The organism is Domibacillus sp. DTU_2020_1001157_1_SI_ALB_TIR_016, assembly GCF_032341995.1.
Classification (GTDB): Bacteria; Bacillota; Bacilli; order Bacillales; family Domibacillaceae; genus Domibacillus; species Domibacillus indicus_A.
In genome coordinates this window covers 115,343-173,013 of the sequence record NZ_CP135439.1, presented here as the reverse complement: position 1 = coordinate 173,013, position 57,671 = coordinate 115,343, and the positions used below count along the sequence as shown (strand labels likewise).

General features: G+C 45.1%; 54 protein-coding genes (2 of these 54 running past the window's edge). 23 read left to right on the top strand and 31 right to left on the bottom strand.

Annotated features, from left to right (window positions below):
* Positions 1-217, bottom strand: partial view of a COG4315 family predicted lipoprotein gene (locus RRU94_RS08865; RefSeq protein WP_315693764.1) — the 5' end (the start) only. Its footprint begins 254 nt before the window's first position; 217 of the gene's 471 nt are visible here — the first part of the coding sequence; it begins with the start codon at positions 215-217; the stop codon falls past the left edge of the window.
* Positions 218-366: 149 nt separating this feature from the next.
* Here RRU94_RS08865 and RRU94_RS08860 point away from each other — a divergent pair, with 149 nt between their 5' ends.
* Both RRU94_RS08860 and RRU94_RS08855 read left to right on the top strand, forming a co-directional pair.
* Positions 367-912, top strand: a complete 546-nt coding sequence (locus RRU94_RS08860; protein WP_315693763.1) for a hypothetical protein — start codon at positions 367-369, stop codon at positions 910-912.
* Between the two features lie 83 nt (positions 913-995).
* Positions 996-1,991 (top strand): TolB-like translocation protein, encoded by a 996-nt coding sequence (locus RRU94_RS08855; protein ID WP_315693761.1) that lies wholly within the window; start codon positions 996-998, stop codon positions 1,989-1,991.
* 11 nt (positions 1,992-2,002) lie between these two features.
* On the opposite strand, the gene mobB is transcribed toward RRU94_RS08855, so the two are convergent.
* Positions 2,003-2,497, bottom strand: coding sequence for a molybdopterin-guanine dinucleotide biosynthesis protein B (gene mobB, locus RRU94_RS08850; protein WP_315693760.1), 495 nt, complete (start codon positions 2,495-2,497; stop codon positions 2,003-2,005).
* Between the two features lie 42 nt (positions 2,498-2,539).
* On the opposite strand from mobB, the gene RRU94_RS08845 reads away from it, so the two are divergent.
* On the top strand, positions 2,540-3,115 hold the full coding sequence (locus tag RRU94_RS08845; RefSeq protein ID WP_315693759.1) for a molybdenum cofactor guanylyltransferase: 576 nt from the start codon (positions 2,540-2,542) through the stop codon (positions 3,113-3,115).
* A 461-nt stretch (positions 3,116-3,576) separates the two neighbouring features.
* On the opposite strand, the gene nasC is transcribed toward RRU94_RS08845, so the two are convergent.
* Genes nasC through RRU94_RS08830 form a run of 3 tightly spaced genes read right to left on the bottom strand, consistent with a single transcriptional unit; the run spans position 3,577 to position 8,105 of the window.
* Positions 3,577-5,676 (bottom strand): assimilatory nitrate reductase catalytic subunit NasC, encoded by a 2,100-nt coding sequence (gene nasC / locus RRU94_RS08840; protein ID WP_315693758.1) that lies wholly within the window; start codon positions 5,674-5,676, stop codon positions 3,577-3,579.
* A gap of 13 nt (positions 5,677-5,689) precedes the next feature.
* Positions 5,690-7,954: a nitrite reductase large subunit NirB gene (gene nirB / locus RRU94_RS08835; protein WP_315693756.1), complete on the bottom strand. Its 2,265-nt coding sequence runs from the start codon at positions 7,952-7,954 to the stop codon at positions 5,690-5,692.
* A 22-nt stretch (positions 7,955-7,976) separates the two neighbouring features.
* The gene (locus tag RRU94_RS08830) at positions 7,977-8,105 is read right to left on the bottom strand and encodes a hypothetical protein (RefSeq protein ID WP_315693754.1); all 129 of its coding nucleotides are present in this window, start codon (positions 8,103-8,105) and stop codon (positions 7,977-7,979) included.
* 194 nt (positions 8,106-8,299) lie between these two features.
* Between RRU94_RS08830 and RRU94_RS08825 the strand changes: the two genes are divergently transcribed.
* The 3 genes from RRU94_RS08825 to RRU94_RS08815 all read left to right on the top strand — a co-directional run bounded on the left by RRU94_RS08825 (position 8,300) and on the right by RRU94_RS08815 (position 10,796).
* Positions 8,300-9,499: an MFS transporter gene (locus tag RRU94_RS08825; protein ID WP_315693752.1), complete on the top strand. Its 1,200-nt coding sequence runs from the start codon at positions 8,300-8,302 to the stop codon at positions 9,497-9,499.
* A gap of 59 nt (positions 9,500-9,558) precedes the next feature.
* The gene (locus tag RRU94_RS08820; protein ID WP_315693751.1) at positions 9,559-10,488 is read left to right on the top strand and encodes an aldo/keto reductase; all 930 of its coding nucleotides are present in this window, start codon (positions 9,559-9,561) and stop codon (positions 10,486-10,488) included.
* Positions 10,489-10,574: 86 nt separating this feature from the next.
* Complete coding sequence (locus tag RRU94_RS08815; RefSeq protein ID WP_309090457.1) at positions 10,575-10,796, top strand: hypothetical protein; 222 nt, start codon at positions 10,575-10,577, stop codon at positions 10,794-10,796.
* A gap of 114 nt (positions 10,797-10,910) precedes the next feature.
* Here RRU94_RS08815 and RRU94_RS08810 read toward each other — a convergent pair whose 3' ends face one another.
* The 5 genes from RRU94_RS08810 to RRU94_RS08790 form a co-directional block, all read right to left on the bottom strand.
* Positions 10,911-11,582 (bottom strand): GNAT family N-acetyltransferase, encoded by a 672-nt coding sequence (locus RRU94_RS08810; protein WP_315693748.1) that lies wholly within the window; start codon positions 11,580-11,582, stop codon positions 10,911-10,913.
* Between the two features lie 305 nt (positions 11,583-11,887).
* Entirely contained in the window at positions 11,888-12,946 is a 1,059-nt protein-coding gene (gene rlmN / locus RRU94_RS08805; protein WP_315693746.1) for a dual-specificity RNA methyltransferase RlmN, read from the bottom strand.
* Positions 12,947-13,060: 114 nt separating this feature from the next.
* A complete protein-coding gene (locus RRU94_RS08800) occupies positions 13,061-13,291 on the bottom strand; it encodes a hypothetical protein (RefSeq protein WP_315693745.1) in 231 nt (76 codons plus the stop codon).
* Positions 13,292-13,305: 14 nt separating this feature from the next.
* Positions 13,306-13,926: a class I SAM-dependent methyltransferase gene (locus RRU94_RS08795; RefSeq protein ID WP_315695885.1), complete on the bottom strand. Its 621-nt coding sequence runs from the start codon at positions 13,924-13,926 to the stop codon at positions 13,306-13,308.
* On the bottom strand, positions 13,926-15,365 hold the full coding sequence (locus RRU94_RS08790; RefSeq protein ID WP_315693744.1) for an anion permease: 1,440 nt from the start codon (positions 15,363-15,365) through the stop codon (positions 13,926-13,928). Before RRU94_RS08790 ends, RRU94_RS08795 begins: the two co-directional genes overlap by 1 nt.
* Before the next feature lie 302 nt (positions 15,366-15,667).
* Between RRU94_RS08790 and RRU94_RS08785 the strand changes: the two genes are divergently transcribed.
* The 5 genes from RRU94_RS08785 to RRU94_RS08765 all read left to right on the top strand — a co-directional run bounded on the left by RRU94_RS08785 (position 15,668) and on the right by RRU94_RS08765 (position 21,454).
* A complete protein-coding gene (locus RRU94_RS08785; RefSeq protein WP_315695883.1) occupies positions 15,668-16,744 on the top strand; it encodes a DNA alkylation repair protein in 1,077 nt (358 codons plus the stop codon).
* A gap of 216 nt (positions 16,745-16,960) precedes the next feature.
* On the top strand, positions 16,961-17,650 hold the full coding sequence (locus RRU94_RS08780) for a response regulator (RefSeq protein ID WP_315693742.1): 690 nt from the start codon (positions 16,961-16,963) through the stop codon (positions 17,648-17,650).
* Positions 17,647-18,654 (top strand): sensor histidine kinase, encoded by a 1,008-nt coding sequence (locus RRU94_RS08775; RefSeq protein WP_315693741.1) that lies wholly within the window; start codon positions 17,647-17,649, stop codon positions 18,652-18,654. Before RRU94_RS08780 ends, RRU94_RS08775 begins: the two co-directional genes overlap by 4 nt.
* Positions 18,655-18,753: 99 nt before the next feature.
* Positions 18,754-19,515 carry an ABC transporter ATP-binding protein gene (locus tag RRU94_RS08770; RefSeq protein WP_315693740.1) on the top strand — a complete coding sequence of 254 codons (762 nt, stop codon included), beginning with the start codon at positions 18,754-18,756 and terminating at the stop codon, positions 19,513-19,515.
* A complete protein-coding gene (locus RRU94_RS08765) occupies positions 19,505-21,454 on the top strand; it encodes an FtsX-like permease family protein (RefSeq protein WP_315693739.1) in 1,950 nt (649 codons plus the stop codon). The genes RRU94_RS08770 and RRU94_RS08765 overlap by 11 nt, the downstream gene beginning before the upstream one ends.
* Before the next feature lie 52 nt (positions 21,455-21,506).
* Here the strand turns inward: RRU94_RS08765 and RRU94_RS08760 are convergent, their stop codons facing one another.
* Together RRU94_RS08760 and RRU94_RS08755 are read right to left on the bottom strand one after the other, a co-directional pair.
* Complete coding sequence (locus tag RRU94_RS08760; RefSeq protein ID WP_315693737.1) at positions 21,507-22,088, bottom strand: Fic/DOC family protein; 582 nt, start codon at positions 22,086-22,088, stop codon at positions 21,507-21,509.
* Complete coding sequence (locus RRU94_RS08755) at positions 22,072-22,245, bottom strand: Zn-dependent hydrolase (RefSeq protein WP_315693736.1); 174 nt, start codon at positions 22,243-22,245, stop codon at positions 22,072-22,074. Before RRU94_RS08755 ends, RRU94_RS08760 begins: the two co-directional genes overlap by 17 nt.
* A 245-nt stretch (positions 22,246-22,490) precedes the next feature.
* Between RRU94_RS08755 and RRU94_RS08750 the strand changes: the two genes are divergently transcribed.
* From RRU94_RS08750 to RRU94_RS08740, 3 genes are all read left to right on the top strand, one after another.
* Entirely contained in the window at positions 22,491-23,882 is a 1,392-nt protein-coding gene (locus RRU94_RS08750) for a branched-chain amino acid transporter BcaP (RefSeq protein ID WP_315693734.1), read from the top strand.
* A gap of 315 nt (positions 23,883-24,197) precedes the next feature.
* The gene (locus RRU94_RS08745; protein ID WP_315693733.1) at positions 24,198-25,265 is read left to right on the top strand and encodes a sulfite oxidase; all 1,068 of its coding nucleotides are present in this window, start codon (positions 24,198-24,200) and stop codon (positions 25,263-25,265) included.
* 132 nt (positions 25,266-25,397) lie between these two features.
* Complete coding sequence (locus tag RRU94_RS08740) at positions 25,398-26,624, top strand: NAD(P)/FAD-dependent oxidoreductase (protein WP_315693732.1); 1,227 nt, start codon at positions 25,398-25,400, stop codon at positions 26,622-26,624.
* A gap of 41 nt (positions 26,625-26,665) precedes the next feature.
* On the opposite strand, the gene RRU94_RS08735 is transcribed toward RRU94_RS08740, so the two are convergent.
* The 3 genes from RRU94_RS08735 to RRU94_RS08725 form a co-directional block, all read right to left on the bottom strand.
* A complete protein-coding gene (locus RRU94_RS08735; RefSeq protein ID WP_315693730.1) occupies positions 26,666-28,237 on the bottom strand; it encodes an L-lactate permease in 1,572 nt (523 codons plus the stop codon).
* A gap of 26 nt (positions 28,238-28,263) precedes the next feature.
* A complete protein-coding gene (locus RRU94_RS08730; RefSeq protein WP_315693728.1) occupies positions 28,264-29,208 on the bottom strand; it encodes an L-lactate dehydrogenase in 945 nt (314 codons plus the stop codon).
* 316 nt (positions 29,209-29,524) lie between these two features.
* Positions 29,525-29,956: a MarR family winged helix-turn-helix transcriptional regulator gene (locus RRU94_RS08725; protein ID WP_315693726.1), complete on the bottom strand. Its 432-nt coding sequence runs from the start codon at positions 29,954-29,956 to the stop codon at positions 29,525-29,527.
* Positions 29,957-30,155: 199 nt separating this feature from the next.
* Between RRU94_RS08725 and RRU94_RS08720 the strand changes: the two genes are divergently transcribed.
* Both RRU94_RS08720 and RRU94_RS08715 read left to right on the top strand, forming a co-directional pair.
* Positions 30,156-30,557 carry a CidA/LrgA family holin-like protein gene (locus tag RRU94_RS08720; RefSeq protein ID WP_315693725.1) on the top strand — a complete coding sequence of 134 codons (402 nt, stop codon included), beginning with the start codon at positions 30,156-30,158 and terminating at the stop codon, positions 30,555-30,557.
* Positions 30,530-31,222: an LrgB family protein gene (locus RRU94_RS08715; protein ID WP_315693724.1), complete on the top strand. Its 693-nt coding sequence runs from the start codon at positions 30,530-30,532 to the stop codon at positions 31,220-31,222. The genes RRU94_RS08720 and RRU94_RS08715 overlap by 28 nt, the downstream gene beginning before the upstream one ends.
* A gap of 155 nt (positions 31,223-31,377) precedes the next feature.
* Here RRU94_RS08715 and RRU94_RS08710 read toward each other — a convergent pair whose 3' ends face one another.
* The 7 genes from RRU94_RS08710 to RRU94_RS08680 all read right to left on the bottom strand — a co-directional run bounded on the left by RRU94_RS08710 (position 31,378) and on the right by RRU94_RS08680 (position 39,059).
* Positions 31,378-32,808, bottom strand: coding sequence for an NAD(P)-binding domain-containing protein (locus RRU94_RS08710; protein WP_315693723.1), 1,431 nt, complete (start codon positions 32,806-32,808; stop codon positions 31,378-31,380).
* 36 nt (positions 32,809-32,844) lie between these two features.
* On the bottom strand, positions 32,845-33,198 hold the full coding sequence (uraH, locus tag RRU94_RS08705; protein ID WP_315693722.1) for a hydroxyisourate hydrolase: 354 nt from the start codon (positions 33,196-33,198) through the stop codon (positions 32,845-32,847).
* 4 nt (positions 33,199-33,202) lie between these two features.
* Positions 33,203-33,709, bottom strand: coding sequence for a 2-oxo-4-hydroxy-4-carboxy-5-ureidoimidazoline decarboxylase (uraD, locus tag RRU94_RS08700; protein WP_315693721.1), 507 nt, complete (start codon positions 33,707-33,709; stop codon positions 33,203-33,205).
* A 24-nt stretch (positions 33,710-33,733) separates the two neighbouring features.
* On the bottom strand, positions 33,734-35,041 hold the full coding sequence (locus tag RRU94_RS08695) for a nucleobase:cation symporter-2 family protein (protein ID WP_315693720.1): 1,308 nt from the start codon (positions 35,039-35,041) through the stop codon (positions 33,734-33,736).
* 164 nt (positions 35,042-35,205) lie between these two features.
* Positions 35,206-35,556 (bottom strand): Na-translocating system protein MpsC family protein, encoded by a 351-nt coding sequence (locus tag RRU94_RS08690; protein WP_309090499.1) that lies wholly within the window; start codon positions 35,554-35,556, stop codon positions 35,206-35,208.
* 186 nt (positions 35,557-35,742) lie between these two features.
* Entirely contained in the window at positions 35,743-37,155 is a 1,413-nt protein-coding gene (locus RRU94_RS08685) for a dipeptidase (RefSeq protein ID WP_315693719.1), read from the bottom strand.
* Between the two features lie 356 nt (positions 37,156-37,511).
* Complete coding sequence (locus RRU94_RS08680) at positions 37,512-39,059, bottom strand: GNAT family N-acetyltransferase (RefSeq protein WP_315693718.1); 1,548 nt, start codon at positions 39,057-39,059, stop codon at positions 37,512-37,514.
* 317 nt (positions 39,060-39,376) lie between these two features.
* Between RRU94_RS08680 and RRU94_RS08675 the strand changes: the two genes are divergently transcribed.
* Entirely contained in the window at positions 39,377-40,054 is a 678-nt protein-coding gene (locus RRU94_RS08675) for an NAD(P)H-dependent oxidoreductase (RefSeq protein ID WP_315693717.1), read from the top strand.
* 220 nt (positions 40,055-40,274) lie between these two features.
* Here RRU94_RS08675 and RRU94_RS08670 read toward each other — a convergent pair whose 3' ends face one another.
* Positions 40,275-40,958 (bottom strand): winged helix-turn-helix transcriptional regulator, encoded by a 684-nt coding sequence (locus tag RRU94_RS08670; protein ID WP_315693716.1) that lies wholly within the window; start codon positions 40,956-40,958, stop codon positions 40,275-40,277.
* Positions 40,959-41,397: 439 nt separating this feature from the next.
* On the opposite strand from RRU94_RS08670, the gene RRU94_RS08665 reads away from it, so the two are divergent.
* The 5 genes from RRU94_RS08665 (at position 41,398) to RRU94_RS08645 (ending at position 47,332) form a co-directional block, all read left to right on the top strand.
* Complete coding sequence (locus tag RRU94_RS08665; protein ID WP_315693715.1) at positions 41,398-43,095, top strand: NAD-dependent malic enzyme; 1,698 nt, start codon at positions 41,398-41,400, stop codon at positions 43,093-43,095.
* Positions 43,096-43,212: 117 nt separating this feature from the next.
* A complete protein-coding gene (locus RRU94_RS08660) occupies positions 43,213-44,157 on the top strand; it encodes an AEC family transporter (RefSeq protein ID WP_315693714.1) in 945 nt (314 codons plus the stop codon).
* 102 nt (positions 44,158-44,259) lie between these two features.
* The gene (locus tag RRU94_RS08655) at positions 44,260-44,661 is read left to right on the top strand and encodes a DoxX family protein (RefSeq protein ID WP_315693713.1); all 402 of its coding nucleotides are present in this window, start codon (positions 44,260-44,262) and stop codon (positions 44,659-44,661) included.
* Between the two features lie 447 nt (positions 44,662-45,108).
* Positions 45,109-45,777 (top strand): hypothetical protein, encoded by a 669-nt coding sequence (locus RRU94_RS08650; RefSeq protein ID WP_315693712.1) that lies wholly within the window; start codon positions 45,109-45,111, stop codon positions 45,775-45,777.
* Between the two features lie 49 nt (positions 45,778-45,826).
* Positions 45,827-47,332 (top strand): glycine betaine uptake BCCT transporter, encoded by a 1,506-nt coding sequence (locus RRU94_RS08645; RefSeq protein WP_315693710.1) that lies wholly within the window; start codon positions 45,827-45,829, stop codon positions 47,330-47,332.
* A gap of 303 nt (positions 47,333-47,635) precedes the next feature.
* Here the strand turns inward: RRU94_RS08645 and rlmH are convergent, their stop codons facing one another.
* Positions 47,636-48,115: a 23S rRNA (pseudouridine(1915)-N(3))-methyltransferase RlmH gene (gene rlmH / locus RRU94_RS08640; RefSeq protein ID WP_315693709.1), complete on the bottom strand. Its 480-nt coding sequence runs from the start codon at positions 48,113-48,115 to the stop codon at positions 47,636-47,638.
* Between the two features lie 255 nt (positions 48,116-48,370).
* On the opposite strand from rlmH, the gene RRU94_RS08635 reads away from it, so the two are divergent.
* Entirely contained in the window at positions 48,371-50,653 is a 2,283-nt protein-coding gene (locus RRU94_RS08635) for a glycerophosphodiester phosphodiesterase family protein (protein WP_315693707.1), read from the top strand.
* Positions 50,654-50,746: 93 nt separating this feature from the next.
* Here the strand turns inward: RRU94_RS08635 and RRU94_RS08630 are convergent, their stop codons facing one another.
* From RRU94_RS08630 to yycF, 7 genes are all read right to left on the bottom strand, one after another.
* Entirely contained in the window at positions 50,747-50,905 is a 159-nt protein-coding gene (locus RRU94_RS08630) for a CxxH/CxxC protein (RefSeq protein ID WP_315693706.1), read from the bottom strand.
* On the bottom strand, positions 50,905-52,107 hold the full coding sequence (locus tag RRU94_RS08625; RefSeq protein WP_315693705.1) for a S1C family serine protease: 1,203 nt from the start codon (positions 52,105-52,107) through the stop codon (positions 50,905-50,907). The genes RRU94_RS08630 and RRU94_RS08625 overlap by 1 nt, the downstream gene beginning before the upstream one ends.
* 189 nt (positions 52,108-52,296) lie before the next feature.
* Entirely contained in the window at positions 52,297-53,091 is a 795-nt protein-coding gene (locus RRU94_RS08620; RefSeq protein ID WP_315693704.1) for an MBL fold metallo-hydrolase, read from the bottom strand.
* 22 nt (positions 53,092-53,113) lie between these two features.
* The gene (locus tag RRU94_RS08615; RefSeq protein WP_315693702.1) at positions 53,114-53,935 is read right to left on the bottom strand and encodes a two-component system regulatory protein YycI; all 822 of its coding nucleotides are present in this window, start codon (positions 53,933-53,935) and stop codon (positions 53,114-53,116) included.
* Positions 53,922-55,268, bottom strand: coding sequence for a YycH family regulatory protein (locus RRU94_RS08610; RefSeq protein ID WP_315693701.1), 1,347 nt, complete (start codon positions 55,266-55,268; stop codon positions 53,922-53,924). Before RRU94_RS08610 ends, RRU94_RS08615 begins: the two co-directional genes overlap by 14 nt.
* A complete protein-coding gene (walK, locus tag RRU94_RS08605) occupies positions 55,265-57,091 on the bottom strand; it encodes a cell wall metabolism sensor histidine kinase WalK (RefSeq protein ID WP_315693700.1) in 1,827 nt (608 codons plus the stop codon). The genes RRU94_RS08610 and walK overlap by 4 nt, the downstream gene beginning before the upstream one ends.
* A 5-nt stretch (positions 57,092-57,096) precedes the next feature.
* Positions 57,097-57,671, bottom strand: the 3' portion of a protein-coding gene (gene yycF, locus RRU94_RS08600) for a response regulator YycF (protein ID WP_242232813.1). It continues 136 nt past the right edge of the window; 575 of the gene's 711 nt are visible here — the last part of the coding sequence; the start codon falls outside the window, past its right edge; its stop codon occupies positions 57,097-57,099.

The window sequence follows — 57,671 nt, the reverse complement described above, 5'->3', positions numbered from 1 at the left end:
TAGAAACTCCTTCTTTATCCTCTATGGAAAAGTAAAGTGTCATACCGGCCGAATCTGCCAGGTACTGGCCCGTTTCTTCTTTCTTCATAACACGAAGCTGACCTGTTGGGTTTTGAGCAGCGTCCTGCGCTTCATTCATGGGTGCTGACATTTCTTCTGGTTCTTCATCTGCCATACAGCCTGCCAGCAGAGTAACCGCAATAATCCATTTCCACATTTCATCCATCTCCTTTTTAACAAGAGGATATCCCGAAAAGAAGTACTTTATTCTCTGCTTTAAATAGAACATTTGTAAGAATTTGCATAAGGAAACATGTGGATATATACTTATTTATGGAAATATAAGGATTGGTGAAAGGGGTACGTATGAATGCCTTCCCTGTGAAAACGACGGTTTTCTTTGGCTTGTCCTCTGCACTTTTAACAGCTGTTCTGTATACAGCTATTCTCCTATGGAATGGTGAAGCTCTTTTTTATTGGATGACACTTTCATTTTTAAGTGCTGCTTCCTTTCTGCTGACAAGTCCAAGGAGAAAACGGGTGAATGCTTTACTGATTATGCAGATCATTTTGTTTCTTTATGGGTGGTTTTCTTTGCTTTTTTTAGACCATTTCAGCAGGCTTGCCCTGTCAATCCTCGTTTGGATCTTTATTGGGTTTGGCGTTTTTCTTTTATATCGGTTGAATGTAGCTGGAAGAAAGGAAAAGGAATTAAAGCGAATCCATGCTTTTTATATTACAGCAGGGCTTTTGGTCGGCGCGGTCACACTTTTTGTTGCATTCAGCTTTTGGATCATGGCAGGTCCTTCCATTATCCTTGTCTTGTTTCTTATTCCTTTTCTGCTCTGGGCTGTGCTTTATAAAATACGGCTGTCTGCTTGGGAAAAAAAGAAAGGTTCACGGATTGGCTGATGGCTTTCCGTTGGCTGTATTTCATGTCCAGCTCAATGACCGCTTTTGTTTCCCGGCTATTCCCCCAGAAAGAAGGCGATGGATTGAAAAGAAAAACAGGATGGGTGTTAGGTGTTTTTTTCACAGCATGGGCTGCCTTAATTTCGGCTGGCGTGGCTTTTCAAAAAACAGATGACGAGAAACAGAACGGCTTGACGGATGTGTTTGATCTTTCACCTGCTGAAAATATATTTTATGTGAAACATATAAACGGTATTCCTTCCTTGCGAAGCTTTTCAGAAAACACCCAAAAAGACGAGGAAATCACAAGCTTGCCAGCCGACCGGCTGATCACGGATATAGACGTGTCACCCGACGGGTCAGCTGTTGCATTTATTTCCATTCGTGAAGGCGATGTGATTGAAACGGGGAACATTAGAACCGAGGTGTATATACTGAATCTTTCCAGCGGCAGAAGAGAACTTTTACTGGAAGGAAACCAGGCTGCTTCAAGTCTCCAGTTCTCCAAAGATGGAACCAGCCTTTACTATATTGGCTTAGCCAGTGAAAGAGCCAATTTGGACATTTTTCGGTACAACTTGGCTGACAGAACGAAAAAACGGCTGACTGCATTGAACTCATACAGCATGAGCAGCCTTCATGTCCGTTCAGACGGAACATCGGCTTTTATACTGATGCAGGATGAATCCGTAGACATGTTTCAAGGCAAAGCATCTGTTTACACAGTTTCACTTGATGGAAAATCCGTCCTGAAGCCATATACAAAGCCTGCAACACACCTTGAAGTGACCGGTTATGCTTTCCATGAACAAAACGGCGATATGGCTTATCAGGCTGTAGCAAACGAAGAAACCACCGGTATTTTTGAATATGAGCTGTTCCGCTACAACAATCAGATGAAACAAAGACAGGCGCTGACATCTTTTGGCACGTACGCGGGATCTCCTGTTTTTCATCCTTCCGGCAAAACCATTTACTTTATGACAGATCCTAACTTTGGAAATGGAGAAGCGGATTATCATTTATTTAAAATGGATCGTGACGGCTCAAACAAGCAGGAGATCGCGTTACCTGAGTAAAAGCCGGCTTTTTATAAAAGTCCGGCTTTTTGAAGAATAAATGCCGTATACTGTGGTTCCTCCTCAAGCTGGAACACAGGATAAGCAACATCCGTTTGGGGCAGATCAATCCAGCTGATCGCACATTGAATATTTTGAAGCTTTAAAAGCGGCAAGTCCTCCGGTGTGCGAATTAAAACTGCTTTTGGGTATGCTTCCTGTTTGTATCCTTCCACAAAGATGCAGTCCACTGAAAGAGAACGGTACAAAGCGAGGATATCCTCAAGCGCCCACTGATCCCGCGTAATGGATACCTGCAAAATCCCGTCTCCTTCTACACCAGCCAGAACGGCGCCGGCCTGCCGGTGTCTGTCGCTGTCTTTTTGCCCGTCCGGTGCGCCCCCGTGCCCGTGGTGCTTAATCGCTGCAACGCGCGCTCCCTGCTTTGCGGCCGCTTGTATTAGTTTTGCCATCAGTGTTGTTTTGCCGCTGTTTTGATAACCCACTACTTGAAATACATTTTCCATGACAACAACCTCCGCGTTATAATAGCTCCAGGAGTGATAAAGATGAAAACAGCCGGCATTGTACTTGCCGGCGGCCAGTCATCACGATACGGCCGCCCTAAAATGTTTGAACAGTATAAAGAAAAGCCGTTTTACCAGCATAGCGTAGACGTCCTTAGCGCCAACGGGCTGCATCCTATTATTCTTTCGACAAACCGCTTTCTTGCTGATAGGTTTGATTTATCCGGCGTTGAGTTGATCGTGGAGCCCACTCCTCATCAAGGACCACTTTTTGCCCTGCATCACGCCATCTCACAATTTGGGGAACCGGAGTGGTTTTTTGTGCTTTCTGCCGATATCCCATTTGTAAGAGAAGCTTTTATTGATCAGCTGCTCCTGCACTGCCACCCCGATTATAACGCGGTTGTGCCGGCAGAAGGAGAAAAACTGCAGCCGCTTCTCGCTCTTTACCATAGACGCTGCCTTCCTTATATGAACGAAGCGCTCGGTGAAGGAAGAAGAAGTTTAATGGCGCTGTTACACAAGATTCCATTCAAGACCGTTTCGTTTGAGAACGAACCATCCTTTATCAACATTAACACACAGCTTGACTTCCAAAAACATAACAAAAGCAACTAAAAAAGCACTCACGCAACGTGAGTGCTTTCAGTGTGTAGACAAAGTCTTTCGCTTTTAAAAAGAGCCGAAAAGTGAAGCCGGCCGGACTTCGCGCCCCTTAGGGCAGTGCGGGAGTCTTCGTCCGGCAGGCTTCACTAAGTGGTGTGGAAAATCAATAAGCAAAGACCGAATAGAAATTTCTCTTTTTTAAACAGAAAGGTACAACCTTATTAGCTCTGTACAATCTTGTCGCAAGCCACTTGGCGGCGGGAGGGCGGCGCAGACTCCTGTGGGACTAGCGGGGCAGCTGTGACCGGTGGAGCCGCCAGGCGAAGTCGGGCTCAGCGCCTGCCTCATGGAAAGCGGAGCTGCCTGGATGCCGCCGAGCTATCCCATTCATGTGCACGGTCATCCATATCATTTGTCTACAGTCTGAAAGCACTCGCGCGATGTAAGTGCTTTGATGTACAGACAAGCGTCCTTTAATACTGGGCGGACAAGGGCGTTACCATTGCGGCACAAACTTTGAAGCCGGGCATTTTACAGGCCGGGTCCAAGGCTTCACTGGTCAGTTTATTGACGTTTTGAATGCCGTCCCAGTGCATCGGCATGAAAATTGTATCCTCACGAATGGATGCGGTCAGCTTGCTGCGAACAACGACTTCCCCCCGGCGGGACCGCACCTTTACAAGCGAATCATCTTTTATCTTCAAACGCCTTGCTGTTTTCGGGTGAATCTCCACGAAGGATTCAAACTGTTGGGCTTCAAGCGTCGGGCTTTGATGTGTCTGCACACCCGTTAAATAGTGCCCCAGCACCCGGCCGGTCGTTAAATAAAGGGGATAGTCTCCTCCCGCCTGTTCTTTCGGAAACTCATTCGGCACCGGCACCATGGCGGCTCTCCCATCCGGACGAGGAAACGATGCTTCGAACAAACGAGCCTCACCTGGATGCTCCGGGGAAGGACAAGGCCAATAAACCCCTTCTTCTTTTCGAAGCCGGTCGTACGTAATTCCGTAATAATCCGCAATGCCGCCCTTGCTTGCCAGGCGAAGCTCTTCAAAAATCCCTTCGGCATCTGTATACGAAAAATGAGCGGCTTTTCCTAGAGAAGCAGCAATATCAGATAAAATCTCCCAATCCTGCTTTGCAAGACCCGGTGCCGGCCGAGCTGCTTCCCGAAGCAACACGCGGCCTTCCAGATTCGTTAACGTTCCGGTATTTTCCAAGTAAGCCGCCGTAGGCAAAATAACATCAGCCAGCTGGGCCGTCTCCGAAAAAAGCATATCGGCCACAACAAGAAAATCCAGCTTCCGCAGACCTTCTTCTACGAAGTTTGCATTGGGGTTGGAAACGATCGGGTTAGACCCCATTAAAAACAGCCCCCGGATTTCCTGCGCATGTACTTTTTCCATCATTTCGTATGCAGATACACCTTTACCTGGAAGACTCTCCGCGTCAACGCCCCATATTTTCGCGATGTACGCGCGATGCTCTTCATTTTCAATCGACCGGTATCCGGGCAGCTGGTCTGCTTTTTGGCCATGCTCGCGTCCGCCCTGTCCGTTCGCCTGGCCTGTAACTGCTCCGTAGCCGCTTCCTCTCTTGCCGATTTTACCTGTGGCAAGCAATAGATTGATAAAATTACGTACAGCCAGAGATCCGTCTGTTTGCTGCTCTACACCACGGGCAGTTAAAATCATTCCCGATGCCGCCTGCCCAAATTTCCGCCCTGCTCGTTCGATATCTTCTTGGGGCACACCTGTTAAGGCGGCGATCTCTTCGATTTTACATGAATCGATATGTGCTTTTACTTCCTCAAATCCTGTAGTGCGTGCCGCCAGAAATACTTTGTCGATATACCCGTTATCTATAATCACTTTCAGCAGTCCATTGGCAAGCGCTGCATCTGTACCCGGCTTGACTTTCAGATGCATATCGGCCATCTCTGCTGTAGCCGTGCTGCGCGGGTCGATTACAATGATAAAAGCGCCATTTTCTTTTGCATCTCTAAAGTACGGCATCAGTGTCGGCTGGCATTCGGCAATGTTGGTTCCTGCGAGAATTAAACAGTCTGATTCTCTTACTTCCGAAAGCGGATTTGTTAATCCCCGGTCAATGCCAAATGCTTGATTGCCGGCCGCTGCAGCCGCAGACATGCAAAACCGTCCATTGTAATCAATGTACTTTGTCTGCAGGGCCACACGCGCAAACTTACCGAGTGTATAGGACGTTTCATTTGTAAGCGAGCCGCCTCCATACACCCCGATCGTATCCCGGTTAAATTGATGCTGCAGAGCGGTAAACCGCTCGGCAATTTGCTTGTACGCTTCCTCCCATGAAACGGGTACAAATTCACCGTTTTTTTTCATTAAAGGTTCCGTGATTCTCTCGCCGGTCAGCGCATGCTGATAAGCGTTCATTCCTTTAATACAAAGACGGCCCTCTGAGGCTGCATTTTGCTTGGGCGCCACATGATAGGTTGTATGTCCCTGCTCTTCTGTTTCTGTAACCGTCATTTTACATTGAACACTGCAAAAAGGGCACTGTGTTTCCATCACTGTTTTTACGGCTGTTTCCATTTTTTCACCTGCTTTACAAGGCAGCGGCTGCCTGTTGATTTTGAATGGATATCCCTTGTCGTTTTCTTTTTAATACTTCTTCTCGAATCGACGTTAAGCCAAGCCGCCCGGCCCAGCTGTCCATCTCTTCTCCATAAAAAGCGGATATACGATAATAAGCAAGCAGCGCTTCCGTCATACAGACAGCATCGTCCGGCTTCATTGATGCGTAAAGCCGCTCACCCGACACGTACAATTCCCAGCCGCCCGGTGCCCCGATCAAGCCGACGTTTTCCCCGAGTGATCCCGCTTCATCCTCAAGACCTGAGGAAACGGCGACTGTTACCTCTGCCGGGAAAACGAATGATTCCAGCCGTTCTTCCAGCTTCCTGCCAAGAGCCAGCGAGTCGTGAAAAGCGTATTTTGCATATCGGATGCCGGCACATGTACCGACAGCGCGAAGAGATGCGCCATAGGAAGGCATGGAAGCAGAAAGAGCTGCTCTCACCTCAGAAATTTTCTCTTCTTTAATGCCATACAGCTCCATTCGGGGTCCAGCTGCCAGCTTGACGAGTGGAATGCTGTACTTTTCTACCACATCCGCAATCGTTCGAAGCTGGTCTGCTCCTGTTATACCGCCGTACATGCGCGGAGCGGCCATGTACGTACCGTCCGCTGTCTGTTCTTCTAAAATATCCGGCACGCAGCTGCTGTGCACACCCATGTAATAGTAAAGAGCCGGCCGGCATACCGCGCAGCCTTCTGTTTTCCATCCAAGCCGGTGCATCAGCTGCGCCATCCCTTCATTTGGATGAGCTTGAACCGCCTGGATGATATCTCCGTGATCCGCGTCTGTACAAGCGCAGATCGATGCTTTTTCCGCTTCCTCTTCGACTCCGTTTCTTTTAATAAAGTCCAAAATATCCGCTACAACCGGGCGACAGCCGCCGCAGGAGCTTGAAGCTTTCGTGCAGGCCTTCACATCCTCCACGCTTTCGAGCGCCTGCTCGCAAACAGCCCTTACAATGGCTCCTTTCGATACACCATTGCACGCGCACACTGTGTCATGATCCGCCATAGAAGCAATGCGTTCATCTTTGCTGCCGCTGCCCTGGGCCATTTCTTTTTCCAGTACGGCATAATGGTCTTTCTTTTGAATCATCCCGAACAGCTTAGCGCCTTCAGTAATGTCGCCAAATAGCACGGCACCTGCGATTTTGCCATCTCTTACGACGATTTTTTTGTATGTGTTGTTTATTCCATCTATCCATTGCATGGACTGCGTTTCATCACTGTCCATAAATTCTCCCGCTGAAAAAACGTCCACACCGGACACTTTCAATTGAGTAGACAGCACCGAGCCTTGATAGCCCGGATGTTCCTCTTTGCACAAAGCAGCTGCCAATGCTTTTCCCTGTTCATACAAAGGCGCGACAAGGCCGTAAACAAAGCCGCGATGCTCTGCACATTCTCCAACTGCGTATACATGTGGGACGCTTGTGCGCATATAGTCGTCTACGACAATAGCCCGGTTTACTTCGATGTCTGTACCGGCAGCCACTTGTGTATTCGGGCGGACACCAACCGCCATGACGATCAAATCCGCTTCACGCCAGCTTCCATCTGAGAAGCGTAAGCCTTTTACCCGTTTATGGCCGGTAATTTCTGCTGAATTTTTTTGCAGCAGAAAATTCATCCCCTGTGCTTCTAAATCCCGTTGAAGCATGCGAGCCGCAACAGGATCAAGCTGCCGGTCCATAATGTACTCCCCGATATGCACAACATCCACTTTCATTCCTAAATTAAGAAGACCACGGGCCGCTTCCAGCCCAAGCAGCCCGCCGCCGATTACAATGGCTTTTTCGTACTTTTTGGATGCTTCGACCATTTTCTCACAATCATATATGTCCCGGAACGCCGTTACTCCTTCTTTTTTTGCACCTGGAAGCGGCAGCATAAATGGCAGTGAACCTGTGGCAATTACCAATTCATCATAGGATACGATGCGTTCTTTAGAGGTCACCACATATTTTTCGCTTGTGTGAATTTGAACAACCGACTCTCCCGTATAAAGAGTAATGCCGTTTGCTTCATACCATGCCCAGTCATTTAAGGTAATGCTTTCAACCGTTGTATCGCCTTGAAGGACTTTAGACAGTAAAATCCGATTATAGTTTGGATGCGGCTCTTTCCCAAATATCGTGATCTCAAATTCATTCGGCTGAATCTTTAAGATTTCTTCAACTGCACGGACACCCGCCATCCCATTTCCGATCACAACCAGTTTTCGTTTATTCATAGAAAAGTCCCCTTCCTTCTTTTTAGTCCGCTTTGAAGGCCGGGTTCTCATCCGCTTCGTTCCCCGCAAACGGTATATGCATTGATTTGGCTGGCTCTTTGCGGGCGCCCCTATTCGTTGTCCGTGCCAGTATAACCGTTGTGATTTTCATAGCGATCACTCCTTTTATTTCGTGTCAGCTTAACTAACACAATATAAAACGTTTTTTGGAAAGTCAATCAGATTTTTTTGATTTTTTGAAATAGTTCGTAAGGTTTTCTAACAAGTATATGGAAAGTATCTTTTCACCACCCTACACTAACGGTAAGCAACATATCACTCATTGAATGCAAAGGAGAGGAACACATGAAACTAGCGGAATTGCGAAAAAGCGGCCACGCGCCGTCTCTATTGGCGTCATTTTTGTATTTTGATATCAGCTTTATGATTTGGGTTATGCTTGGGGCTCTTGGTGTGTATATTACACAGGATTTCGGCCTTTCTCCTTCTCAAAAGGGATTAATTGTAGCGATTCCTATTTTGGCTGGTTCTTTTTTCCGAATTATTCTCGGAATCTGTACGGATCGGATTGGCCCGCGTAAAACGGCAATAGGCGGCATGATCGTCACTATGGTGCCTCTTTTATGGGGATGGCTTTTCGGAAATTCCATGACAGAGCTTTACTTCATTGGTATTCTGCTTGGCGTTGCCGGCGCAAGCTTTTCTGTTGCCCTTCCAATGGCAAGCCGCTGGTACCCGCCGCATCTTCAGGGGCTCGCAATGGGAATTGCCGGTGCTGGAAACAGCGGTACAGTGCTTGCTACACTGTTTGGTCCGCGCCTGGCAGAAGTATTCGGCTGGAATGGCGTGATGGGTCTTGCCCTTATTCCTCTTACACTTGTTTTTATTACGTACGTGCTGATTGCCAAGGACGCTCCTACGCAGCCGGAGCCACAGCCTTTAGTTAATTATTTTAAAGTGTTTAAACAGCGTGACACCTGGTATTTCTGCTTGCTTTATAGTGTAACGTTCGGTGGATTTGTTGGGCTGACTAGTTTTTTAAGTATTTTCTTTGTCGACCAGTATGGGTTGACCAGCGTCCGTGCAGGTGATTTTGTGACACTCTGCGTGATTGCAGGCAGCTTGTTCCGTCCGGTCGGCGGCATGATTGCCGATAAAATCGGCGGAGCAGCACTTCTTAAGTTCTTGTTTATTGGTGTAGCGTTGATGATGTTCGGCGTTAGCACGCTGCCTTCTTTAACAGTCGTGACAATGATGCTGTTTGTCGGCATGATGTGCCTTGGCATGGGCAATGGGGCGGTATTCCAGCTTGTTCCGCAGCGTTTTCAAAAAGAAATTGGCATGGTGACGGGGGTTGTCGGGGCAGCCGGCGGTGTAGGCGGCTTTTTTGTTCCAAATATTTTGGGTACACTCAAGCAAATGACCGGAACATATGCGGCTGGATTTACTGTTTATGCAGTAATTGGTATCGCTGCTCTTATTCTTTTAACCGTGGCGCAAATTTCATGGCGCAAAGCCTATGCTTTAAAAGAAGAATCTGCTTAATCACCTTTTCCAATACTGGCTGGCCTGTCATAGGCTTAGCCTTTTTTTGTTTTGGTTCCATGTTACAGTGGGAACAGATTCATATAATAAGGAAAGGGTTTGATTTTTTGGAAAAGCAATCTGTTAAAGAAGCATTAAGAAAACGGGCTGTTACACTGCCGGACGGGGCAGCCGTTCCGGCGCTCGGGCAGGGAACGTGGCATATCGGAGATGATCCAGCCAAAAAAGAAGCGGAGATGAGGGCGCTGCGACTCGGTGTTGATCTCGGCATGTCACTGATTGATACGGCAGAGATGTACGGAGATGGCCGGTCGGAACGGGTCGTCGGCGAAGCCATTCGAGGCATCCGGGATGAAGTGTTTTTAGTATCAAAGGTTTATCCGCATAACGCAGGGCTGGAACAGATTGCTGCTTCATGTGAAAAAAGCTTACAGCGGCTTCAAACAGACCGGCTCGATTTGTATCTGCTTCACTGGCGTGGACGGGTGCCGCTTGAAGAAACGATTGAAGGAATGGAGCGGTTGAAGAAAGAAGGGAAAATCATCCGCTGGGGTGTTTCAAACTTTGACACAGCTGATATGAAGGAGCTTCTGCAAAAACCGGGCGGAAATGGATGCGCTGTTAATCAAGTTCTCTATCATCTTGGTTCGCGCGGTATTGAATTCGACCTGCTTCCATGGCATAAGGAACAGGGGATACCCGTTATGGCTTACAGTCCGCTTGCACAGGGCGGCTCGCTGCGAAAAGAGCTGATGAATGATTCTGTTGTTCAAAAAATGGCGCGGGCGCACGGAGCATCTCCCCTTCAAATTATGCTTGCCTGGACGATTCGCTTTCCCGGCATGATAGCCATCCCCAAATCCGCGCAGGAGGAGCATACAGCCGCTAACGCAAGAGCTGCCCAAATTGTGTTAACAGAACAGGAGCTGAACGAGCTGAACGAGCGATTTTCAGCTCCTGATCGAAAAGTACCACTTGATATTATTTAAGTTTATTTGAATAATTGGATGTTTGCCGTTGCGGAGGGGACAGCAGATGCATTTACTAGTTGTATAGAAGCGTGGAGGTGAAAAATATGCGTCGTCATGTTCGTCCGATCGTCTGCCCGCCGCAGTGTATTGTAAAAGATACGTATATTAAGCGCGAAATTCCAGTTATTCATCCAGTTGTTACGATTAATCGCCAGCATATCGTCAATGTGCCACGCCACATTTATCAGCCGATCACAAGAAACGAAGTTGTGGATCCTGGTTATCCAGGAAAAGGCTGGGGTTGCGGCTGCGGCTGCAAACGTTAAGAAAGAAAAATCCCGGCCTGTTCAAATAACAGCCCGGGATTTTTATAGTTTGCTTTCAATTAAAATACCGATTCAAAAACAGCAGGTGTTTCACGTGAAACATTTTCTAGATTCTTATAAAGGCTTTAATAATATTTCGTCTTTCTTTTCAAGGTTTGCCACCATATCGTGCCATTCCTGAGGCTTATTCGATAAAACGGAATAATAACTGGTGATAAAATCGCGGATCAAACTTGCTTTAAGTAACTGAATATTTTCTTTGAATGGCTGGAAACAAAGGTCCAAATGACTGACCGCTTCTCCCTCATTGGTCCATGCAGGATGAACATACGGGAAATCAAGACGCATGTAGCCGAGGTGGGAAAGCACTTCGCGCCGTACAAATGGGTCCATCACTTTAATGCTGGCAAAGGCATGATCTTTCATACGGTACGGGTCATAAATTTCCGCAAACATGCCCGTTAAATCAAGGTCGTTTTCTTCCGCCAGGCGCATTAAATCTTCATGGCGTTTTTTTGCTAAAAACGGCCCGACCCCACGCCCTTCTTTTACGATAATCGTAAAATCCGTCATCGCCACGTTTAATTCTTTATTGTACCGATACTCCGTTATTCCTGCTACTTCATCGTCCTGAACTGCCAGAAATACACGAATTGTTGGGTCTTTCAGCGGCTCCGCCCATAATTCATACTCCAGTACTTCCTCCGGTGGAAACACATCCTGCATTGTTTTATGCAGGCGTGCAAACATTGGATCGTCAATGCTGTTCACTTGTACATATTCCATGTCAATACCTCCTTTTTGTTTATCAAAATGACAGTTTTGCTGCCACCAATCATACCATAAATCTAGATACCCTCTGGATATTTTTGCTTATTCATTTTTCATATAGCTGTTTACTTTCTTTTCTTCATCGCTGCTAAAAAGCGCGCCATTTCATAAAAAAAGCTGAACCCAATAAAAGGTTCAGCTTTTTTATATCTCATCACTATTCATGTTATATAGAAAGCCGCGCTTATTTGGCACTTAACAGCTTTACAAAAAGAACCAGGTCTAGAGAACATTCATCATACTGCTTTTTTAGCGGTTTTTTATTGGGATGCTTTTTGGATTTGTTTGCTTCGCAGCTGCCCGCATGCTGCATCAATATCTGTTCCATGTTCCTGGCGTACAACACAGTTCAAACCTTTTTTCTTCAGCGTATCATAAAATGCCATAATCGCTTCCGGCGTGCTCCGCTGATACTGGCTGTGTTCATCAACTGGATTGTACGGAATTAAATTCACATACTGTTTTTTATCGCCAATTAATTCTGCCAGCTCAAGTGCATCTTCCACCCGGTCATTCACGTCTTTTAACAGGATATATTCAAAGGTGATACGGCGATTTGTGTTTTCCAGGTAGTAATCGACCGCTTCCATCAGCTTTTCAATCGGAATCGCCCGGTTGATTTTCATAATTTTTGTCCGCAGCTCGTTGTTCGGTGCATGCAGGGAAATCGCGAGGTTAACCGGAATTTTTGTATCGGTAAAGTCGTAAATTTTATTCGCCAGGCCGCTCGTTGAAACGGTAATATGGCGGGCTGCAATGCCCAATCCTTTTTGATCGATGACGACTTTTAAGAAATCGATCAGATTGTCAAAGTTATCAAACGGCTCCCCAATCCCCATCACGACGATATGGCTTACTTTTTCTCCGTTGCCTGCTTCATCCAGTGCATGCTGCACATTCATAATCTGCTCCACGATTTCACCGCTCGATAAGTCACGCGTTTTCTTTAATAAGCCGCTTGCACAAAAACTGCAGCCAATGTTGCAGCCGACCTGCGTCGTTACACAAACAGATAAGCCGAATTTATGGCGCATCATCACCGTTTCAATTAAGTTGCCGTCTGTTAATTTAAACAAAAATTTAATCGTTCCGTCTGCTGATTCCTGCTTCACGTGTTCTTTTAGGGTATGAAGAACAAAATGCTCTTTCAGCAGTGCGATGCAGTCCGCATTTACGTCTGTCATCTCGTCAAAATCGGTTACCCGTTTCCGGTACAGCCAGTCCCACACTTGCTGCGCTCGGAATTTCTTATGTCCAAATGGCAGAAGCCATGCCTCCAGCTGCTCAAGCGTCAATCCGTAAATGGATTTTTTGTTCATGTATTTATAGCCTCTTTTCGTTGCTTAAATTGAAAATGTCCTACCTTCAAAAATAACGCAAATAAGCCTCCTGCACAAGTGGTAAGTTATACAGGAGGCTCTCTGTTATACGAGTTAGTTGTTTACAATGAGCGCAAGCCGCTTGTTTCGCACGTCCCGCTCTTCTTCGGATACAAGATCATATTTTTTCAGGAGATGAAACAAATCATTTAACAAATCCTGCGTCCGCTCTTCCTGCAGGTAATTGTACAAGCTTTCATAGAGATATGCCGGAAGAAATGTTTTCTGGCTTTCCACTTTTTTGATCACATCTGCATGTGAATGGTCAATGCTGCATTCGCTCATGTTCAAGCACTCCTTTATGATTGGTATTGAAAAAGAACAAACCGTTCATGTTCGTTTTTTTCGTACATCCCGCCCAATTTCACTTCATCGAGCCAGTCAAATACCGTCTGATGCTCCAAATAATACAGGTATTCGTCTGATGGATAATACAAAATCAGTGTCACCTGGCGCGGGAAGGCTTCCATTGACGCCAGAATCCGCTGTACGACGCGCATGAAAATTTGCACTGAGAACGGATTGAAAAAGTAAAAAACAGTATCTTCTGCTTTTACTTCATACTCCTGCGCCATCACACATTGAAAATCGATCAATCCGTGCCGGCGCTTTCTTTTTCTCATATACCCTATTTTGTTTTGAAGACACACATCAAAAAAAGCAGGGTTCATTTCAATCCCCGTAACCGAAGCCCGGAAGCGGTCATGCACGTAAAAGGCGACCCGCCCTTTTCCGCAGCCGACGTCAACAAATCCGTCACTTGCATCCAAGGTACAGCGTTCGAAAAGCTCATCAAGTCCCTCATAGGGTGTCGGCTCGTAGCGATGATAGTGGGCAAGCTGGGGAAACCCCTGCTGATCACCCGTTGTCTGAATGGACAGCTGCTCATCATACGCTTTTTCTAGATGCTTCTCGTCCATTACCAAAGACCAAGCACTTTCCACCAGGCACCGCCGACTCCAAGCCAGACAATTAAATGAACAATAGAAATGATCAGCCCGAGCGTCCACCATTTACTTTGTGTTACATAACCCGCACCAAAAAATACAGGTGCCGGCCCGCTGCTGTAATGGGTTAAGCAGCCGAACAAATTACTGAATACACCGAGCAAAAGAGCAGAGGCGACCGGCGGAGCTCCGGCAGCCACGATCACAGCCAGAAAAGCGGCGTACATAGCACTGACATGAGCCGTGTTGCTCGCAAAAAGATAATGAGAGTAAAAATAAACGACAGCCAAAACGACCAGTGTCCATAGCCAGGACATGCCGCTGACGGCCCCTCTCATTGTATCCGTAAACCATGGAATCATACCGAGATCGTTTAAGAAGCCGGCCATCATAACCAAAACCGCAAACCAGACGAGCGTGTCCCATGCGCCTTCTTCTTTTTTAATATCCGACCAGCTCAGCACTTGAGTGATCAGCAGCGCGACAAGTCCGATAAAAGCCGTTGTCGTAGCGCTGATGCCAAAATTTGTTCCGAAAATCCACAAAGCTAAGATCAGGACAAACACACCGATCATAAACCACTCTTCTCTTTTTAAAGGACCCATCTCTTTTAATTTTTGGGCGGCCATTTGGGGGGCAGCCGGTGTTTCTTTCACTTCCGGCGGGTACAGCTTGTACAGCACATATGGAACAAGCAGCAGGCTGAGCAGACCTGGCACAGACGCAGCTGCGGCCCAGCCGACCCATGAAATTGGTTCACCGGTAATGTCTCCAGCAATTTGTGCCGCAAGCGGATTGGCTGCCATCGCTGTTAAAAACATGGCGGATGTTACCATATCTCCATGAAAGGAAACCGTTGTTAAAAACGCCCCTACCTTTCGTTCCGTTCCGTCTCCTGACCGGGAACCATACGCTTCAGACAGCGACCGGACAATTGGAAGCAAAATACCGCCGGCTCTAGCTGTGTTGGACGGCATCGCCGGAGACAGAATAAGATCACTTGCCACAAGCGAATAAGACAAGCCAAGTGTTTTTTTACCGAACTTTTGGACAAACATATACGCAACCCGGGTGCCAAGACCGGTTTTGATAAATCCTCTTGAAATAAAAAAAGCAATGACAATCAGCCAGATCGTCGTGTTTTGAAACCCACTGAGCGCTTCTTCAATAGTCAGTGTCTGTGTTAAAACCGTTGCGGTCAGGGCTAAAACAGCCACACTGCCCATTGGCATGGGCTTAACTACAAGCCCAATAATTGTGGCTACAAAAATAGCGAATAAATGCCATGCCTGAGACGAGAGTCCAGACGGTGCAGGAACGAACCAAATAAGTGCTCCGATTAAAAGCGTTAAAAAAAGAAGACCAAGCCTTACTTCTCCCTTTCCCCGGGCAGGCATCTTGTTTTTACTCATCATTCTCTCTCCTTTCTTCTTACATTGTAAAATATTTCACAAACATAGTCTAAAAAATCTTTCCCCTATATTCTTATCCTTTTGGTGAGAACCCTTAAACGTACTTTACATCTGTTTCTTTTTACCCTGTCCGTTTCCCGCTGGTGATCATTCGTCATAAAAAAGGAGCTTATACAAGCAAAAAAGACTGCCATTCACTATAGTTTGCCAGGATTCGGACACGAATTAGCCGACCCGGTGTTTCACCAAAAAGAACATACATTCGCTGATATGTTATACTGGCAGAAAGGAGCTGACGAATGATGGCAGATTTAAAAGATATATATAATGATAACTTTATCAATTCATTAGCCGATGCGCTTGAGCGGGCTGACTTGTCCTTTAACCGAAAAGCATTCTTAAACTGTGTGTATCAAGAAGAATGGGAGTCTCTGGCTCTTAAACAACGCATTCGCCAGTTATCAACTGCGATGTATATGGGAATCAATAAACCTTTTCCAAAAGCGCTCCCTGTGCTGCTGGATGCAGCTCCTTCGTTCAAACAGCTGGCAGGACTTGTATTTCCGGATTATGTAGAGCAGTATGGGCTTTCCTTCTGGGAGAAATCGATGGACGCGCTTGCCCAGTTAACCGTATACTCCACTTCTGAGTTTGCCGTCCGGCCTTTTCTGCTGCAGGATCAAGAACGCATGCTTTCTCAGATGATGAAATGGACAAAAAACAGCAATGAACATATACGCCGGCTCGCAAGCGAAGGCGCCCGCCCGCAGCTGCCGTGGGCACAGTCGATTCCAGCTTTTAAACAAGACCCCGCTCCGCTTTTTGCACTGCTTGAGCCGCTTATGCAGGATGATTCACTGTATGTACGAAAAAGTGTCGCGAACCATTTAAATGATATTTCGAAAACGCACCCGGACCTTGTTATTGAGTTTATCCGCCAGCAGCATGGACAGCATCCCCATACCGACTGGATCCTGCGCCATGCCGCCCGTACATTGCTCAAGCAGGGAAATGCGGATGTCCTCCGCCTGTTCGGTTATCCAGACAGTGAGCACGTTTCCGTTCAACGGCTCACCCTTGAAAAACAGACGGTTGCGATTGGTGAATCGCTGCATTTTTCAGTAGAACTCCATGCTGCACAAGATACAAAAGTACGGGTTGAATATGCGATTGACTATATGAAAAAAAACGGCCGTCCAAGCCGGAAAGTATTTCAGCTTTCGGACACTCACCTTGCAGCCGGACAATCCAAAGTAATAGTCCGTACCCAATCTTTTCGCGATATGACAACTCGCAAGCACTATGCAGGTGAACACACTCTTGTCATTCTCGTAAACGGAATCTCAAAAGAAAGTATGACTTTTCAGGTTACAAAATAAATATGACCAATTGGGTTTTTTCTCCTTTTTTACTTTTTATCCTGTAAAATAGATGCGAGTGAATCTCTAATTGAAAGAAACGGAGAAACCATACCGTTGCAGAATTAAAGCAGGTGAAGGAGCCCCACATCGTTCGTTCCGTTTAAAAAAACGTTCAACTGCCCGCCGCTTTTCGATACAATAAAAGAAAGACAACTGGAAAAGTGTGGTGATTCTTTGTTTAAACTGCTGCTGATTGAAGATGATGAAACGCTGTTTAAAGAAACGAAGGAACGGCTGACGCAATGGTCATATGATGTTTACGGGGTTACCGATTTTGGACAGGTGATGAAAGAATTCACAGCTTTAAAGCCTGATTTGGTCATTATTGATATCCAGCTGCCGAAATTTGACGGTTTTCATTGGTGCCGAATGATTCGCACCCATTCCAACGTGCCGATTTTATTCCTGTCTTCACGCGACCACCCGACTGACATGGTCATGTCTATGCAGCTTGGAGCGGATGATTTTATTCAGAAGCCGTTTCATTTTGACGTACTGGTTGCCAAAATACAAGCCGTGCTGCGGCGTGCCTATAATTACAGCACTGCCCCGTCCCTTCTTAAAGCCTGGTGCGGTGCTACAGTCGATTACGATAAAAACCTTCTTCAAAATGAGTACGGGTCAGTCGAACTAACGAAAAATGAAATGTTTATTTTAAAACAGCTCATTGAACAAAAAAACAACATTGTCAGCCGGGAAAAGCTGATTAAAAGTCTGTGGGACGATGAGCGGTTCGTCAGCGACAATACATTGACGGTTAATGTAAACCGGCTGCGAAAAAAGCTGGATGAACTCGGGATCGGCCATTTTATTGAAACAAAAGTCGGCCAGGGATACATGGCAGTTGAAGAGGAAAGCGTATGATCGGAACCTACATAAAAGAACGGCGCAGCTGGATTGGCTTTTTTCTCGTTCAGCAACTGCTCCTGTTTCTGGTTGTATTCGTCGATACAACCATTCCCTTTTCATCTATTTTATATGTAAACTTCTTGTCTGCCCTTCTTTTCCTCGTTTTCTTCTTTTTCCGCTTTCAAAAAGAATCGGCTTTTTACCGGGAGCTGCAGGAACGGGACACCTCACTGGACGGAGAACCGCTGGCTGAGGCGGAAAGCCCATTCCAAAAAATCGTTCACACGTACTTCACAAAGCAGGTTGAACAGTACAAACAGGACGCTTCCCGCCATCGGACAGAGCTTGAACAGGAAAAAGACGATCTGATGTCCTGGGTTCATGAAGTGAAAACCCCTTTAACCGCCATGCATTTAATGATAGACCGGATAGAGGACGAGAGGATGAAAGCGCAGCTTACGTACGAATGGCTGCGCGTTCATCTGCTTTTAGACCAGCAGCTGCATCAAAAACGGATGCCATTTATTAAAAATGACTTGTATGTTGAGCACGTGGTGCTGGAGCCGATCCTATTTACCGAAATACGGTCTCTCCAGTCCTGGTGCCTGCAAAAAGGCATCGGCTTTGATGTTGAGATAACCGGTCCGCCTGTACTGAGCGATGCAAAATGGCTGGCGTTTATTTTTCGGCAGCTGCTGACAAACGCGGTGAAATACAGCGATTCAGGTGATATTATGATTCGCAGTATCCAAAGAGGAAATCAAACAGCCGTTGCGGTTACCGACTTTGGCCGCGGCATTTCGCCACAGGATCTTCCACGTATTTTTGATAAAGGATTTACGGCAACCGGCAGCTTTCATCAAAACGATTCTGCCACGGGGATGGGACTTTATTTAGCCAAAAAAGCGGCTGATTCTCTATTGATTGAATTAGAAGCCATTTCCCATCCCGGCTCCGGCACAACCTTTACACTTACGTTTCCTGAGCCGAATGCGTTTGTCCGCCTGACAAGCATGTGACGAAAATGTCACATGCTTTTGCTTTTTGTTCGTCAAATGAAAGGACTTTCTCCTCTCCTCTTTTTACAATAAATGTATCAACTAAAGGAGTGAATCGATATGAGTATGTTAAAAGCGGCGAAGCTTCGCAAAAGCTACGGAAACAAATTCAATCGCCAGGAAGTGTTAAAAGGCATTGATATGAATGTGGAAAAAGGCGAGTTCGTCAGTATCATGGGTGCATCCGGTTCTGGTAAAACAACGCTTTTAAATGTCCTGTCCTCCATTGACCAGGCAAGCCAGGGAACGATCTGGATTGACGGCCATGAAATGACTGGGATGAAAGAAAAAGGGCTGGCCGAGTTCCGCAAGCACCACCTTGGCTTTATTTTTCAAGACTATAACCTGCTCGATACATTGACGGTCAAAGAAAATGTCCTGCTGCCGCTGACGATTGCCAAAACCGGTCCAAAAGAAGCGACAGAGCGGTTTAATGTCATTGCCAATGAGCTTGGCATCTATGAAATCCGGGATAAATATCCAAATGAGATTTCCGGCGGGCAAAAACAGCGGACATCCGCAGCACGGGCATTTATTCATGAACCGAGCATGATTTTTGCGGACGAGCCGACCGGTGCCCTTGATTCTAAATCGGCCTCTGACCTTTTAAATAAATTAACGGCACTTAATAAGAAACGAACCGCTACGATTATGATGGTTACACATGATCCGACCGCGGCAAGCTTTGGAAGCCGGGTTATCTTTATTAAAGACGGAAAAATGTATACCCAGCTTAATAAAGGAGAGCAGTCAAGGCAGGCTTTTTTCCAGGATATTATGAAAACGCAGGGTTTACTGAGCGGGGTGCAGCATGAGCATTAATGGACTGATTCTCCGAAATTTAAAAAAGAATGTAAAAAACTACTATTTATACGTGTTTGCCCTCGTGTTCAGTGCCGCACTTTACTTTGCGTTCGTTACGCTTCAATATGATCCGGCGATGGACGAACTAAAAGGCAGTATGAAAGGAGCTGCAGCTATTCGGACGGCTTCTATTCTTCTGATTGCCATCGTGACGGTTTTTATTTTGTATGCCAATGCGATTTTCATTAAGCGCCGCAGTAAAGAAATCGGCCTCCTGCAGCTGATTGGGCTGACGAAAGGGCAGATTTTCAAGCTGTTAAGTGCCGAAAACCTGCTGCTTTATTTCGGCTCCCTCGTGATTGGCTTGTTTGTCGGATTTGCGGCTTCAAGGCTTGTCACGATGATTTTGTTTAAAATAACGGGTGTAGGCGCTGTGGCTTCCCTGTATTTTTCATCACAGGCACTTTTGCAGACCTTAATTGTCTTTACGATAATTTATGGATGTATTTTGGCGGTGAACGGGCTGTTTTTAAAGCGGCAAAATATTTTATCCCTCTTCCGGGTGACAGGTACAAGAGAAGAAAAAGGAAGACGTATTTCGATTTGGGAAATTTTCATTGGGCTTCTTGGTATCCTTTTTATCGCAGCCGGCTACTTTATTTCCTCTAAATTGTTCGGCGGCGACTTTACTTCAATGAACGAGCTGTTTGCAGCGATGGCGTTTATTCTCGCTTCGGTCATTATCGGAACTTATTTGTTCTATAAAGGGTCTGTCCGTTTTCTGTTTCATCTTGTCCGCAAACGGAAAAATGGCTATTTACATGTGAAAGACGTGCTGTCGCTTTCTTCTATTATGTTCCGAATGAAATCAAACGCCCTCATGCTGACGGTTATTACAACGTTGTCGGCACTGGCGATTGGCCTGCTGTCACTCAGCTACATATCGTACTACTCGGCGGAAAAATCAGCGCAGCAGCAGGTACCGAATGATTTTGTCGTTCCGAATGACCAGGAGGCCACAAAGCTAAAGCAGGCGTTTGACGCAGAAAATATTACCTATGAAGAGAAACGGATCGAGGTTATACAGGCAGTAGTGAATACGTCTGATATTCTCAGTACCACGCTGGATGAAACAACGTTTGATGCCGATAAAATGCAAATGCCTATCATTAGCGATAAAAGCGTAAAAGGTATGAATCTTTCACCAGATGACACTCTTTTTTCCGGTTATGTAGATATGCTCAGCAAGGTGATGCCGCTTGAAGATTCCGGTTCTATTGAGCTGCTTGGCAAAACAGAAACCATTCCGCAAAACTATATCGGTCTTGAGCGGGATTTCTTGCTTCCGTACACCTTTACAAGCGGCGGCCTGCCGACTGCAGTGGTGGATGATACGGTATTTAACCGCTTAAAGCAGGACGCTGATCCATCTCTTCAGTATGGTACTTCTCTTTATATTGGACTGGATGTAACCGACGAATCGCAGCTGGACAAAGCGAGTGACGTATTTTCTCAAGGATCTTACAATCCGGCTTTCGGCACAGAGCTTTCCCAGTCACAGACAGCCGAGATTCAAAAACAAAATATGGGGCTGATGATGTTTATCGTTGGCTTCCTGGGCTTAACGTTTCTCGTGACCTCCGGCTGTATTTTATACTTTAAGCAAATGGATGAAAGCGAAGAAGAACGGGGCAGCTACACCATTTTACGCAAGCTTGGCTTTACGCCCGGTGACCTTGTGCAGGGGATCCGCATGAAGCAGTTTTTCAGCTTCGGCATTCCGCTTCTGATTGGTCTTTTGCACAGCTACTTTGCTGTACAATCCGGCTGGTTTTTCTTCGGCGGCGAGCTGTGGACACCGATGCTTATTGTCATGCTTTTATATACGGTGCTTTACTCAGTATTCGGTATTCTGTCCGTTCTCTATAGCAAAAAAGTGATCAAAGATGCGCTTTAATATCATAAAATCCTGCTCTGAAAATCAGAGCAGGATTTTTCCATTCTTTCATCTATTTTAAACGGGCAAGCGTTTTTTCAAAAATTACCTCCAGGCCTGATGAGTTCGTTACCGACTGGATCATCGCCTGCATATATTCATCATAGTCAAGCTTTTCGTAAGCCCATTCGAAGCCGAAACGCTTTGCATAATGAAATAAAAAAATACGGGCCGTCCGCCCATTTCCCTCGCGGAACGGGTGCAGCATGTTTAATTCGGCTTTGTAATAAGCGAGACGTTTGGCCGCCTGGGCCGTCGTCAGCCCCTGCAGCGAATCATTCGTTAACTCATTGAAAATGTGAGCGGCCATGCTGCCCAGGTAAGAAGCGTGGCAAAAAACCGTCGTTCCTTTTGAAATGTTCACATTCCGGTATATGCCGGCAAACGGATAAACATCTTGAAACAGGAAATGATGAAGCTGTTTAAATTCCTCTTCTGTAAAATGCTTCAGGACGAAGCCGCCTCTTTCCATTTGAGCAGCGCGTACCGTAAACGCAAAAGCTTCGGCACTGCCCAGTTCCTCCAGCGTTCTTGCGCCGATTACATTGTTTTGAAGCAGATACTCGTCGTTGAGCCCGTCAAAGTACTTTCCCATGAAATTGTTCCTTGACCGATTCACTTGTAATTTCTTTTTTTGAATTTACCAGCTGAAGAGCCTTTTCCTGCAGATGTTTGCTCAGCTCTAAATTTTCAAGAGACAAGTTTTTTAAAATGCGGTTAAATTCCTTTGATGTTGCGCTTAGCTTTTTCACTTTTTCACAACCCGCCATATCCAGTTTATTTCCCTCTATTATACCACACGCACTACTCTCCAGCATGCGGCTGAGCCGGGTATAAAACTTTGACAAATTTCGACAAAAAAAGACGTTTTCACTTACCTGAAATATTGATAACGCTTACTATTTGAAAATATCTTACTATTTAAAAAAAGCAGTTGACCTAGGCGGCAGAAACCGTTAGAATCTTTACATGTTTGTAGAAAGAATGAGGGTTAAGCGTGAAAAATACAGTATTTAGAAAGAAAAGTGTCGAATCGTTGTTAGGGAAAAATGGCCCTGGGCAGCTTCAGCAGACGCTTGGAGCGTTCGATCTGACGTTGATGGGTATAGGTGCTATCGTCGGAACAGGAATCTTTATCCTTCCCGGAACAGTAGCTGCTACCCACGCTGGACCGGCTATCATCTTTTCCTTTGTCGTTGCTGCAATTGTTTGTGCTTTGGCAGCTATGTGTTATTCAGAGTTTTCTTCGGCTGTACCGGTAACGGGCAGTGCGTACACATATAGCTATATTGTCTTTGGAGAATTGGTCGCCTGGCTTGTCGGCTGGGCATTAGTATTGGAGTATGGATTGGCTGTGGCAGCAGTCGCAACCGGCTGGTCTGCTTACTTCTCCGCGCTTTTAGAAGGATTTAATATTCATCTGCCAAAAGCGATTTCAGGTTCCTTTAATCCGGCAGAAGGAACGTACGTAAACGTTCCAGCTATGGCAATTATTTTCATTATTGCCGTTCTGCTGTCGCGGGGTGTAAAAGAATCTGCCCGCTTAAATCAGGTGATGGTATTTATTAAAGTGGCGGTTATCTTGCTGTTTATCTTTGTTGGTGTATTTTACGTAGAACCTGCCAACTGGCAGCCGTTTATGCCGTTTGGCGTGGGTGGCATTATGACCGGTGCTGCACTCGTATTCTTTGCGTATCTAGGATTCGATGCCGTATCGTCTGCAGCGGAAGAAGTGAAAAATCCACAGCGGAACATGCCAATAGGTATTATTGGTTCCCTGTTCGTTTGTACACTGCTTTACGTATCTGTTTCACTTGTCCTGACAGGCATGACGCCTTATACGACGTTAAATGTAAGTGACCCGGTCAGCTTTGCCATGCAGCTTGTCAACCAGGATTGGGCAGCCGGTGTGATTTCACTCGGTGCCGTTATCGGGATGATTACCGTTATTCTTGTAATGATGTATGGCGGAACGCGTCTTCTTTACGCGTTCAGCCGCGACGGCTTGCTTCCGAAAATGCTGTCTGAAGTCGATCCGATTTCCAAAACACCAGTGAAAAACACATGGGTTTTCGCCATCATTATCGCGTTTTGTGCAGGCGTTACACCACTTTCTAAATTGGCAGAGCTTGTCAACATGGGTACGCTCGTTGCGTTCACGATCGTATCACTCGGTATTTTGTATTTGAGAAAAAACAAAAACATTCCATCTGGCGGCTTTAAAGTACCGTTCTACCCGGTCTTGCCGATTCTTTCTTTCTTTTTGTGCTTGTTCCTTATGACCCAGCTTTCTGGCCTTACATGGATCGCATGCGGCATCTGGTTTGTCATCGGTCTGTTGATTTATTTCGCTTATGGCCGCAAACACAGCACGTTGAATACAAAATAAGAAATACAAAAATGCATAACAGTCTGGCCTTGCAGCTTAACCGCTGCAGGCCGGGCTGTTTTTTTATATCCCTCTTTCCCGCCAGAAACAATGAAAGGAAAAACGAGCGGGTAGGATAAAGGCTGAATTTAAAGTGACGGTTTTTACGTAAAGACTGTTAAAAGAGAATCGTAACCGTAGCCGAACTCTTTATAAGAGTTCGGCTTTTCATTTCTCCTTTAAGCTCCCTGCTTGTCACAATCGATGAATACAAATAGCTTAATGAAAAAGTGCGCGGCATATAGATAAGCGACTACTTTTCATGAGGAGGAACTTATGTTTAATGCGAAAAAGCCTGCAGCTAAGCTCTATTTGCGGACGCATCGCCTGCGGCCGGAAAACCAGGAAGTACCCGTTCAATTTGTCAAAACCGACACGGTACCTGATCCATTGTTTTACCGGCGGAACCATTTTTCTTATCCTTCCCTTTCCTATTCTAATTACTGGCTCTCTATAAATGGATGTGTGGCTAAACCTGCCCTTCTTTCCATACAAGATCTTCTTCATCTTCCATCTAAAACGGTTCAGGTCGTGCTGGAGTGCTCAGGGAACAAACGAAGTTTATTCCATCCTAAAGTATTCGGTGAGCAATGGGAAAAAGGAGCGATCAGTCAGGGTATGTGGAAGGGTGTTCCGCTGCGCATGCTGCTTGAGGCAGCCGGATTGAAAAAAGGAGCGAAAGAAGTAGTCGTGGAAGGTTATGACTACGGGAAAAGAACCGACTTAGACAAAGTGTATACGTACGCGCGGAGCCTGCCTATTGAAAAGGCCCTTCATCCGGATACGCTTATTGCTTATGAATATAATCATCAGCCGATTCCTTTTAAGCACGGGTATCCATTGCGGCTTATCGTTCCACAATGGTATGCGATGGCTTCCGTTAAATGGATCAAACAAATCACCGTTATAGACGATCACTATACAGGTCCTTTTCAATCCGTCGACTATGTGTATTATCCGCACAAAGAAACAAACAAAGATGCGTTCCCCGTTACCCATATCAATGTCAATTCAACGATTCAAAAACCATTGAATATGGATATTTTAAATACTGGAACACATATGATACGAGGAATTGCCTGGACCGGCAAAGGCGTGATTACAAAAGTAGAAATCAGCTTCGACTGCGGGCGAACATGGCTGACGGCAAAAAAGGAGGCTGCCCAGACGGGTTATGGATGGGTTTCCTGGTCATATGAATGGAAAGCACAGAAAAAAGGAGAATATACGATCATGTCAAGAGCGGTTGACTCCTACGGACGAACACAGCCGGCCTCCCCGTTTTGGAACCGGAAAGGCTACGGATACAATGCCATTGATCAAATTAAAGTGAAGGTCGAATAATGAGCTGCTTACAAGTTAATAGAGCAGATTGAGCGGATGCTTTCTGCTCTATTTTTTATTACATATACGTTGTATGGACCTGAACAGGTTGGAAATAGTAAGAGTATCGTTTTTACACGCAGGAGGAAACAAATGAACTTACATTCTGGAACGTATTACTGGCCGGCCACTTTCCCTGATGCCCCGTCCTATCCTTCTCTGGACCAGGATCTTAACTGTGATGTCTTAATTATCGGAGGCGGAAGCTCTGGTGCCCAGTGCGCTTACTACCTTGCTTCCCACCGTTTAGATGTAGTGGTGGTGGAAAAAGGAAAAATCGGCTTCGGCAGCACGATTACGAATACAGCCCTGATTCAATATTCAGGCGAAAAAATGTTTACGGACCTGATTCATACATTCGGAGAAGAATACATCAGCCGGCATGCCCGCTTGCTGAAAGAAGCCATTGATGAAATCGAGGAAGCCTCCAAAACGGTCGACCTTGATTTTGAATTCAGCCGGCGGGACACTTTATATTCCGCCAGCTCCAAAGAAGATGTTTCACCCTTAAAGAAGGAATATGAATGGCTGAAGCAGCAAGGCTTTAAACTGGATTTTTGGGATCAAAATAAAATCAAAGCTCACTATCCGTTCAGCCGGGAAGCCGCGATTTATTCTTACGACGACGGCGAACTGAATCCATTTAAATTTACCCACGCCCTGCTTGGGTGGGCAGCGAAAAGAGGCGCTGAGGTTTACGAAGAAACAGAAGTGAATGGCCATTATTACGACCGTGAGCAAAAACGCATGGTTGTGTCGACAAAAACGGGACACTCGATCCGGGCACGCCGCGTTATTTTCGCAGCGGGATACGACGGAATAGACGTGAAAAAGGAGAAAAAAGCTTCTTTCGTAAGCACCTATACCGTGACAACCAGCCCGGTCGATGACTTATCCACCTGGCATAATCGTACGCTGATTTGGGAAACCGCCCGTCCCTACTTGTACCTGCGTACAACAGCGGATAACCGGGTTTTGATCGGCGGTCTCGATGACAATACAACGTATTCCGAAGACCGTGACAGCAAGCTGGTGCATAAAAAGAAAAAGCTGATTGAGGAGCTGGAAACATTATTCCCAGGCCTGAATGTAAAGCCTGAGTATTATTCCACGGCTTTTTATGGAGGAACGGTCGATGGTCTGCCGATTGTCGGCCGATACGATGATTACCCGGACAGCTACTTTTTATTCGCCTTTGGCGACAACGGAACTGTATACAGCCAGCTGCTCGCTAAACTGATTGCCGAGGATATACGGGATGGCCACAGTGCTGATTTAGACCTGTACCGGCAGGATCGGCCCCTGCTTGGTAACCAATAAAAAAAGGAGCGGCTCCGCTCCTTTTTTTATTGGTCTTATTTTTAAAAAATTAGTGAGAGTACAAATGTCCAGATGCAGACAAATGCCAGCAGGCCGAAGCTGTATTTGATCGTCATTTTTGTCAGTGCGGCTTCATTCCCTGTTTCACCAACCGCAGCTGTTGCAATCGCAATGGATTGTGGCGACACAAGTTTTGCCATGACTCCGCCCGCTGTGTTTGCTGAAACGAGCAGAGATGGATTTGTTCCAATAATATGGCCGGCTGTAGCTTGAATCGGCGCAAACAATGTGTTGTTGTTTACAACAGATCCTGTCATAAACACGCCGACCCAGCCCAGTATAGGCGATAACAGCGGGAACACCTGGCCGGTTGTTGCCACCGCTTCCCCCAGTGCCACCGTTAAGCCTCCGTATGTCATCAGCTTGGCAATCCCAATAATGGCACAGATCATCAAAATGGGAATCCAAAATTCAGCTACTGTTTTACGTAACAGCCCCACACTTTCTTTTAATGAAATCGCTCCTGTTGAAGCGGTTGTTGTTAATCCAGCGAGCAGAATTGCTGTCCCTGTTGCACCAATCAAATCAACACTCATTCCAATAGATGATCCTGGTATCACAAACTTCAAGACCGATTGGGCCAGCATTCCTCCTTCGGCAAACAAACCTTTAAAAACAGGCAGGCTCCATATCAGGACAAAAATCGTTAATAAGTAAAATGGCGACCACGCTTTGATCACTTCACCTGCAGAATGCTTTTCTGCTTTCATTTCCCGGCCGTTCAGGAGAAAAATGTGTTTTGGCTGCCATTTTTGCAGGAATAAAGCGAGTAAGCCCATTGCAAGTAAAGATGGAATAATATCAGCAAGCTCCGGTCCTACAAAAACCGTCATCAGTGCCTGCGCGACGGTATACACCGTTGAAGTAACCAAAATAGCCGGCAGTACTTCTTTAATTCCCTTAAAACCATCGATCAGCCAGATCAAAAGAAATGGAATCGTAAAGTTGATGATAGGCAGTGTCAGAGCTGTCATCATCGATACATTCATGGATGTTACCCCGTCAAGGCCAAAGGTGCCGACAATGCCAACAGGGATACCGATGGCGCCAAAAGCGCCGGAAGCCCCATTTGCGATCAAGCAGAGCATCGCTGCCTGCAGAGGCTTGTAGCCGAGTGAAACGAGCAGCACGGCACAGATGGCAATCGGAACGCCAAACCCTGCCGCTCCTTCCAAAAAGGCGTTAAAACAAAAGCCGATCAGCAGCAGCTGAATGCGCTGGTCCTGCGAAATCCCGACGATACTGCCGCGCAGCACATCAAACTTTCCTGATTTCACAGCAATTTTATACAGCCAGACCGCCATGACGATAATATAGCCAATCGGCCAAATGCCCTGAATAATGCCTTGAATCACACTGCCAACAGACTCGCCGATGGGAAGCTTGAAAACAAACAGGGCGATCAAAAAGGTTACTGCTAAATTCACCAGCGCTGCATGAATGCCTTTCATCTTTAAGACAGTCAAGCATAGTAAAAACAATAAAATCGGAATTGCAGCAACAAAAGCGGAAAGTGCCAGATTATGAAACGGATCAAACGTGCTGACTAACATAAGAAGGACTCCCTTGTGTAAAATACTTAGACGTTACTCTCCTGCCAAATAGCTCCTTGAATATCTTTTAATGTTTGAACAGACCGGGCCAGCTTTTCCCGTTCACTTTCGTTCAAGTTAAGTTCAACCACCCTTTTCACGCCGCCACGGTTAATCACAGACGGAATACCGATATATACGTCGCTGTGTCCATTCTCACCTTCTAGCAGCGCACCGACTGGCAAAATCACATTTTCATTTCGCAAAATCGCTTTTGTAATCCGGGCAAGCCCTGTTGCAATTCCGTAGTAAGTCGCTCCTTTAGCATTGATAATGTCGTAAGCAGCATCACGTACAGCCACTGCCATTTCTTCTTTTCTTTCCTCTGTTAACAATGGTGCCACTGGTGTGCCGGCAATACTTGCTGAGCTCCAAACCGGAAGCTGGGAATCACCGTGTTCCCCAATAATGTAGCCGTGAACGCTTGCTGGTGCTGTGTCAAATTCTTTTCCTAATGCAGAACGGAACCGGGCAGAGTCAAGCACTGTTCCTGAACCGATAACCCGCTCTTTTGGAAGGCCGGAAATTTTCCATGTTGCATAAGCCAAAATATCGACCGGGTTTGTTGCGACTAAGAAAATACCGTTAAACCCAGTTTGCATAATGCTTCCAACGATGGATTCAAAAATTTTCACGTTTTTGCTGACAAGGTCTAATCTTGTTTCTCCCGGCTTTTGCGGGGCACCTGCACAGATCACAACAAGGGCTGCATCTTTGCAGTCTTCATATGTGCCGAACTTAATCGCCATTTCCCCAGGCGCGTATACAACACCGTGATCAAGGTCCATTACATCGCCTTTTGCTTTTTCTTCATTTAAATCAACCAGCACAAGCTCATCGCAAATGCCTTGATTCAACAACGCATATGCATAGCTTGATCCAACTGCACCTGTTCCAACTAAAACGACTTTATTGCCTTGTGTAAAATTCATGATAATGTCCTCCGGTTTTATTATTTGTGAAATATTTCACATGTTTTTGTATAAAAAATGGTATGATCGCTTTTTTGAATGGTTGACCTGAAAAATGATCAGCCGTTCCTTTTCTTTAAATTTTGTGAAGTTTTTCACATAAACTGATAAAAAAATATAATTTGTTTCTTCAAAATTCATTGTGAATCATTTCACAATTAGATTGTACTACAGGAATTCTTGCCGTGCAATAGGCAAATTCATTTTTATTGAGAAAAAAATAAAGCCTGCCTGCAGTCGAAAAAAGTGCAAAACAGGCTTCCTTTTCTCATCTTTATTAATCAAAAAACGCTTCGTTCATACGGATAAGCAGATCACCAAATAGTTGTCTTTCATCGGCTGACCACTCACTCGTGATGCTTTCAAATCTCTTCAGCCGCATTTTTTTATCCGCTTTCAATTTTTGCTTGCCAAGCTTGGTAACCGTAAATAAACTGACTCTACCGTCTGCAGGATCCGAAAAACGAATGATCAGCTCCTTTGCTTCTAAAGCCGCTGCCTGCCTTGAAACGGTTGAAATATCTAATTTAAATGATTCTGCCAGCTCTTTTACACGTGCCGGACCAAACTCATCCAAGTGCCTTAATAATAAGTAAGCAGACCGCTCCAGGTTTCCGATTTTCTTTTCCGAGTTATCGAGATAAACCGCCCGCCGGATAAATGTAGTCAGTTCGTACTCGATGCGTTCAACCGGGTTTCGCTTTTCCACTTTTCTTCACTCCCCTCCCTGAGTATACAGGCTTTCCCTTCGTTGACAAAGCGTTATATAGTTGTATAATACAACTATATATATTTGTATCGTACAAGTAAATAAACAGAAAGTAAAGAAAATTCTCACATTATAATTCAAAGGCCTGGACGGCCGGAAAGGAGGACGTTGTTCTTCATCTAAAGAGCAGCATCTTACATTGAAAGCTATAAAAGTTGTGTTGCAGATCGCCATTTTATATGTCTTTTCCGCACTCGGAGAAACCATTCATCAGCTGTTTCATATACCGATTCCAGGAAGTATTATCGGTTTAGTACTGATGCTTCTTTGTTTAATGTTTAACATCATCCCGGTTAAAATGATTGAAAATGGCGCTGGTTTTTTGTTGTCGTTTCTTCCTCTTTTGTTTATTCCGGCCATGACGGGTGTCATCAATTATCCGTCTCTTTTTTCCAGCAGCGGCGCTGTGCTTCTTTTCGTTGTAGTGCTGAGCACAATTGTTACCATGGCCGCAGCAGGAATTGTCAGCCAGCTGCTGGAAACGCGGGCCAATAAACGAAAGGAGAAAAAAACATGCCGCAATTCTTTCTCGCAGTCCTGATCATTTTACTTACCGTTGCTGCTTATTTAGTAATGATGAAGGTGTATCAGCGGTTTCCTTATCCATTTTTTCTCCCAGTCCTGACAACGACTGTGTTGATTATTGTGCTGCTGACAGCGTTTCACATCTCGTATAACGGCTATATGGTCGGCGGCCAGTGGATTAGTTCCCTGCTTGGCCCAGCCGTTGTGGCCCTTGCGTATCCACTTTACAAGCAGCGTCATGTGCTGCTTCAATACGGCTTTCCCATTCTCGGGGGCGTACTGGTCGGACTTTTTTCAGGAATGGTCAGCGGGCTTTTATTTGCCGAGGTACTCGGAGTGGACCGTGATTTAATTCTTTCGATTATACCGAAATCTATTACCACACCCGTTGCGATTCAAATCGCCACCGGAATTGGCGGTGTGCCGTCTATGACCGTTGTATTTGTAATGATTGCCGGATTTTCCGGTGTTTTGCTCGGACCGATGGTTTTAAAGTGGGTGCGTATTCGCAGTTCGTTGGGAAAGGGGATCGCCTTCGGGAGCGCCTCTCACGCTTTAGGCACTTCAAAAGCATTTGAATACGGGGAACTTGCCGTGTCCATGAGTTCGGTCTCTATGACGCTCAGCGCTGTGCTGGGCTCCCTGTTTGGGCCAATTGTCGTCTGGCTCTTTCAAATTTAAACCAACATGCAAAAAAGGAGGTCTCTAAGCCGGAAAAACCGACTGCTGAGACCTCCTTTTTGTATGGCCGGAAAAAAGAGAAGCCGGTCATAATGCAACGTTTTCCGGCCTAAAAGAGAAGCTTTGAAATCATTTCTTCAATTTCTTTAAGCAGTTTACGCTTCCAGCACGGTTTTTCCGGTCCATTCTCCTGTAAATTCCACTTCATTGTAAGCAAAAAAGCGTTTTAAAATCGTATCTTGATCATCAAGAAAAAGCTGGTCAGCTACCGCGGAGACAATTTTAGGAATCCCATATTTCATACCGGAAAGAGCAGAAGCTGAAATACCGCAGCTGATTAACGCTGCATAATTAAAAACAAAAAGGCCGTGCAGCTTTTTTTGTGCGTCTTCATCCCGTCCCATAAACGCAAAGCCGGGGCTGAGATACGGATGCGCATCAATAAGCGGGTTTGCGCGTTCATCAGGCGCTTTATAATAATCGCTCCAGCGGGCAATTCCGTTTTCCACAAGCTTCAGCTCCGGGCGCAGCGCCGGATCGGTCACAAGACCGGTGCTGATGATCAAATAATCAAACGAAAACGTGCCATGCGGTGTTGTGACCAACGCTTTGTTTTCTTTGCTTTCCACCTCAAGCCAGGGTGATTCAAGATGCAAATGAAATCCCGGCCATGAAGCGGCACGCTGGAATGTATCGTTGGTCGGCGGCTGATTATGCTTGAAAAAATGAGCCATCACCGCGTATTTTTGTTTGTCCGATAACGCATGGAAGCGCTCAATGATCCCGGAGCCTTCCATCTGGCGAATCGGATTAATTCTTGGCATTTCTTTACGGCGGACAAATATATGAGCCTCGGCCACTCCTTCCGTTAGGGCAAAGTTTGCATTATCAAAAGCAGAAGCACCGCCTCCTAAAACGGCTACTTTCTTTCCTTTCAGTGCGTTAAAATCAATCGTTTGGGACGTGTGGGCATAAAGATCAGGGGGCAGCTTCTCAGAAATCATCGGCGGCACATGCCACTCACCGCCGCCTTGAATCCCTGTCGCTAAAATAACCTTGCGTGCGAGCAGGGCGTTTGAAGGGGCGCCGGCACCTTCAATATGCATCCGGTGAATCCCTTCCTCCATTGGCTCGATGAGCTTAAGCTTCACTTCGTTTATCACGGGCAGCTGCAAAACTTTCCGGTACCAGCGTAAATAATTCATCCAGTCGCTTCGGGGAATTTTATCGACAGCTTCCCAGCCCTCCGGCCCGAATTGCGCTTCCCACCAGGAACGGAACGTTAAAGAAGGAACGCCAAGGTCAATGGATGTTAAATGCTTTGGTGTCCGCAGCGTCATCATCCGTGCATATGTGACCCATGGTCCCTCATATCCTTCTTTGTTTTCATCGATAATCAAAATATTAGAGATACGCTCGCGTAAAAGGCCAAAAGCAATTCCTAACCCGCTTTGCCCGCCGCCCACAATGACAGCATCATACACGTGGCCTTCAGAACGACGGACCGGATGCACCCAGCCCTCTCTGCCAAATGCCAAATAAGAAAGATCTGTTTTTACTCGTTTATTCAACGCTTCTATACTCATGGTTCTCATCTCCTTTAAATGATTAAAACGAAATCGTCAGCTTCCGCGGTACACTTGATAGCCCCATGGCGAAACAAGCAGAGGAACATGATAATGCGGCGATGAATGATCGAGCCCGATTCGTACGGAGACCTTTTCCAAAAAAGCAGGCTGCGGCAGCTCGAGCCCTTTTTTTCTAAAATAATCGCCAATCCAAAACAACAGTTCGTATTCTCCTGTCCGCATGCTGTCCGAGGAAAGAAGCGGAGCATCCAGACGGCCGTCTGAGTTGGTCTGTGCACGGTTTAAAAACTGCTTTTCGGAGCCGTTGAGTTCAAAAAGCTCAATCTTTACACTCTCAGCAGGGCGGCCATGCGCCAGGTCTAATATGTGGGTGGTTAATCCAGTCATCAAATCAGCTTCCTTCTTCTTTTATTTGGTCTTCTATTCTAAAGCGGATAATGTGGCTGATCTCGGCCAGCGCCCGGTCGCGTTCCTGTTGCTTTGAATGCTGCAGCCTTTCTTGTATAGAGGCGAAAATCTCTTCTTTGTTTTTGCCCCGGACTGCCAGGATAAAAGGAAAAGCAAACCGCTCCACATACGCTTTGTTTAATTCCAGCAATTGATCGTATTCAGCTTCCGACAGCTCATTTAACCCGGCGCCTTTTTGCTCACTTTCGGAAAACGAGGTCATTTTTTTTCGTGTTCCCAAATGAGGATGTGCCTGAATTAAGGTCATTTTTTCTTCTTCATCCGCTGTTTGAATAATCGTCACGATTTGCTGATAAAGAGCTTCGCGGGATCCAAACGGCCGATGCTCTCCGACTCTTTGAATTACCCATGGGGAGTGCTCAGCCAAGTCTTTTAATGTTTCGGTAAACACCTGTTTTGACATGTTGTTTAACGCTTCTATGGTCACCATTTCTTCCTACCGTCCTTTTCTTTGTTATGAAATACGTGCTTTATCCGCTTCCTCCTGGCGGGCAGCATCTGAACCTAAAACGCTCCGGAAATGAAAAAACACATTCAGCAAAATAGCGCACAGGCTGCCGGTTATCACACCGTCACTCACTAGAATGCGCAATGCATCGGGCAGCTGGCTGAACAACTCGGGTACAACCGTCGCCCCAAGCCCCAGTGAAATCGAGCAGGCGACAATCAGTCCGTTTTGCTGATCGCTGAAATCCACTGAACTTAACATTTTAATGCCAGAGGAGACGACCATTCCAAATAACACAACCGTCGCGCCGCCCAGCACAGGAGCAGGAATAATCGTCGCCAGGGCAGCTACTTTCGGAATTAATCCAAGCAAAACAAGAATAAAGCCAGCTGCCACAACGACATTTGCTGATTTGTTCCTTGACAGCTGTACAAGCCCTACATTTTGAGCAAACGTATTGTACGGAAAAGCATTAAAGATTCCGCCAATCATAATCGCCAGGCCTTCTGCCCGGTATCCCCGGACAAGGTCTGCCTGCGTAACGGGTCGGTCACAAATTTTTCCTAAAGCGAAAAAGACGCCTGTTGATTCCACAATAATGACCAGGCCGACAATAAGCATTGTCAAAATCGGTCCAATTTCAAAAACAGGCATACCGAAATAAAAGGGCTGCGGTAAGTGAAACCAGGACGCTTCTGCTACTTCCTGAAAATGAACTCTTCCCATAAGCACTGCAGCTATGGTGCCTGCCACAATGCCGAGCAGCACAGAAAGAGAGCGAAGATAGCCTTTTAAAAAGCGGTTAGCCAAAAGAATGATCCCGATAACACCCATGGACAGCACCAGGTTTTCCAGGCTCCCAAATTCCGGGCTTCCTGCACCGCCCGCCATGTTTCGAATGCCGGATGGAATAAGTGACAAACCGATAATGGTTACCACTGTTCCGGTTACAACAGGCGGAAAAAACTTGACGAGCTTGCCAAGATAACGGGCAAACAGAAGAATAAAAAGGCCTGTCGCTATAATCGATCCATAAATAGCTTGAAGGCCGTACTCAGAACCGATGGCAATCATGGGCGAAAGAGCGACGAAAGAGGCACCAAGCACGACGGGAAGGCCGATTCCAAAATACTTGTTTTTCCATGCCTGCAGCAGTGTAGCGATGCCGCACGTTAATAAGTCGATGGCTACGAGATAAGCCAGCTGCTCGGAAGAAAGATTTAACGCTCTTCCGACCAGCAGTGGAACGAGAATTGCTCCTGCATACATGGCCATTACATGCTGAAATCCTAACGATATGACTTTTGAATTCATTTGTTGCTCCTCCTTTTCTATAAAAAAGAGCCGTAGAAATAAAAGGAGACTTCTCCTTCTGTTTCTACGGCTCTTATATGACGTATAACGACATGTAAGCTTCCGGCTTTTTAAAAGAATACTGGTGAAGAAAAATGATAAATCAAATTTCTCCAGCAGTTTCATTATTTATGGGATGTATCAAGTGGTTCTTTTACATAAATGACGGTGCAGGCATGCTGGCTTACCGCGTCGTAATCTTTAAAAATAGCTGTCACTGTCAGTCCAAACTGTTCTTCAATCCGTTCTTTTAAGCTGTGTTTGTATTCCATTGCTAAAGCCCCGTCGACAGACAGTGTTAACTCCGGATAGCGCCTGCCTAAAGCGGAAATCAAAGGCGAACGTTTTGTTTGAGCAAAAATGACAATGCGGTTTTCTACAACGTCTATTTTTTGCTTGCTTACGCCTGTACTGTAAATTTCTTGATTCACTTCATTGTACAGCTGAGACAGCTGTTTTTTAAAAGAGGCATTCACCGTTCTTCACCTGCTGTTTATTCTTTTGTTTATCGTATAAAAATTCTGATAAATCGTCACTTTCTATGTCAGAAAATCTAACAAGTTATTTTGAGCCCTGTTTATACAAAAGCAAAAAACCCCGAATGAGACTCATCAAAAGCCGGTCATTCGAGGTTTCGTTTTTCATCGTCAGGACTATGTTATTTATTGATTGATATAAAAAATTCTTGTTTCTTTTGCGGCTTTCCCTGTGCTCGTTTTTGCTTCAAATGTTGCCACATGGAATTTTTCTTTGAGTGGTTCTTGAAGCTGGACTGAAACAGTCGAGGTTTCCGGATCGAAATGTGGAGTATATGGAATGCCATCCACCACAATCTGCAGGCTTTCTTCCTTCATTTGTGCAAGCTGCTTTCCTTCCACTTTCGCTGTTAACAAAGGCGTATTGCTTGCGATGATTTCACCCATTTGTAGGGAAGGAACCAATTTCAGATTTTTGCTATCGTCTGCCGGCTTATAATCTGCTGCTTTTTCTACTTCTCTTAAAACACGCAGCATATTTTCACCAAGCAATTTTTGAAGGCCCTGCTTGGAATAGCCCCGGCTTACTAGTTCTTCTGTGATTTTAGGTAACTGGGAAGAATCTTTTAAATCGGCCGGCAGCGGTCCGCCGTCAAAATCGGATCCAAGGGCCACATGATCAATGCCAGCCACCTTTACAACGTGGTCAATGTGGTCCACATAGTCTTTAATAGAAGCTGGTTCATTCGGGTACCGGTCTGTTAAAAACTCCGGGTAAAGGACGACTCCTACAACACCACCATTTTCGGCCAGCGCTTTTAGCTGATCATCCGTCAAGTTGCGCTGATGATTTCTTAATGAATAAGCACCGGAATGGCTGGCAATAATCGGTGCTTGGGACACCTTGATTACGTCCCAGAATGTATTTTCAGACATATGGGAAGCATCGATGATCATACCAAGTTTATTCATTTCCCGTGCTACTTCTTCACCAAGCTCCGTTAAGCCGCCTGAGGAAGGGGTTTTGGCTGGATCTCCGTAGACTTTGTTGGCTCCTTCTCCGAGCGCGTTCGAGTAATTCCATGTGAAGCCCACCGCCCGAATTCCCAAATCATAATATTGGTGCAGCAATTCAATGGCATTTTTCTCTTCAAGAGAATATGCCCCCTCAATCGTGGGGAAAGCCGCAATTTTTCCTCCTTTGACCGCTGTTTGAATATCCTTGAAAGATGAAGTAATGTGCAGAACATCGCTGTTTTGTTTTTGGGTCCAGTAAAGAGCGTTAATGAGCGCCAGCGTTCTGCTGAGACTGCGCGGGGTATTTCCATAATAACCAGACGTATAAGCTGCAAAAAACGGCACGTCCAAGCCGCCCGCTTGAATTTTAGGAATGTCTACTTGAAAATCTGTGCTGTTTTGAATGTTCGTGACCGGCAGCCATGTATCGGGGTCTACCACTTTCATCATGGTATCATTATGGCCATCCACAACGGTGGAGCTGAAATGAAGATCTGCTGCATTCAAAGCTTGAGCAGAAGCAGCTCCGTTTGACAGCGAAAACAAAAGAAACACAGAGAGAACATAAAACAACTTTTTCATAAAAGAACCTCCTGGCTGTTTATTTTTTATGCCTGGCAGCAGGCAGTAAAGCTTTTCTAGATAAAATCCAATTACAAAAAAACAAGTTTATATGTAGATAAAAAAGTTTTATCCTTTTTTTGACTTATATGTAATTTCTTTATAAGTGCTAATTTTAATCTTAAAAACTATAAGAGTCAAACTATATAGAAAATTTAGTAAATTTGTCCTTTGTTTATTTATTCTTTATTTATTTATTGAAAAAATATCCTATTTCCCAATCAATTTTCCCTTCAATTTCATGTTAACAACATAAAAAAACAAGCTGACAGGTGAAATTGATCAGCTTGTTTTTTGAAGTGTTCATATGATTCTACTCACTCTGATTCTAATTGATTCAGTTCAATTCGGTATAAGTCACGGCGCCGGTCGCGCAGCTGTCTGACCGACCCGGCGTTCCGGGATCTTCTCAGCTTTTCCAGATCCACATCCCCTACCACAACCGTGTCTACGTTCGCATCACATTCTCCTACAATTCCGTCTCTTGCAAATCCGAAATCAGAAGGAGAGAAAATGGCCGATTGTGCGTACTGAATGTCCATATTTTCTACATGGGTTAAGTTGCCGACCGTTCCGGCAATACAAATGTAGGCCTGGTTCTCGACAGCCCGTGCCTGGGCGCAATAGCGGACACGAAGATATCCTTGGCGGTCGTCTGTACAGAACGGAACAAAAATAATGTTGGCTCCCTGGTCAACGGCAATGCGGGCAAGCTCTGGAAATTCAATATCATAACAAATTTGGATGGCAATTTTTCCACAATCCGTATCGAATACTTCAATTTTGTTTCCTTCCGCAATTCCCCACCACTTTTGCTCATTTGGCGTTGCATGAATTTTTTCCTGTTTTTCAATGGTTCCGTCGCGGCGGAATAAATAAGCTACGTTGTAAATATTGCCTTCGCTTTCAACGAAGTGGGAGCCGCCAATAATGTTTACGTTATAGCGGACAGCCAGCTCCGTAAACAATTCGATGTACTGGTCTGTGTACGTAGCCAGACGGCGGACAGCGCGGTCCGGCCGCTTTTCTTCGAGAAACGACATTAATTGTGTCGTAAACAGCTCAGGAAAAACAGCGAAGTCAGACCCGAAATCAGCAGCCACATCTACGTAGTACTCTACCTGGCGGGCAAAATCCTCGAAGGAATCAATTTTTTTCATCATATATTGGATCGCGCAAATTCTTACCGGGAAAGACGCGCGGTATACACGCCGCGACTTGGCCAGGTAGTCAATGTTGTTCCATTCCATTAATGTAGCAAAAGAATCGGACGCTGCATCGTCCGGAAGATATCGCGTATTAATACGCTTAATCGTAAATCCTTCAAGAAGCTGGAAAGATAAAACCGGATCATAAATGCTGTGCTTTTCAACAGCCGCCACATACTGACGCGGTGTCATCTCCGACTTGTATTTATGATAATTCGGAATTCGCCCTCCAATAATGATGCTTTGAAGATTTAACTGGCGGGCGAGCTCTTTCCGCGCTTCATAAAGACGGTGCCCGATTTTCATCCGGCGGTATTCAGGATCTACCATCACTTCAATACCGTATAAGTTAAAACCATTGGGATCATGGTTTGTAATATATCCATTGTCTGTAATCGTGTTCCACGTGTGCTGATCGTCGTACTCGTCAAAATTAACAATCAGGCTTGAGCAGGAGCCCACAATTTTATCCTCATATTCTACACAAAACTGACCTTCAGGAAAAATGTGGATATGACTTTCCAGCTGCTCCCGCTTCCATGGCTCCATGCCCGGGAAACAGCGGCCCCACAGCTTCATAATTTCATCAATATCTTCATAACGTATATTTCGCACGATAATTTTTTTCTCGTATTTTGACATATCGGTCTCTGACACGTTTCCACGTCCTTTTTCAGTCTATAACGCTTGTAAGCCTGTCCTTGATTGAGTAAAATAGGCCTGTCTTTACCTACCCTCTTTTCTGTGGACATAAACTTATATTCTCTTTTGTTTTCACAAGGAAATTTACGCCAAGAGATACTGACAGCCCACTCCTTTTCTTTTCTCCGTCCTCCCTTTCCATCCCTTCTCTTTTGAGCAAACTATTTTCCTTTCGCCCGTTCATTATTTATACTGATCATCATCATAATCCATCCACTCACGGGCACAATATGTGGGTAAAAAACATGCTATAAAAAGGAGTATTCAAGTATATGAGCCACTCTTCTATTACACACCAGGACATTTTAAAGGCTTTCGAATTTAGACATGCCACAAAAGAATTTGATCCAACGAAAAAAATACCGAAAGAAGATTTTGAACTGATTTTAGAAGCAGCCCGCTTATCTCCAAGCTCTGTCGGCTATGAACCTTGGAAGTTTTTAGTGATCCAAAATCCAGAGCTGCGTGAAAAACTGCGTGAATTTTCCTGGGGAGCACAAGGGCAGCTGCCGACCGCAAGCCACTTTGTCGTGATTTTGGCAAGAACGATCAAAGATACAAAGTATGATTCAGACTATGTGAAGAATCAAATGCTGAACGTAAAGAAATTTCCGCCTGAGCTCTTTGACAAAATTAAAGAACGGTACAAATCTTTTCAGGAAGAAGATCTTAACCTTTTAGAAAACGAGCGTACCATGCTGGACTGGGCTGGGAAACAAACGTATATTGCGATGGCCAATATGATGACGACTGCCGCTTTGATCGGCATTGATTCATGTCCGATTGAAGGCTTCCATTTTGAAAAAGTACAAAAGCTGCTTAAAGAAGAAAATCTGCTTGAAGATGATCATTTAGCGATTTCTGTTATGGTCTCATTCGGCTACCGCAAGAACGAGCCGCGTCCAAAAACAAGAAAAGACATGAATGATATTGTTCAGTGGATTGAATAAAAAAGCTGTGCAGCAAAAAGCCGCCTGTGGATTTTCTTCCACAGGCGGCTTCCTATTGGAGTGCACTCTTGACTTTATATAAGGATGGCCGATTATTTTTTTATACAACACAATGAAAAGCGTCGAAAGAACTTTTCCAACAGTCTGAAAAATTACCAGAAAAGATGATGCTTTTCCATTAAATTCTGCCATTAATGCGCAAAAACTTTTTTTATCTCTTCTATTGAAAAGCCTTGTTTTTCATATGTTCGATATGAGCTTTTCCCCACGTATGCATGGCTTCTAAAACGGGCTGAAGTTCTCTTCCGTGTTCTGTAATGGAGTATTCCACTTTAGGCGGAACTTGAGGATACACAACCCGAAGGACAATATCCCTGCTTTCTAATTCTCGCAGCTGCACGGTCAGCATTCTTTTGCTTATGTCAGGCACCAGTTTATGTAATTCATTAAACCTTTTTGTGCCTCCTTTTAGCAGATGTAAAAGCAGAATCGGCTTCCATTTCCCCACTCTTGCTTCAAGGGCCGTAAATATTTTGCTTATATCTCTTTCGGCTTCAGTATCCCCGATACGCTTTACTTCCGACTCATATATTTGAAGCAAAACCGGATGGAGTGTTTTTCCATGCTCTGTAATTGAATATTCTACGCGGGGCGGAACCTCTGGAAAAACGACCCGCTGCACGATGTCCTGCTCTTCTAATTCACGCAAGTGAAGCGTGAGTGTTCTTTTGTTAATCTCGGGTATTAACTTTTGCAGTTCGCTAAATCTCTTTGTTCCTTCTCTTATCAAATGTAAAACAATAATGGGCTTCCACTTTCCGACCATCATCTCCAATGGTGTCAATTCTATACAAACTTGATCCTTGTAATCCAATTTTCCACCTGCTTTAACTTTTTTAAACATACCTGTCCATCTTGTATCGATCATATCATAACTTGGAATCGTTTTCAAATATAAGTATATAAAAGAAACAAGGATAAAAAAGTGTTACTACTTCACAAATTTTATCCTGGGGTTCATAATAGTACTTAAAGGCGGCACTTTTTAAAAAGGCCGGCTGCTGTCGTGCACTCGTTTTGGCTTTAAGATCAAACAATTGGAATATGAGCATTTTAAGAAAATTTCCTTTACTACTTACTGACCATTAAATTGGTTTACAGCCCCGTACCCAAGCTGGCTCACTTTTCATAACGCTGGTTAAAATGGAAGGCATACATAAAAGCAAGGAAAAAGGCTTCCGAAAAGTAGGAGTAAGGCCCGGCTCATTGGATGCACGAAAAGCCAGCGTGCCTGAAGACAGAAATGGACACTGCCGCCAAACAGATAGGAAGAAGGAATAGAAATGACCACGGAAGTAAAAACAAATATGAAATGGGAAACCTCTTTGAGAGGAAAAGAGGTTCTTTTAAACCCTTTTATCAATAAAGGGGTGGCTTTTACAAAGAAAGAGAGAAAAGAACTTGGGCTTGAGGGATTACTTCCCCCTCAGGTACTGACACTTGATCAGCAGGCAAAGCGGGCGTATACACAATTTGCTGCTCAATCAAGCAGCATTCGCAAAAACGGCCTGCTTCATGATTTATATAACCGTAACGTTGTTCTGTTTTACCGTCTGCTGAAAGATCACCTCAGCGAAATGCTGCCAATCATTTACACGCCGACTGTCGGTGAATCGATTCAAAAGTATTCCCACGAATATCACCGTCCAGGGGGATTATACTTATCGGTTGATAATATGGAAGAAATGGAAGAAGCCTTTCAAAACCTTCACTGCGCTGCAAATGACATCGATTTAATTGTGGCAACAGATTCTGAGAGCATTCTTGGTATTGGAGATCAAGGTGTAGGCGGAATTAATATTGCGATTGGTAAATTGGCTGTTTACACTGCGGCGGCCGGTATCGATCCAAGCCGCGTTCTTCCTGTTGTACTCGACGTTGGAACGGATAACGAAAGCCTTCTTCATGATGAGCTTTATGTTGGCAACAAATTTAGCCGTGTCCGCGGTGAAACGTACGCCAAATTGATTGATCTGTTTGTTTCCAATTGCCAGCAATTCTTCCCTGAAGCGCTCATTCACTGGGAAGACCTTGGAAACGTGAACGCACGCAATATTATCGATCAGTATGGTGATTCCATTTTAACGTTTAACGATGATATACAAGGTACTGGTGCGGTAACCCTTGCTGCTGTAATGTCTGCCCTGAAGGTAACAGGTGTTCCGTTAACCGAACAGCGGGTTGTTGTATTCGGCCCTGGCGCTGCAGGAATTGGAAACGCCGATCAAATGGCAGAAGCAATGGTGCTGGAGGGCATGTCTAAAGAAGAGGCATACAATCAATTCTGGGCTATTGACTACCGCGGCTTGTTAACCGATCTTATGACGGATGTTTTTCCATTCCAACAGCCATACACACGAAAAGCAGAAGAAGTAAAAACCTGGGTGCGCAGCGAAGATGGCATCATCCCGCTTATGGAAGTGATTAAACAGGTCAAGCCAACCATTTTAATTGGTACTTCCGGACAAGCCGGCGCTTTTTCAAAAGAAATCATTCAGGAAATGGCCAAGCATGTGGAGCGTCCGATTATTATGCCGATGTCGAACCCGACTCCTTTAGCAGAAGCTGTACCGGCAGATTTACTTGCCTGGACGGAAGGCAGAGCTTTGATCGCAACAGGAAGCCCCTTTGAGGATATATCCTATAACGGTGTAACGTATGAAATCGGGCAATCCAACAATGCTTTTGTGTTCCCTGGACTTGGATTAGGCGCGATTGCGGCCAAAGCAGCCAAAATCTCCAAAGGAATGCTTGCTGCAGCCGCAGCCGCAGTCGCCCAATCATCAAATACAAGCAAGCCTGGCGCTTCTCTTTTGCCTTCTATCGATCAGCTGCAGGAGGTCTCTCGATCTGTGGCGCTCGAGGTAGCCAAAACGGCTGTAACGGAAGGAATAGCTGGAGCGGATATGGCTGCGATTGAAAAAGCAGTCATAGAAGATGTATGGAAGCCTGAGTACAAAGAAATTATTTACAAAAAGTAAAAAGTTTTATTGATCCGGATGCTCATAAAAGAGGAAAGATGAACAAGCTCTTTCCTTTCGAGCAGGCCGATCAAGTGCCTGTTTAAAGAGAAATTCTGAAAGTGAAGTGTGTATAGAATGAGTATTAGCAGTATTTTCTTAACGTTGGTTCCTATCTTTTTTACGATTATACTCGGTTATTTAGGCGGTTATTTTCGAGTATTTAATGCCGATTCCTCTAAAGGCCTGAATACATTGGTAACGAAGTTTGCCCTGCCGGCCCATCTCTTTATTGGCATCACATCAACGCCTAAACAAACGCTGATAGACCAGTGGCCTTTCTTCTTAACGATGACAATTGGTATTATCGGCTTTTATATGATTCTTTTATTGATTGCTCGTTTTGGGTTTAAGTATGATTTAACAAAAGCATCCATGTTTTCACTCAACTCAACCCAGCCGGCATTTGCTTTTATGGGCATCTCTGTGCTGGGAAGCTTATTTGGAGCCCAGGAAGTGGCGATTCCCATTGCTGTGACGGGAATTGTCGTGAATGCCCTCCTGGATCCTTTAGCGACAATCGTGGGGACAATCGGACAAGGCAGCAGCGCATCTGGAGAGGAGAAATCAAGTACGCTTGGCATTATTCTTCATGGCCTGAGCGAACCGCTTGCCTGTATCCCGCTTGCTGCCGTCGTGCTGACATTATTCGGCTTCCAGTCACCGGATCTCGTAAAGGATGCCCTTGACCAGATTGGATCTGTTACATCCGGCGTTGCGCTATTTGCTGTCGGTGTCACAGTTGGTATCCGCAAAATCAGCTTTAAAGCCATTTCATTTGGCATTTCTATTTTAAAGGTTGTGGCGATTCCATTATTCATGATTGCCGTAGCCCATATGGTTGGTATTAATCATGCAGATACAGTCAAAGCCATTTTGCTTGTGTCATTCCCGGGTTCCGCTGTGGCAGCCATGATTTCAACCCGTTTTGATTCGTTGAGTACAGAAACGGCTTCTTCTTTTGTTATTAGTACTGTTTTATCCCTAGTTTCCTTGCCGGTTTACATCTCTTTATTGATGTAGGGCATAAACATTGTCTTGCTTCCTCACAATAAGTTATCTGTTTGTTTTTGATCAGAACCATTATGTCTTTTGAAAATACATTGACTGAAAGAAGGAAGAAGTATGGCGGCAGATCTTGGACTATTAATCATTCGACTTGTCATTGGATTAACTTTTGTCGGACACGGTGCCCAAAAGCTGTTCGGCTGGTTCGGAGGTACGGGTATTACCGGAACGGGAAGCTGGCTCGAGTCAATCGGTATCAAAGAGGGCGCAAAGGTGTGGGCTGCCTTGGCAGGACTGTTTGAATTCATTGGCGGCCTGCTGTTTGCTGCCGGCTTTCTTACCTGGCTCGGCGCAATTATGATTGTCATTGTAATGATTGATGCCATTTTTGCGGTTCATGGCAAAAACGGCTATTGGATGACAAACGGCGGGTTTGAATACAATCTCGTTTTGATTGCAGCAGCCATGGGCGTGGCTTTAATCGGGCCGGGTGAGTACGTTTTAATTTATACTCCGTAATAAAAAAGCTGACCGAAAAAGGTCAGCTTTTTGTTGTTTTTTCCGGTTAAGCGCCGATTCCTGTACGTTCCCTCTTTAAGTAAAACAATGTAAAAGCCCTATCGTTTTGCTGAATGTGTAGTTGAATACAAAATTTTTATTTCCATATATATATGAACCCTAATCCTAATTTTATTTTAAGAGAAGGGTTCTTGTGAAAAATTGGTTTTATAATCCATGATTCATTGGCGGGCACTACTTTTAGGACCAATGAACGCTCTCAAGAGGATATAAAATTGTAGTGAGCATAAAATACTATATCTTTCAGTTTTTCGTAATGTATTTACCTATTACTTTTATGCATCATAATTTTCGGGTATAAAGAGACCCTAATGATGATGGAGGTTGTGCAATCCTCATGTTTTTATAATCCTGACTTAAGAAATAAGCTTGAAGGGAGAATTATCCGTGAAACTTTATCAAATAAGAAAAGGACAGTTTGTATATTATAACAATGAGCTACATCGGATATACGGGGTTAAACAGATGTATAAGCAATCCGTTCACGCTATCAGACTGAGGGATTTAACACAGGTGTTAACGACGGCAGCAAGTGTAGAAAAATACAAACCAAAGGAACATGACAGCTTTGTCTTCAATCGTCATGTCTATACGCTCAGCAAAAGGACTGCTGAGGAAGGCGATCATGTTTTAATACATAATCCGAAGCCTGATTCCTTGGACACATACTCGTTGAATGAAATTGATGTGGTGGAATCATCAGACAAATATGGGGTCACTACGAATAATTCCCACGGGCTCAAGCATTATGAATACCTTGTAATGGAACCTGGCCGTGCTGATAACAGCAATCCTATCGATTACCAGAGTATGGAAGGTGTGGATAAGGAGAACTTAGATGACAGCGCGCTTGGTCCTGTCGTGACCACCAGCATTGAGCAGCTGCCAAGAGTAGGAAGCATTTATCGAAAGAAAGTCGACGATGAGTTATTGGAAGCGATGGTTATCGCAATCAAGGGCCAAACGATATATCTTGGAGGCGGTTTAGAAGTTCCGCTGGATGAGTTGTCGGACTCAAATAAATGGGAAGTTGTTTATCATCTCCTCAATATGTGATTAGTCTCACAAGCTGAGATTAAGGCCTGTTAACTACTAGGAGGTTTCTATGGGCAGTAAAAAACAAACGGGTAATACTGTTTTTATTATTTCTTTATTAATCACGCTAATCTTTATTATCTGGGGCGTCTTTTTTAAAGACAGCCTCACCGATGTAACGAATATCATTTATACTGGGGCAATTGACTACTTTGGGTGGGTTTATCTTAGTGCGACCCTGTTCTTTGTAATCTTCTCCATCTATATACTCTTCTCTAAATACGGCAGTATCCGTCTTGGTAAAAAAACAGACAAGCCGGATTTCAACACCGGATCTTGGCTTGCTATGCTGTTTGGAGCTGGAATGGGAGTTGGGATTGTTTACTGGAGTGTTGCCGAACCAGTAACCCATTACACAAATCCTCCCACTGGGGAAGGGTTTACAGCTGAAGCAGCCAATACCGCCATGAAATATACATTCTTCCACTGGGGTTTGGATCCATGGGCGATCTACACTGTAATTGGGTTGGCACTTGCCTTTTTCCAATACAACAAAAAGCTTCCGGCAGCGATCAGTTCCGCATTCTATCCTGTATTGGGTGACAGAATTTATGGACCGATCGGAAAAACAATTGATATCCTGTCCATTTTTGCAACGGTCTTCGGTATCGCAACATCTTTAGGCCTTGGTGCCATGCAGATAACGGCCGGAATGCATCACATATTCGGAGTTCCGAATGAATTATTCGTGCAGCTGATTGTTATTGCTGTTGCAACGGTCATTTTTATCATTTCAATCAATACAGGGTTAGACAAAGGGATCCAATACTTGTCTAATGGCGCTATGATCCTATCCTTTTTGATCATGCTGCTTGTTTTGATTGTCGGCCCTACCCTGACTATTGTTAAAGTCTTCTTTAATACAACGGGTCTTTATCTTAGTGATTTTCTGCATCTAAGCTTAAGACTAACACCATTCAGTGAAGGAGACGGCTGGATTGCCTCCTGGACATTATTCTACTGGGCATGGTGGATCGCCTGGGCACCCTTCGTCGGTATGTTTATCGCACGCGTTTCAAGAGGACGCACCGTCAGGGAGTTTGTTATTGGTGTGTTGATTGTTCCAACCCTTGGAACATGCTTGTGGATGTCTATTTTTGGCGGCTCTGCGCTGGATCTTGTACAAGGAAACGATGATCTGGCAGCATCCATCGCAAATAACGTAGATTTGTCTATCTTTACATTTTTTGATCAGCTTCCATTAGGTTTTCTGTTAAGCGTCATTGGTTTTACCGTTGTAGCCATTTACTATATAACAGTTGCCGATACTGCAACCTTTGTGCTGGGAATGCTAAGCGAAGGCGGCACATTGAACCCTTCCAACAGAATCAAAGTAACATGGGGCATTATTCAATCTGCTGTAGCAGCTGTATTGCTTTTCGCTGGCGGACTAAATGTCCTGCAATCCGCATCTCTCGCAGCCGCTCTCCCATTTGCTATTATCTTGGTTTTGATGTCCTTCTCTCTGCTCAAAGGTTTAAAGAGCGAGTATGACACACAAAATAGCCGTAAGTGAAACAGCGCACTTTTTAAAAGGTAAATAAAACTCTTCCTGACTTTTCGTGTAGGTCAGGAAGAGTTTTTATTTCATAGAAGCTGCGGATTGTCGCCGAGTTTGCCTTTTCTTTCACTTATGATACGGTTCACTACATTCATTGATAATATATACAAACTTGTTTTTCATCATTATGTATAATAAAGTTATACAGGTTAAAGAAAACTAAAGGAGACCGTATATGTTATAGTCGGTCTCCTTTAGTTTGAGTTAGCCTCTTTAATATTTCCTTATCTAGAGTTACTTCTACTGGCTGCTTTACCACTATTTGTGATACGGTTCACCGCGGTTTATCCGAAAACTCCGGTATATCTGCTCAACCAAAACGAGTCTCATAAGCTGATGTGGAAAAGTCATCGGAGAAAATGATAGCTTGTCATCTGCCCGCTTTAAAACGGCGTCACTCAGTCCGAGTGATCCGCCGATCACGAAAGCAATCTTGCTTTTGCCATAAGTAGCGAGCTTATCAAGATCGGCAGCAAGCTGTTCAGAAGATTTCATTTTTCCATTGATGGCCAAAGCGATCACGTAGGTGTCCTGGCCGATTTTGGCAAGAATGCGCTCGCCTTCCTTTTCTTTCACCTGTTTCATTTCCGCTTCACTTAATATTTCCGGTGCTTTTTCATCCGGAACTTCGATGATATCGATTTTTGCATAAGCAGATAATCGTTTCACATATTCATCTATGCCTTGCTTCAAGTACTTCTCTTTTAATTTTCCTACTGTTATAATCGAGATATTCACAATTTGACCCCACTTTACAAACAATTTACGAACAGCTTATCCACAGAAGTTATCCACATATTAACATTCCTTTTGCTCATCCTTATTTTATCATACTATCCACATGTGAATATCCTTTCCTGCGGCGTTTCTTTTTTATTTATCAGGAAAAAAGAACGAATTTTTCGTCTTTTTTGTTAACTTATTTTTTCCTCCACACTCTGTTAATAATCCCCTGCCAAAATAAAGAAGCAGTTTATTTGAGGAGGGATTAGGATGAAAAAGAAAAAAATTGTTCCCTTGTTTTTAGCTTCTGGTTTTTTATTAAGCGCCAATGAGTGGGCACCCGTCCAGACGCTGGCAGCAGAGCCTGTTTTACAGGAATCCTTCGATGCGTCTTCACTGCCGGCTGGCTGGGAAGTGATTCAGGGGCAAGCTTCTGTTCAAAACGGTGCCCTTGTTTTATCATCTCCTTCTTCTTCAAAGCCCGCTCGCGTGCTTGCGCCTTCGTCTGTTTCTGGCGGTGACTATGTGATTGAAGCCGATATGACGTTTTTATCCGCTGTTGAAGATACACGCTGGGCATCGATTATGTATCGCGTACAGGGCAATGACTATCCTTATTATCAAATGGCTGTCCGCCGCGGTGCCCAGGCGCTAAATGGCGTTGAATTTGCCCTTCGTAATGCAAACAATCAATGGTCTGTGCTGAACAAAGCCCCTTACAGCGAGGCTTTTGCTTACAACAAAACGTACAAGCTGAAAATCATCTCAAAAGGAAACCGCGTACAGCAATTTATAAATGGCCAGCTCGTTATCAACACAGATGCGGCAACATCGCTTCAAAACGGCCGAATCGGTTTTCAGGCATCGGGCGCCACTGTTCAATTTGATCACATCCGCATTACTGAACAAACGGAAGAGCTTCCTTCTTTGGCTGAAAGCGGTGCTTTTCTTGGCGATCAGCCGGAAACCAACCTGCTTAATGCACCGACCGTAATTTCGTCAGTGCCTCAGCTTCAACAAATGGAGGGTGTTTCATCTATGCTGCTTCAGCCAGGAGCTGATTTGAAGGTGAAAGATGTACCACTTCGCACTTATTTGGAAGAAATGGCAGGCAAAACGATTCCGGTCATTCGACTGGAAGAAGCCGAAACAGCTGAGAAAACAGCCGAATTGCTTCAGGAGTTGTCCATCCAGGATGTACATATTCTTTCTAGTCAGCCAGATGTGTTAAAAGTCGTTCGAGAAACAGTTCCGTCTGCACGCGGCGCACTCCTCTATAACCGGTCTTCGCTTAATAATCACGACGTGAACCGCTTTATTCAGTTTATTCACGCGTCTGGCGCTAAAACAGCGGTATTGCCGCAAAAACTGCTTTCAGCGGACCTTGTTCATGAGTTTCACCGCCGTGCTGTGGCGGTTTGGGGAGAGCTGGAAGGTGCATCAGAGCTGGATGCACATGCCCTTATTCATGCGGGAGTCGACGGCATGATTGCGGGTGACACTATGCCGGTAACGGCTGCATTCAGCCGTTACCCGGAAAACACACTCGTTCAGCGCCCCATTGTTGCAGCGCATCGCGGTATCCCGTCATTAGCCCCAGAAAATACAATGGCCGGCTACCGAATGGCGTATGAACTTGGCGCGGATTTAATTGAAACAGATGTGCAGAAAACGAAAGACGGCGAAATCGTCATTATGCACGACTATACTGTCGACCGGACGACGAACGGAACAGGCAATGTAAAAGATTTGACCCTGAAAGAACTCCAGTCTCTTGATGCAGGCTCTTATTTTAGCAGCCAATTTGTCGGTGAACGTGTGCCGGCCTTCCGTGAATTCCTTCAGGAGTTTAAGGGGAAAAATGTCATTCTTTTAGTGGAGCTAAAAGCAGATGGCATTGCGGAAGATACGATTCGGATCATTAACGAAGAGGGAATGGCGGATCAAGTTGTCCTGCAAAGCTTTCATTTAAACAGCGTTACCCAATCTGTGGCTTCTGCACCGCATATACCGTCGGGCTACTTGTACTCTTCATCTGTTCCGGGCGGGGAAGCAGCACGGCTTAATGATGCCCGGAGCATGCTTCAATATGCTTCGCGTATCAATGCAACGCTTAACGCCAGCTACAGCAGCTTATCGCCGGAATTTACATCTTACCTTCGCCAGCGCGGCATGATCAGTTTTCATTGGACTTTCCGCAATGAAGCAGATTTTGGCAGCCAGCTCCAAAACGGCATGATTGGACCGATTACGGATTATACACAGTGGCTGACCGATGCACCGATTCGGATTGAAACACCGATTCAAAAACGACATTTGCGTGTCGGACAGACCGCAGAGATTCAATCAAAGGCCTTTCTTAATTACCGTACAAAGAAAAAGGAAAATATTGAAACTACTCTTTTTTCTCCACATGATGGCGTAGCCATTAGCGGAAATACCATTCAAGCGGTGCAAACGGGCACTTTTTACGTTTTTGCCCAGCATACATTTAACATGCTTGGTCAAGAATGGCGAATTGTCTCCCAGCCAATTGAAGTAGTGGTAAAATAAAGAAAAAATTCCCGTTATCAACATGTTGATAACGGGAATTTTCTGACTTTATCCACATACCCACAGAATTAATCCACATTTTGAGGGCAACGATTAGCTACCCACAACATATAGAGCCACGTTTTGACAAAATTCGCAGGATGCAGGTTCTTCTGCTTTTTGCATAACCGGCGCCGTTTCCCATTCATCCACGGCTATATCAAGCGCCAGTTCCACGTGCTCCAGACAGCACGTTATTTCTTTTTTCTCCATTACAAATCACTCTCCGCAACGAGCGTCATCTTTGTTTCCCGCTGCTTTCCATCACGATAGTAGGTTACGTTTACAGTGTCGCCCTCTTTTTTATTGTTGTACATATATTTGCGCAGGGCAATAACATCCTGAACAGGCTTGCCGTCAAGAGCTGTGATCACATCATACTCCTGCATACCCGCTTTTGCTGCCGGAGAATTTGTTAACACCTGCTCAATAATGACGCCTTCTTTAATATCTTTAGGCAGCTTTAATGTTTCTTCCTGATGATAAGATGGCAGTTCGTTTACATTCTGCAGGGTAACACCCATTGCCGGACGCTTTACTTCACCATATGATTCAAGGTCTTTGATAATAGGCAAAGCCGTATCAATCGGAATGGACAAGCCAATGCCTTCCACTGCACTCTCGGCAATTTTCATAGAGTTGATCCCAATAACCTGGCCTGCAATATTAACCAGCGCGCCGCCGCTGTTGCCGGGATTAATCGCTGCATCTGTCTGCAGGACTTCTGCCTGCCAGTCATTCACCATGTCTCCATTTAAATCAACGGGAATAGCCCGCTCTAGTCCTGACACAACCCCTTGTGTAACAGACCCGGAAAATTCAAGTCCAAGCGGATTCCCAATCGCAATGACTGGTTCACCGATTTTTAGCGCTTCTGAATCCCCGAATTCGGCCGTTTTTTTCACATTGGCGCCTTTAATTGTTAAAACGGCAAGATCCGTCCATACGTCGCCGCCAAGCAGTTCTGCCGGTTCTTTTGTGCCGTCCGCCAAGGTTACTTCAAGCTGCTGAGCACCTTCGATAACGTGATAGTTCGTCACAATAAAAGCCGTATCATCGCTTTTTTTATAAATGACACCACTGCCGCTTCCAGCTTCCTGAGGACCAGATTCTGATCCAAAAAAGTCCATAGAAGCCTGGATATTGGTGATCCCGACTACCGTGTCTTTGGCTTTATCCACAGCTTTCGTTACGTCCGTTGTCACATCAAGTGATACCTGCTCCGCGTTTTCATTTTGGACAGACTCATTCTCAGAAACAGAAACGCCTTCTTTGTTTTGATACTCCACAATAGATGGAAGCGTGCCGACTACAAGACCAGCCCCGATCACCACACCGGCAAGTCCTGATAAAAAGTAGCCGCCTTTGCCGCTTCGCTTGTTTCTTCCTGTGCGCCCTTCATCATAATAGCCCAATACGATTCATCCTTTCTGCCAACTTATTGTTTCACCATTTCTCTCATCTATTCTAAAAAATTATACGCTTTTGCCAAAAAGAAGGGCAACTCATATGCCGCCTGCTGTGTATAACGGGCAAATAGAAAAGTTTGAAAGAAATCAAAAGCTGGCAAAAAAAAGCCCGCAGCTGTCTGCCACGGGTGTGGATTAAATAACTGCAAGCGGTGTTGGCACTTTCGGGTCCGTGTCATACAGGTGAAACCGATGGCCGACCCCTGTTTCTTTTTGTTCAAGCGTCTGCGTGACACTCATTTTTGCAAGTTCCTTCATATTATTATCTGCACTTAAATGTGCTAGATAAATACGCTTTGTCTGCGGGCCGATCACATCTGTCATCGCAAGCGCCGCATCTTCGTTTGATACATGTCCTACATCGCTTAAAATGCGCTGCTTAACGCTCCAGGGATAGCGGCCCATTCGAAGCATTCCGACATCATGATTGCTTTCAAAAACGTATGCATCAGCATTGGAAATAAGCCCTTTCATCCGATCACTTACGTATCCCGTATCCGTGATCAAAACAAGCTTTTTGCCGTTATTGTGGAAAATATAAAACATCGGCTCGGCCGCGTCATGTGAAACACCGAAAGATTCAATATCCACAGCGCCGAATGTTTTCACTGTTTCCGTTTCAAAGACAAATTTCTGGCTGTCGTCAATTGTACCGGTCAGCCGGTCCATTGCCTGCCATGTTTTTTGGTTTGCGTAAACCGGCAGCTTGTATTTTCTCGCCAGCACGCCAAGTCCTTTAATATGGTCGCTATGTTCATGGGTAACAAAGATGCCCGATAAATCGGCTATCTTGCGCTCAATCGATGAAAAAAGCTCTTCCATCTTTTTGCCGGAAAGGCCGGCATCCACAAGAAAGGAATGGCCGTCTGATTCCACGAAAACCGCATTGCCAGTGCTTCCGCTTGCCAGTACACTAAATTGCATTGTCATGCTGTTCACTCCAGTTAGATTGCTACGATTCTTTTTGCTGTGGATTAATCGATCCGTCAAACGCATTTACATATACTTCTTCGGTTTTGTCACCTTTTTTAAGCTGAAAATACCAGGTCGGTGACAGCACCTGCTGTACCTTCGATTCGTCGAGCTCTATTTGCTGAGACTCATCAACTCGCACAACGGTATAGTATCCGAGTTCTGCGTCGCTGATTTCACTGTCGAGCTGAATAAGGCCATTTTTATAAAGCGAATCAATGGCCTGCAGCGCAGGCAGAATCGTTTCCTTATTCCGGTTTTCATCGACACTTGAAAGCATCGTTTGAGAATAGCTCACAATATCTTTATCGTCATTCAACTGCACAGTCAGCATGCCTGCTGTATTTTCAAACAGTTTTTTACCGGCAATTTTCTGATAGTAGATGACGGTGTTGGCTTCTTGATTTCGTTTCCAATAAACATATTCCTCGCCATGCAGCACATTGTTTTTCACAAAGGCATTTAATTTGCTGCGTGCTGCTCCATCGGTTTCATATGGTTCTTCGAGCAGGCTGACAATTTCCGTTCCATTTTTTTCAATCGCCCATTTTTGTTTCGTTAAAAAAAACAGCTCTTTCTCTGTAAATGTTTTTGGTTTTGCGACGATCATGGAGCGTTCACCCGAGTCATCAGGCATTTCCTCATATTTAACGCCATCGTCTTGAAGCCTTTGTTCAATGGATGTTTTCTCGATCACTTCAAACCGGGAAGTACTGTACTTATTAAAAAACATTACGGCCAGAAAAATATCCAGGACGAGAAACACGGCGATAAAAATGGTTTTTGTTTTACTCCAATCCATCCAATCGTCCTCCTTCGTCCGTGACAAGCTTTTGCCAAGTACCGTTATACTGGTAGTACCAGAATGGTTCGAATGCCACCACTACTTTTGGTGATTCCTGTTTTACGGTCATTTCATATCCAATCCGCATATCTGTCAACAGCTTTGGATTTACTGTTTCCAGCTTCAATACTTCATTGAGTGCTTCCTGGCCGCTTTTTAGTTCTACAGTTCCTGTTCCTGAAGGAAACGGTTTGTCCAGCTCCACAATAAAAGAAGAACGGTCGTATTGATAAATGCGTTCCCGGCCCCAAATTTGTGAAAGCTCCGTCATGCTGGCCATTCCCTGTGGACTAAACACGGGGAAGTCTCCTAGAAACAAACGATAGCTGATTTCTGTTGACCCTGGTTTTGTTTGAAACAGGCGGTAGCTGTCTACCCAGCCATGGTGCTCGTTTACAAAATCAATGCTTTTTTCAATGAGCTGGTCCAGCGGCACCGGTTCAGTTACAACAGACGGATTTACATATCGGACTGTACCCGTACTGCTGTTGATTCGCATAAAGCTCGTTCCGTCTGTTGTATATCCCTCTCCTGCGCCGCTTGAACTCCGCTGTACGTAGCTTGGATCATTAAAAAGCGCCCGTTTAAACGTATCTGCGTCAATCTGCTCTGGCAAATAGCTTTGAACGGTTAAAACAGGCGGCTCTTTGCGCACGTATAAACGAGCACCATCAGGAACTTGATAAGAGATGTATGGCTCCAGACGGTCATGGTTTTCTACATAGCGCTGCTTAAATTCGCGCAAAGATCCCGTTTGAACCTCACTTTTGAACACAAGCCTTTCTTTAACCGAAACAAAATAAACAAACGCTTTGTTTTTTTGCTCTGCTTCCGTAATAACGATTCGGTTAAATACCGCATTTGGAACGGTTTTATCATTAAATGAAACCATCGTTTTAAATGTATTGAATGGGATAGGCGAAGAAAAAAACAGTTCCACATGTGAATTACTCGACAGGAGCTTCGAAAATTCCGCTTCGCTTAAGGAATTGGATATGTTTTCAGGCTCCATAAACGTCCATTCCCTCATTTCCTTCATCACCCAGTCCAAATCCTGCTTGGCAATGGTTCCATAGTGGCTCCCCTCCTGATGAGAGATCAGACGGGAAGGCTTTAATAAATCAGAAAGTTTGCGCTCCTCGCCTATTTCCACTTCTGTTACGATATTTTCATCCGCACTATCTGCAATGGTTTGATAGGAAGGCTGGTAGTTCCAAATGCCCCATGTAAACGCCAGACTGATCAAGACCAGCAGCGCAAGCGCTGCTGATTTGATTTTTTCATAGTTCATTCCCAATCATCCTCTTCGGAAAGATCCGCCGGCAGTGTAAAGAAAATCGTCGTCCCTTTCCCTTCCACACTTGTCGCCCAAATGTGGCCGCCGTGCGCGGTAATGAGTTCTTTTGCAATGGCAAGCCCCAGGCCGGTGCCGCCCATTTTTCTTGAACGGGCCCGGTCTACCCGGTAAAAGCGCTCGAAAATACGCTCCAGACTTTTTTTCGGAATCCCCATTCCCTGGTCACTGATGCTGACTTGAATGGTATCTCCATGTTCCTCTACTTTAAAAGAAACAAGGCCGCCTTCCGGTGAATATTTCAGCGCATTGGAAATAATATTATCGATCACCTGGGTAAGCTTATCCTGATCGATCGTTACATAAATCGGATAGCGCGGCAGCTTGCGCCGGAACGTTACTTCCTGAGATTTTGTCATCTCAAAACGGTCAATAATCTTATTGAAAAACTCAATAAAATCAGTATCCTTTTTCATTAAATTGTATTCCTGGCTGTCAAACTTTGAAAGCTGCAGCAAATCGTTCACAAGCCGAATCATCCGCTCCGTTTCCGTCTGGGTGACCTCAAGGAAATTCGGGGCGATGTCCGGGTCCTGCCAGGCGCCTTCCGCAAGCGCTTCGAGGTAGCTTCGCATCGTTGTCAGCGGTGTCCGCAATTCATGTGAAACGTTCGTTACAAACTCACGGCGCTCCATTTCGATTTTTTCCTGCTCGGTAATATCGTGCAAAACAGTAATAAGCCCGTTCACAAAGCCTGTTTCTTTTTGAATGACCGAAAAGTTCGCGCGCAGCACATAAGGCCTGTCGTGCGTACTGTAGTCCAAAATAACGGAATCCTGCTCATTCAGTAAATCATCAAAGGAATAGTCCTCTTCCAGATTGAGCAATGAAACAATCGGCTGTGAAATAACTGTTTCACGTGAAACATTCAGCATTTTAGATGCCGGCTCATTAATTAAAATCACCCGGCCGCGCCGGTCGGTCGCGATTACGCCATCCGTCATATAAGAAAGAACCGATGACAGCTTGCGCCGTTCCCCTTCTGTTGTGGCCTGGGCTTCCTGAAGCCGTTTCGTTAAGTTATTAAAGGTAACGGCCAGTTCACCAATTTCATCCTGCCCGTACACTTTTACTTTACGGGAGAAATTCCCTTTCCCAAGCGCCACTGCCTGCCGTCTCATATCGGTGATCGGCCGAGTAATGGTCCGTGCCAGCGTGATCCCTAAAACAGCGGTAATCGCCAGCGCCAAAATGGCAGCTGAAAACAGGATTTCATTAATGTCATCGAGCTGGCCGTACACCGTTTCAATATCTGCAACGAGATAAATGGCGCCTTTCACTTCGCTGTTAGACAAAATCGGTGAAGTCCGTACCCAGACACGCTTGCCGTTGTTTTCATCCACATACATTTTATCTTCTGTGGCTCCTGCTGACAGTGCCCGTTTCACGGAAATATCCGCCGGCATACGCTGGCCGACGAGGTCGCGTTTATTCGAATCAGACGTACCGATAATGCGGCTGTTCACATCGATCACCCGCACTTCAATAACATCACCCGCTGAAAAATCCTCTAAAATAGTGCGTACATCCTGCTCGAGCGTCTTTGACTCTTCATCCCGCTCTTTTAATATTTCTTCACGCACATTATATTCCAGCAATTCAACCCGCTGCGCCAAAGACTCTTTAAAGTTATTGGTGAATTTTTCTTCAAGTGAATTAACAAAATAAACACTGATAATCTGCATCGCAAATAAAATAAGCAGCACATAAATCAGCACGAATTTCATTTGTATCGAACGAAAAAAACCTACCCGTTTCATTCACGTTACTCCTGTTCAGGGTTGCGCAAATAGTAGCCAACGCCTCTTCGTGTTACGATCCAGGATGGGTGGCTCGGATTGTCTTCAATCTTCTCACGAAGGCGTCTGACTGTTACATCTACTGTTCTAACATCTCCGTAGTAATCATATCCCCAAACCGTCTGCAGCAGGTGCTCGCGTGTCATTACCTGTCCAATATGCTTGGCCAAGTAATGAAGAAGTTCAAATTCACGATGAGTTAACTCAATTGTTTCCCCGCGTTTTGAAACGATGTAGGCATCCGGATGAATCGTTAAAGCCCCTACCGCAATCTCGTTTGTATCAACTTCTTCTTCTTCTGGCGCCGGCGCTGCTTGATGGCGGCGAAGATTTGCTTTTACCCGTGCAATCAGTTCACGTGTAGAAAACGGCTTTGTCACATAATCATCCGCTCCGAGTTCCAGTCCAAGCACTTTATCAATCTCGGAATCCTTCGCTGTCAGCATGATAATCGGCATTTCGTATTTTTTACGCACTTCCCGGCATACTTCCATCCCATCACGGCCTGGAAGCATGATGTCAAGCAGCACTAAATCCGGCT

What these genes read in the sequence shown, in the direction of transcription:
- RRU94_RS08860 (WP_315693763.1), top strand. Translation starts at nt 367, where the DNA reads ATGAATGCCTTCCCTGTGAAAACGACGGTTTTCTTTGGCTTGTCCTCT.
- mobB (WP_315693760.1), bottom strand. Translation starts at nt 2,497, where the DNA reads ATGGAAAATGTATTTCAAGTAGTGGGTTATCAAAACAGCGGCAAAACA.
- RRU94_RS08845 (WP_315693759.1), top strand. Translation starts at nt 2,540, where the DNA reads ATGAAAACAGCCGGCATTGTACTTGCCGGCGGCCAGTCATCACGATAC.
- nasC (WP_315693758.1), bottom strand. Translation starts at nt 5,676, where the DNA reads ATGGAAACAGCCGTAAAAACAGTGATGGAAACACAGTGCCCTTTTTGC.
- nirB (WP_315693756.1), bottom strand. Translation starts at nt 7,954, where the DNA reads ATGAATAAACGAAAACTGGTTGTGATCGGAAATGGGATGGCGGGTGTC.
- RRU94_RS08830 (WP_315693754.1), bottom strand. Translation starts at nt 8,105, where the DNA reads ATGAAAATCACAACGGTTATACTGGCACGGACAACGAATAGGGGCGCC.
- RRU94_RS08825 (WP_315693752.1), top strand. Translation starts at nt 8,300, where the DNA reads ATGAAACTAGCGGAATTGCGAAAAAGCGGCCACGCGCCGTCTCTATTG.
- RRU94_RS08820 (WP_315693751.1), top strand. Translation starts at nt 9,559, where the DNA reads ATGTTACAGTGGGAACAGATTCATATAATAAGGAAAGGGTTTGATTTT.
- RRU94_RS08815 (WP_309090457.1), top strand. Translation starts at nt 10,575, where the DNA reads ATGCGTCGTCATGTTCGTCCGATCGTCTGCCCGCCGCAGTGTATTGTA.
- RRU94_RS08810 (WP_315693748.1), bottom strand. Translation starts at nt 11,582, where the DNA reads ATGGAATATGTACAAGTGAACAGCATTGACGATCCAATGTTTGCACGC.
- rlmN (WP_315693746.1), bottom strand. Translation starts at nt 12,946, where the DNA reads ATGAACAAAAAATCCATTTACGGATTGACGCTTGAGCAGCTGGAGGCA.
- RRU94_RS08800 (WP_315693745.1), bottom strand. Translation starts at nt 13,291, where the DNA reads ATGAGCGAATGCAGCATTGACCATTCACATGCAGATGTGATCAAAAAA.
- RRU94_RS08795 (WP_315695885.1), bottom strand. Translation starts at nt 13,926, where the DNA reads ATGGACGAGAAGCATCTAGAAAAAGCGTATGATGAGCAGCTGTCCATT.
- RRU94_RS08790 (WP_315693744.1), bottom strand. Translation starts at nt 15,365, where the DNA reads ATGAGTAAAAACAAGATGCCTGCCCGGGGAAAGGGAGAAGTAAGGCTT.
- RRU94_RS08785 (WP_315695883.1), top strand. Translation starts at nt 15,668, where the DNA reads ATGGCAGATTTAAAAGATATATATAATGATAACTTTATCAATTCATTA.
- RRU94_RS08775 (WP_315693741.1), top strand. Translation starts at nt 17,647, where the DNA reads ATGATCGGAACCTACATAAAAGAACGGCGCAGCTGGATTGGCTTTTTT.
- RRU94_RS08770 (WP_315693740.1), top strand. Translation starts at nt 18,754, where the DNA reads ATGAGTATGTTAAAAGCGGCGAAGCTTCGCAAAAGCTACGGAAACAAA.
- RRU94_RS08765 (WP_315693739.1), top strand. Translation starts at nt 19,505, where the DNA reads ATGAGCATTAATGGACTGATTCTCCGAAATTTAAAAAAGAATGTAAAA.
- RRU94_RS08760 (WP_315693737.1), bottom strand. Translation starts at nt 22,088, where the DNA reads ATGGGAAAGTACTTTGACGGGCTCAACGACGAGTATCTGCTTCAAAAC.
- RRU94_RS08745 (WP_315693733.1), top strand. Translation starts at nt 24,198, where the DNA reads ATGTTTAATGCGAAAAAGCCTGCAGCTAAGCTCTATTTGCGGACGCAT.
- RRU94_RS08740 (WP_315693732.1), top strand. Translation starts at nt 25,398, where the DNA reads ATGAACTTACATTCTGGAACGTATTACTGGCCGGCCACTTTCCCTGAT.
- RRU94_RS08735 (WP_315693730.1), bottom strand. Translation starts at nt 28,237, where the DNA reads ATGTTAGTCAGCACGTTTGATCCGTTTCATAATCTGGCACTTTCCGCT.
- RRU94_RS08730 (WP_315693728.1), bottom strand. Translation starts at nt 29,208, where the DNA reads ATGAATTTTACACAAGGCAATAAAGTCGTTTTAGTTGGAACAGGTGCA.
- RRU94_RS08715 (WP_315693724.1), top strand. Translation starts at nt 30,530, where the DNA reads ATGCCGCAATTCTTTCTCGCAGTCCTGATCATTTTACTTACCGTTGCT.
- RRU94_RS08710 (WP_315693723.1), bottom strand. Translation starts at nt 32,808, where the DNA reads ATGAGTATAGAAGCGTTGAATAAACGAGTAAAAACAGATCTTTCTTAT.
- uraH (WP_315693722.1), bottom strand. Translation starts at nt 33,198, where the DNA reads ATGACTGGATTAACCACCCACATATTAGACCTGGCGCATGGCCGCCCT.
- uraD (WP_315693721.1), bottom strand. Translation starts at nt 33,709, where the DNA reads ATGGTGACCATAGAAGCGTTAAACAACATGTCAAAACAGGTGTTTACC.
- RRU94_RS08695 (WP_315693720.1), bottom strand. Translation starts at nt 35,041, where the DNA reads ATGAATTCAAAAGTCATATCGTTAGGATTTCAGCATGTAATGGCCATG.
- RRU94_RS08685 (WP_315693719.1), bottom strand. Translation starts at nt 37,155, where the DNA reads ATGAAAAAGTTGTTTTATGTTCTCTCTGTGTTTCTTTTGTTTTCGCTG.
- RRU94_RS08675 (WP_315693717.1), top strand. Translation starts at nt 39,377, where the DNA reads ATGAGCCACTCTTCTATTACACACCAGGACATTTTAAAGGCTTTCGAA.
- RRU94_RS08670 (WP_315693716.1), bottom strand. Translation starts at nt 40,958, where the DNA reads ATGTTTAAAAAAGTTAAAGCAGGTGGAAAATTGGATTACAAGGATCAA.
- RRU94_RS08665 (WP_315693715.1), top strand. Translation starts at nt 41,398, where the DNA reads ATGACCACGGAAGTAAAAACAAATATGAAATGGGAAACCTCTTTGAGA.
- RRU94_RS08660 (WP_315693714.1), top strand. Translation starts at nt 43,213, where the DNA reads ATGAGTATTAGCAGTATTTTCTTAACGTTGGTTCCTATCTTTTTTACG.
- RRU94_RS08655 (WP_315693713.1), top strand. Translation starts at nt 44,260, where the DNA reads ATGGCGGCAGATCTTGGACTATTAATCATTCGACTTGTCATTGGATTA.
- RRU94_RS08645 (WP_315693710.1), top strand. Translation starts at nt 45,827, where the DNA reads ATGGGCAGTAAAAAACAAACGGGTAATACTGTTTTTATTATTTCTTTA.
- RRU94_RS08635 (WP_315693707.1), top strand. Translation starts at nt 48,371, where the DNA reads ATGAAAAAGAAAAAAATTGTTCCCTTGTTTTTAGCTTCTGGTTTTTTA.
- RRU94_RS08630 (WP_315693706.1), bottom strand. Translation starts at nt 50,905, where the DNA reads ATGGAGAAAAAAGAAATAACGTGCTGTCTGGAGCACGTGGAACTGGCG.
- RRU94_RS08620 (WP_315693704.1), bottom strand. Translation starts at nt 53,091, where the DNA reads ATGACAATGCAATTTAGTGTACTGGCAAGCGGAAGCACTGGCAATGCG.
- RRU94_RS08615 (WP_315693702.1), bottom strand. Translation starts at nt 53,935, where the DNA reads ATGGATTGGAGTAAAACAAAAACCATTTTTATCGCCGTGTTTCTCGTC.
- RRU94_RS08610 (WP_315693701.1), bottom strand. Translation starts at nt 55,268, where the DNA reads ATGAACTATGAAAAAATCAAATCAGCAGCGCTTGCGCTGCTGGTCTTG.
- walK (WP_315693700.1), bottom strand. Translation starts at nt 57,091, where the DNA reads ATGAAACGGGTAGGTTTTTTTCGTTCGATACAAATGAAATTCGTGCTG.